This window comes from Nostoc spongiaeforme FACHB-130, from assembly GCF_014698475.1.
GTDB classification, from domain to species: domain Bacteria; phylum Cyanobacteriota; class Cyanobacteriia; order Cyanobacteriales; family Nostocaceae; genus Nostoc_B; species Nostoc_B spongiaeforme.
In genome coordinates this window covers 1-57,671 of sequence record NZ_JACJTB010000016.1, presented here as the reverse complement: position 1 = coordinate 57,671, position 57,671 = coordinate 1, and the positions used below count along the sequence as shown (strand labels likewise).

General features: G+C 40.7%; 53 protein-coding genes, 1 tRNA gene, 1 other RNA gene and 1 pseudogene (1 of these 56 running past the window's edge). 28 read left to right on the top strand and 28 right to left on the bottom strand.

Annotation, left to right across the window (positions count from 1 at the left end; translation table 11 throughout):
• Positions 1 to 366, bottom strand: the 5' portion of a protein-coding gene (locus H6G74_RS14175) for a TetR/AcrR family transcriptional regulator (protein ID WP_190968272.1). 264 nt of this gene lie to the left of the window's left edge; only the first 366 of its 630 coding nucleotides appear in the window; it begins with the start codon at positions 364 to 366; the stop codon falls past the left edge of the window.
• A 91-nt stretch (positions 367 to 457) separates the two neighbouring features.
• Here H6G74_RS14175 and H6G74_RS14170 point away from each other — a divergent pair, with 91 nt between their 5' ends.
• The 4 genes from H6G74_RS14170 (at position 458) to H6G74_RS14155 (ending at position 6,596) form a co-directional block, all read left to right on the top strand.
• Positions 458 to 1,885, top strand: a complete 1,428-nt coding sequence (locus tag H6G74_RS14170) for an HlyD family secretion protein (protein ID WP_190968271.1) — start codon at positions 458 to 460, stop codon at positions 1,883 to 1,885.
• 6 nt (positions 1,886 to 1,891) lie between these two features.
• Positions 1,892 to 3,943 (top strand): ATP-binding cassette domain-containing protein, encoded by a 2,052-nt coding sequence (locus tag H6G74_RS14165; RefSeq protein WP_190968270.1) that lies wholly within the window; start codon positions 1,892 to 1,894, stop codon positions 3,941 to 3,943.
• Positions 3,944 to 4,097: 154 nt separating this feature from the next.
• Positions 4,098 to 5,204 (top strand): ABC transporter permease, encoded by a 1,107-nt coding sequence (locus H6G74_RS14160; RefSeq protein WP_190968269.1) that lies wholly within the window; start codon positions 4,098 to 4,100, stop codon positions 5,202 to 5,204.
• A gap of 270 nt (positions 5,205 to 5,474) precedes the next feature.
• Positions 5,475 to 6,596: an ABC transporter permease gene (locus tag H6G74_RS14155; protein ID WP_190968268.1), complete on the top strand. Its 1,122-nt coding sequence runs from the start codon at positions 5,475 to 5,477 to the stop codon at positions 6,594 to 6,596.
• A gap of 52 nt (positions 6,597 to 6,648) precedes the next feature.
• Here the strand turns inward: H6G74_RS14155 and H6G74_RS14150 are convergent, their stop codons facing one another.
• Together H6G74_RS14150 and ssrS are read right to left on the bottom strand one after the other, a co-directional pair.
• A complete protein-coding gene (locus tag H6G74_RS14150) occupies positions 6,649 to 7,965 on the bottom strand; it encodes an ATP-binding protein (RefSeq protein ID WP_190968317.1) in 1,317 nt (438 codons plus the stop codon).
• A 428-nt stretch (positions 7,966 to 8,393) separates the two neighbouring features.
• Positions 8,394 to 8,577, bottom strand: a non-coding RNA gene (gene ssrS / locus H6G74_RS14145) — 6S RNA.
• 217 nt (positions 8,578 to 8,794) lie between these two features.
• Here ssrS and H6G74_RS14140 point away from each other — a divergent pair.
• Positions 8,795 to 9,250 (top strand): EVE domain-containing protein, encoded by a 456-nt coding sequence (locus tag H6G74_RS14140; protein ID WP_190968267.1) that lies wholly within the window; start codon positions 8,795 to 8,797, stop codon positions 9,248 to 9,250.
• A 120-nt stretch (positions 9,251 to 9,370) separates the two neighbouring features.
• Here H6G74_RS14140 and H6G74_RS14135 read toward each other — a convergent pair whose 3' ends face one another.
• Entirely contained in the window at positions 9,371 to 10,510 is a 1,140-nt protein-coding gene (locus tag H6G74_RS14135) for a 5-(carboxyamino)imidazole ribonucleotide synthase (protein WP_190968266.1), read from the bottom strand.
• Entirely contained in the window at positions 10,507 to 11,079 is a 573-nt protein-coding gene (locus tag H6G74_RS14130; RefSeq protein WP_190968265.1) for a pentapeptide repeat-containing protein, read from the bottom strand. The genes H6G74_RS14135 and H6G74_RS14130 overlap by 4 nt, the downstream gene beginning before the upstream one ends.
• Before the next feature lie 323 nt (positions 11,080 to 11,402).
• Between H6G74_RS14130 and H6G74_RS14125 the strand changes: the two genes are divergently transcribed.
• Together H6G74_RS14125 and H6G74_RS14120 are read left to right on the top strand one after the other, a co-directional pair.
• Positions 11,403 to 11,798, top strand: a complete 396-nt coding sequence (locus H6G74_RS14125; protein WP_242051223.1) for a hypothetical protein — start codon at positions 11,403 to 11,405, stop codon at positions 11,796 to 11,798.
• 776 nt (positions 11,799 to 12,574) lie between these two features.
• Positions 12,575 to 12,898: a slr1957 family protein gene (locus H6G74_RS14120; RefSeq protein WP_449289972.1), complete on the top strand. Its 324-nt coding sequence runs from the start codon at positions 12,575 to 12,577 to the stop codon at positions 12,896 to 12,898.
• A 177-nt stretch (positions 12,899 to 13,075) separates the two neighbouring features.
• On the opposite strand, the gene H6G74_RS14115 is transcribed toward H6G74_RS14120, so the two are convergent.
• Positions 13,076 to 14,311: a tetratricopeptide repeat protein gene (locus H6G74_RS14115; RefSeq protein ID WP_190968263.1), complete on the bottom strand. Its 1,236-nt coding sequence runs from the start codon at positions 14,309 to 14,311 to the stop codon at positions 13,076 to 13,078.
• Positions 14,312 to 14,731: 420 nt separating this feature from the next.
• On the opposite strand from H6G74_RS14115, the gene H6G74_RS14110 reads away from it, so the two are divergent.
• Positions 14,732 to 16,684, top strand: coding sequence for a PP2C family protein-serine/threonine phosphatase (locus H6G74_RS14110; protein WP_190968315.1), 1,953 nt, complete (start codon positions 14,732 to 14,734; stop codon positions 16,682 to 16,684).
• Positions 16,685 to 17,149: 465 nt separating this feature from the next.
• Positions 17,150 to 17,422 (top strand): ferredoxin-thioredoxin reductase variable chain, encoded by a 273-nt coding sequence (locus H6G74_RS14105; RefSeq protein ID WP_190968262.1) that lies wholly within the window; start codon positions 17,150 to 17,152, stop codon positions 17,420 to 17,422.
• A gap of 5 nt (positions 17,423 to 17,427) precedes the next feature.
• Here the strand turns inward: H6G74_RS14105 and H6G74_RS14100 are convergent, their stop codons facing one another.
• The 5 genes and pseudogenes from H6G74_RS14100 to H6G74_RS14080 all read right to left on the bottom strand — a co-directional run bounded on the left by H6G74_RS14100 (position 17,428) and on the right by H6G74_RS14080 (position 21,559).
• A complete protein-coding gene (locus H6G74_RS14100) occupies positions 17,428 to 17,652 on the bottom strand; it encodes a hypothetical protein (protein ID WP_190968261.1) in 225 nt (74 codons plus the stop codon).
• Positions 17,653 to 17,708: 56 nt separating this feature from the next.
• Positions 17,709 to 18,329, bottom strand: a pseudogene (locus H6G74_RS14095) (hypothetical protein).
• 402 nt (positions 18,330 to 18,731) lie between these two features.
• Positions 18,732 to 19,523: a YdcF family protein gene (locus H6G74_RS14090; RefSeq protein WP_190968260.1), complete on the bottom strand. Its 792-nt coding sequence runs from the start codon at positions 19,521 to 19,523 to the stop codon at positions 18,732 to 18,734.
• Between the two features lie 381 nt (positions 19,524 to 19,904).
• The gene (locus H6G74_RS14085) at positions 19,905 to 20,444 is read right to left on the bottom strand and encodes a DOMON-like domain-containing protein (RefSeq protein ID WP_190968259.1); all 540 of its coding nucleotides are present in this window, start codon (positions 20,442 to 20,444) and stop codon (positions 19,905 to 19,907) included.
• Positions 20,441 to 21,559: a phosphotransferase enzyme family protein gene (locus H6G74_RS14080; RefSeq protein WP_190968258.1), complete on the bottom strand. Its 1,119-nt coding sequence runs from the start codon at positions 21,557 to 21,559 to the stop codon at positions 20,441 to 20,443. The genes H6G74_RS14085 and H6G74_RS14080 overlap by 4 nt, the downstream gene beginning before the upstream one ends.
• A 395-nt stretch (positions 21,560 to 21,954) precedes the next feature.
• On the opposite strand from H6G74_RS14080, the gene H6G74_RS14075 reads away from it, so the two are divergent.
• The 7 genes from H6G74_RS14075 (at position 21,955) to H6G74_RS14045 (ending at position 31,620) form a co-directional block, all read left to right on the top strand.
• Positions 21,955 to 22,134: a hypothetical protein gene (locus H6G74_RS14075; RefSeq protein WP_190968257.1), complete on the top strand. Its 180-nt coding sequence runs from the start codon at positions 21,955 to 21,957 to the stop codon at positions 22,132 to 22,134.
• Positions 22,135 to 22,471: 337 nt separating this feature from the next.
• On the top strand, positions 22,472 to 23,860 hold the full coding sequence (locus H6G74_RS14070) for a carotenoid oxygenase family protein (protein WP_190968256.1): 1,389 nt from the start codon (positions 22,472 to 22,474) through the stop codon (positions 23,858 to 23,860).
• Positions 23,861 to 24,082: 222 nt separating this feature from the next.
• The gene (locus tag H6G74_RS14065) at positions 24,083 to 24,325 is read left to right on the top strand and encodes a DUF433 domain-containing protein (RefSeq protein ID WP_190968255.1); all 243 of its coding nucleotides are present in this window, start codon (positions 24,083 to 24,085) and stop codon (positions 24,323 to 24,325) included.
• The gene (locus tag H6G74_RS14060; RefSeq protein WP_190968254.1) at positions 24,309 to 24,683 is read left to right on the top strand and encodes a DUF5615 family PIN-like protein; all 375 of its coding nucleotides are present in this window, start codon (positions 24,309 to 24,311) and stop codon (positions 24,681 to 24,683) included. Before H6G74_RS14065 ends, H6G74_RS14060 begins: the two co-directional genes overlap by 17 nt.
• A 37-nt stretch (positions 24,684 to 24,720) precedes the next feature.
• Positions 24,721 to 25,830, top strand: a complete 1,110-nt coding sequence (locus H6G74_RS14055) for a precorrin-8X methylmutase (protein ID WP_190968253.1) — start codon at positions 24,721 to 24,723, stop codon at positions 25,828 to 25,830.
• Positions 25,831 to 26,334: 504 nt separating this feature from the next.
• Positions 26,335 to 29,652 (top strand): DUF4912 domain-containing protein, encoded by a 3,318-nt coding sequence (locus tag H6G74_RS14050; RefSeq protein ID WP_190968252.1) that lies wholly within the window; start codon positions 26,335 to 26,337, stop codon positions 29,650 to 29,652.
• 399 nt (positions 29,653 to 30,051) lie between these two features.
• Positions 30,052 to 31,620 carry a cation:proton antiporter gene (locus H6G74_RS14045; protein ID WP_190968251.1) on the top strand — a complete coding sequence of 523 codons (1,569 nt, stop codon included), beginning with the start codon at positions 30,052 to 30,054 and terminating at the stop codon, positions 31,618 to 31,620.
• Here the strand turns inward: H6G74_RS14045 and H6G74_RS14040 are convergent.
• Positions 31,611 to 32,510 (bottom strand): ABC transporter ATP-binding protein, encoded by a 900-nt coding sequence (locus H6G74_RS14040; protein WP_190968250.1) that lies wholly within the window; start codon positions 32,508 to 32,510, stop codon positions 31,611 to 31,613. The genes H6G74_RS14045 and H6G74_RS14040 overlap by 10 nt on opposite strands.
• A gap of 230 nt (positions 32,511 to 32,740) precedes the next feature.
• Here H6G74_RS14040 and H6G74_RS14035 point away from each other — a divergent pair, with 230 nt between their 5' ends.
• Positions 32,741 to 33,079 (top strand): carbon dioxide-concentrating mechanism protein CcmK, encoded by a 339-nt coding sequence (locus H6G74_RS14035; protein WP_190968249.1) that lies wholly within the window; start codon positions 32,741 to 32,743, stop codon positions 33,077 to 33,079.
• Positions 33,080 to 33,239: 160 nt separating this feature from the next.
• Positions 33,240 to 33,827 (top strand): cytochrome b, encoded by a 588-nt coding sequence (locus tag H6G74_RS14030; RefSeq protein ID WP_190968248.1) that lies wholly within the window; start codon positions 33,240 to 33,242, stop codon positions 33,825 to 33,827.
• 186 nt (positions 33,828 to 34,013) lie between these two features.
• On the opposite strand, the gene H6G74_RS14025 is transcribed toward H6G74_RS14030, so the two are convergent.
• From H6G74_RS14025 to H6G74_RS14010, 4 genes are all read right to left on the bottom strand, one after another.
• Positions 34,014 to 34,286: a type II toxin-antitoxin system RelE family toxin gene (locus H6G74_RS14025; protein WP_190968247.1), complete on the bottom strand. Its 273-nt coding sequence runs from the start codon at positions 34,284 to 34,286 to the stop codon at positions 34,014 to 34,016.
• The gene (locus tag H6G74_RS14020; RefSeq protein ID WP_190968246.1) at positions 34,273 to 34,485 is read right to left on the bottom strand and encodes a hypothetical protein; all 213 of its coding nucleotides are present in this window, start codon (positions 34,483 to 34,485) and stop codon (positions 34,273 to 34,275) included. The genes H6G74_RS14025 and H6G74_RS14020 overlap by 14 nt, the downstream gene beginning before the upstream one ends.
• A 187-nt stretch (positions 34,486 to 34,672) precedes the next feature.
• Positions 34,673 to 35,869: a DUF1624 domain-containing protein gene (locus H6G74_RS14015; protein WP_190968245.1), complete on the bottom strand. Its 1,197-nt coding sequence runs from the start codon at positions 35,867 to 35,869 to the stop codon at positions 34,673 to 34,675.
• A gap of 140 nt (positions 35,870 to 36,009) precedes the next feature.
• Positions 36,010 to 36,783, bottom strand: a complete 774-nt coding sequence (locus H6G74_RS14010) for an ABC transporter permease (protein WP_190968314.1) — start codon at positions 36,781 to 36,783, stop codon at positions 36,010 to 36,012.
• Positions 36,784 to 36,955: 172 nt separating this feature from the next.
• On the opposite strand from H6G74_RS14010, the gene H6G74_RS14005 reads away from it, so the two are divergent.
• From H6G74_RS14005 to H6G74_RS13995, 3 genes are all read left to right on the top strand, one after another.
• On the top strand, positions 36,956 to 38,896 hold the full coding sequence (locus H6G74_RS14005; RefSeq protein ID WP_190968244.1) for an FAD-dependent oxidoreductase: 1,941 nt from the start codon (positions 36,956 to 36,958) through the stop codon (positions 38,894 to 38,896).
• A gap of 98 nt (positions 38,897 to 38,994) precedes the next feature.
• A complete protein-coding gene (locus tag H6G74_RS14000; RefSeq protein WP_199340996.1) occupies positions 38,995 to 39,432 on the top strand; it encodes a hypothetical protein in 438 nt (145 codons plus the stop codon).
• Positions 39,433 to 39,714: 282 nt separating this feature from the next.
• Entirely contained in the window at positions 39,715 to 40,653 is a 939-nt protein-coding gene (locus H6G74_RS13995) for a glycosyltransferase family 2 protein (protein WP_190968243.1), read from the top strand.
• On the opposite strand, the gene H6G74_RS13990 is transcribed toward H6G74_RS13995, so the two are convergent.
• Positions 40,629 to 40,823, bottom strand: a complete 195-nt coding sequence (locus H6G74_RS13990) for a DUF4347 domain-containing protein (protein WP_190968242.1) — start codon at positions 40,821 to 40,823, stop codon at positions 40,629 to 40,631. The genes H6G74_RS13995 and H6G74_RS13990 overlap by 25 nt on opposite strands.
• A 188-nt stretch (positions 40,824 to 41,011) precedes the next feature.
• Here H6G74_RS13990 and H6G74_RS13985 point away from each other — a divergent pair, with 188 nt between their 5' ends.
• Entirely contained in the window at positions 41,012 to 41,689 is a 678-nt protein-coding gene (locus tag H6G74_RS13985) for a rhomboid family intramembrane serine protease (RefSeq protein ID WP_190968241.1), read from the top strand.
• Between the two features lie 487 nt (positions 41,690 to 42,176).
• Here H6G74_RS13985 and H6G74_RS13980 read toward each other — a convergent pair whose 3' ends face one another.
• The 3 genes from H6G74_RS13980 to H6G74_RS31530 all read right to left on the bottom strand — a co-directional run bounded on the left by H6G74_RS13980 (position 42,177) and on the right by H6G74_RS31530 (position 43,582).
• Positions 42,177 to 42,353 carry a hypothetical protein gene (locus H6G74_RS13980; protein WP_190968240.1) on the bottom strand — a complete coding sequence of 59 codons (177 nt, stop codon included), beginning with the start codon at positions 42,351 to 42,353 and terminating at the stop codon, positions 42,177 to 42,179.
• A 3-nt stretch (positions 42,354 to 42,356) separates the two neighbouring features.
• A complete protein-coding gene (locus H6G74_RS13975) occupies positions 42,357 to 43,298 on the bottom strand; it encodes an SPFH domain-containing protein (RefSeq protein WP_190968239.1) in 942 nt (313 codons plus the stop codon).
• Between the two features lie 149 nt (positions 43,299 to 43,447).
• Entirely contained in the window at positions 43,448 to 43,582 is a 135-nt protein-coding gene (locus H6G74_RS31530; protein ID WP_277927154.1) for a hypothetical protein, read from the bottom strand.
• 8 nt (positions 43,583 to 43,590) lie between these two features.
• On the opposite strand from H6G74_RS31530, the gene H6G74_RS13970 reads away from it, so the two are divergent.
• Positions 43,591 to 44,964: an S-layer homology domain-containing protein gene (locus H6G74_RS13970; RefSeq protein ID WP_190968238.1), complete on the top strand. Its 1,374-nt coding sequence runs from the start codon at positions 43,591 to 43,593 to the stop codon at positions 44,962 to 44,964.
• A gap of 191 nt (positions 44,965 to 45,155) precedes the next feature.
• Positions 45,156 to 46,208, top strand: coding sequence for an SGNH/GDSL hydrolase family protein (locus H6G74_RS13965; protein ID WP_190968237.1), 1,053 nt, complete (start codon positions 45,156 to 45,158; stop codon positions 46,206 to 46,208).
• Here H6G74_RS13965 and H6G74_RS13960 read toward each other — a convergent pair.
• Both H6G74_RS13960 and H6G74_RS13955 read right to left on the bottom strand, forming a co-directional pair.
• Positions 46,150 to 46,926: a class II aldolase/adducin family protein gene (locus tag H6G74_RS13960; protein ID WP_190968236.1), complete on the bottom strand. Its 777-nt coding sequence runs from the start codon at positions 46,924 to 46,926 to the stop codon at positions 46,150 to 46,152. The genes H6G74_RS13965 and H6G74_RS13960 overlap by 59 nt on opposite strands.
• A 182-nt stretch (positions 46,927 to 47,108) precedes the next feature.
• The gene (locus H6G74_RS13955; protein ID WP_190968235.1) at positions 47,109 to 47,687 is read right to left on the bottom strand and encodes a Uma2 family endonuclease; all 579 of its coding nucleotides are present in this window, start codon (positions 47,685 to 47,687) and stop codon (positions 47,109 to 47,111) included.
• Between the two features lie 53 nt (positions 47,688 to 47,740).
• On the opposite strand from H6G74_RS13955, the gene H6G74_RS13950 reads away from it, so the two are divergent.
• Positions 47,741 to 48,784, top strand: coding sequence for a M42 family metallopeptidase (locus H6G74_RS13950; RefSeq protein ID WP_190968234.1), 1,044 nt, complete (start codon positions 47,741 to 47,743; stop codon positions 48,782 to 48,784).
• 129 nt (positions 48,785 to 48,913) lie between these two features.
• On the opposite strand, the gene H6G74_RS13945 is transcribed toward H6G74_RS13950, so the two are convergent.
• A tRNA-Thr gene (locus tag H6G74_RS13945) sits at positions 48,914 to 48,985 on the bottom strand.
• A gap of 33 nt (positions 48,986 to 49,018) precedes the next feature.
• Between H6G74_RS13945 and H6G74_RS13940 the strand changes: the two genes are divergently transcribed.
• Positions 49,019 to 49,288, top strand: coding sequence for a DUF3493 domain-containing protein (locus tag H6G74_RS13940; RefSeq protein WP_190968233.1), 270 nt, complete (start codon positions 49,019 to 49,021; stop codon positions 49,286 to 49,288).
• A gap of 204 nt (positions 49,289 to 49,492) precedes the next feature.
• On the opposite strand, the gene H6G74_RS13935 is transcribed toward H6G74_RS13940, so the two are convergent.
• Complete coding sequence (locus tag H6G74_RS13935) at positions 49,493 to 49,813, bottom strand: hypothetical protein (RefSeq protein WP_199340994.1); 321 nt, start codon at positions 49,811 to 49,813, stop codon at positions 49,493 to 49,495.
• Between the two features lie 678 nt (positions 49,814 to 50,491).
• Here H6G74_RS13935 and H6G74_RS13930 point away from each other — a divergent pair.
• Both H6G74_RS13930 and H6G74_RS13925 read left to right on the top strand, forming a co-directional pair.
• Positions 50,492 to 51,298 carry an LmeA family phospholipid-binding protein gene (locus tag H6G74_RS13930; protein WP_190968232.1) on the top strand — a complete coding sequence of 269 codons (807 nt, stop codon included), beginning with the start codon at positions 50,492 to 50,494 and terminating at the stop codon, positions 51,296 to 51,298.
• 249 nt (positions 51,299 to 51,547) lie between these two features.
• Positions 51,548 to 52,201, top strand: a complete 654-nt coding sequence (locus H6G74_RS13925; RefSeq protein WP_190968231.1) for a tetratricopeptide repeat protein — start codon at positions 51,548 to 51,550, stop codon at positions 52,199 to 52,201.
• 59 nt (positions 52,202 to 52,260) lie between these two features.
• On the opposite strand, the gene H6G74_RS13920 is transcribed toward H6G74_RS13925, so the two are convergent.
• From H6G74_RS13920 to H6G74_RS13905, 4 genes are all read right to left on the bottom strand, one after another.
• Positions 52,261 to 53,829 carry a DHA2 family efflux MFS transporter permease subunit gene (locus tag H6G74_RS13920; RefSeq protein WP_190968230.1) on the bottom strand — a complete coding sequence of 523 codons (1,569 nt, stop codon included), beginning with the start codon at positions 53,827 to 53,829 and terminating at the stop codon, positions 52,261 to 52,263.
• A 152-nt stretch (positions 53,830 to 53,981) separates the two neighbouring features.
• Positions 53,982 to 55,244: an MFS transporter gene (locus tag H6G74_RS13915; protein WP_190968229.1), complete on the bottom strand. Its 1,263-nt coding sequence runs from the start codon at positions 55,242 to 55,244 to the stop codon at positions 53,982 to 53,984.
• Positions 55,245 to 55,309: 65 nt separating this feature from the next.
• Positions 55,310 to 56,776 (bottom strand): HlyD family secretion protein, encoded by a 1,467-nt coding sequence (locus H6G74_RS13910; RefSeq protein WP_190968228.1) that lies wholly within the window; start codon positions 56,774 to 56,776, stop codon positions 55,310 to 55,312.
• Between the two features lie 157 nt (positions 56,777 to 56,933).
• On the bottom strand, positions 56,934 to 57,401 hold the full coding sequence (locus H6G74_RS13905; protein WP_062297402.1) for a MarR family winged helix-turn-helix transcriptional regulator: 468 nt from the start codon (positions 57,399 to 57,401) through the stop codon (positions 56,934 to 56,936).
• Positions 57,402 to 57,671: the final 270 nt, after the last annotated feature.

Here is a 57,671-nt window from a genome sequence, read left to right as displayed (position 1 = left end):
TTCAGTAATCACTAGGCGCAACAGTGCCACATAATCAGGATTATCGGCAACTTTGGTTAAATAAGTTTCGCCAACTTGACGTAATAAACTGGCTGGCTCACCTTGTAATTCTGTGTTAGAAACAATACTTTGAAAACACCTGAGCGTTAACCTTTCCATTAACGCTGTAAACAGCCCTTCTTTATCTTGAAAGTGACTGTAAATTGTTTGTTTAGAAACTCTCGCTTCTGCACTCACCCTATCCATACTGGTTTTTGCGTAACCTTCGCGTAAAAATACTCGAATTGCACCTTGCAAAATTTGTTCTTGTTTTTGCGTAATTGCAGGTAACTCAATTTCCAGTGGGGATGTAGAGGTATGAGGCATGAAAAGTAAATTTTTTTGCTGATCTCTTGCTATATCATACTGGACAGTCTAGTATGATGACCAAAATATTTCGCCCATCCAGGATGCTACTATGACTCAGACTGCCCCAAATCCCCCGGAAAGTCTTACAAATGTCCCAGTATCCAAACCGCAGCATCGTAAAAAACCAATACCTTTAATCATTGGAGGTGTGGTGATAATTGCTGGTATTGGCTATGCAGTCTGGCACAGTCAACCCCAAGGTACAACAAATGTGCTGAAAGTTAGCGGTCGCATTGAGGGTTATGAAACCGAAATTGGGGTGAAGCGTTCCGGCAGAATTGAGTCAATTGCCATGCGAGAAGGTACGGCTGTCAAAAAGGGGCAAGAATTAATCACAATGGATGACAGCGATGACCAACTTTTACAAGACCAATTGCGTGGTGCAGAAGCGAGGATAGCATCGGCTGAATCGGATGAACAGCAAGCAATTTCTGATGTTGAACGAGTAGAAAGAGAAATTCAAGAAATTACCAGTCAAATTAACGAAGCCAAACTGAATTTACGCCAATCTCAAGGCGATACCCAAGGCAGAATTGAGCAAGCACAATCAAATGTCGCCGCCGCCAAAGCGATATTAGTCCAGGCAGAAGCCCAAGTTAAACAAGCAACAGCAGAAGTAAATTTAGCACGAGTCAACCGCGATCGCTATGCCAAATTAGTCAAAGAAGGGGCGATTAATCAACAACAATTCGACCAAGCCCAAACCACCCTAGACACAACCATCGCCACCTTAGAAGCACGAAAAGCAGCAGTTAACGCCGCAAATCAGCAGTTGAGTGCAGCCGAAGGGGCGCTAACCCAAGCCAAAACCACAGGCTTTAACCCCGATATTCGCAATGCCCAGTTAACAGCCTTAGTCCGCAAACAACAGCAAAGCACTGCCCAACTGAAATCTGCACAAGCTAAAGTTAAATCTGCACAGGCTAAAGTCAAAGATGCCCAAGCCGCCAAACAACAAATCCTCACCCAAATTGCCGACTCTAAAAAAGATTTAAACGTCCTCAGCCCCATAGATGGCGTAGTTACAGCCCGGAGTGCCGAACCAGGGGCAGTAGTGAACAGCCAAACAAAGATATTGACCATTGTTGACCCCAAAACATTGTATTTTCGCGGTTTTATTCCCGAAGGCGATATTGGCAAAGTGCGCTTAGGACAAACCACAAAAATTATCCTAGATTCTGCACCAGACAAACCCTTGCAAGGCAAAGTCATTGCCATCGATCCCCAAGCTTCCTTTACACCAGAAAATATTTACTTCCAAAAAGATAGAGTCAGACAAGTCGTCGGTATTCGCGTTGAAGTCACAAACCCCGATGGTTGCTTTAACCCCGAAAATCCCTACGCCCAATCAGATTTGCCCTGCGCCAAAATTGGGATGCCGGCTGATGGGGAGATTCAGTTGAAGGGAGTGGGGAGTAGGAAAGATACTTGTTTGCCAACTTTTGATAACTCTCTGCGCCTCCGCGTCTCTGCCTGAAAAATTATGACACAGCAACCCACCATCATACCACCATCATCCAGCCCCACCACAACCGCCATCAAAGTACAAGCATTACACAAACACTATGGCAACTTAGCAGCAGTTCGAGGCATTGATTTCAGCGTCCAAAAAGGCGAGATGTTTGGACTCATCGGCCCTGATGGGGCAGGGAAAACCACCACCTTTCACATTTTGGGCGGGGTGATGGAAGCAACCGCCGGGGAAGTGCAGATATTTGGACAGCCTGCGCGAGATGCACGGTTAATCACGGGTTATCTTACTCAACAGTTTTCGCTGTATTTAGACTTGAGTATTGATGAAAATCTGCTTTACGCGGCAGGTTTGCGGCAAGTAGGGGATGATTTGCTGCGGGAACGCCGCCAGAAATATTTAAAATTAATGAGTTTGGATAGGTTTGGCGATCGCTTGGCGGGACAATTGTCTGGAGGAATGAAACAAAAGCTGGCATTGTGTTGTGCTTTAGTTTCTCAACCAGAAGTTTTGTTATTAGATGAACCTACCACGGGCGTTGATCCTGTTTCCCGGCGAGAATTTTGGGATGTGTTAGCGGAACTTTCCGCCGAGGGGATGACAATTGTTGTGGCGACACCTTACCTCGACGAAGCCGAACGCTGTCACCGTGTGGCTTTGATGTACAGTGGGCAAATTCATGAAATTGGCACACCCGCAGATTTACGCGCTAACTTGGGCTTGCATCGCTTAGAAGTGCGAACCGGCAATTTAACAGCCACTGAAGAGATACTTTCTCAGACTGTACAAAACAATATTATAGATGTGCAGATTTTTGGCGATCGCTTGGATGTCCTCGTACCTGATTTAGATGCGGGAGAAACAGAAGTCCGCCAACTCTTACAACAACATAATTTACCCGCACCCAGCATCGAACGTGGCAAACCCACATTAGAAAACGTCTTCGTCACGCGCCTGCGTCAACAAGGTTCTGTACCGCAGTTTTTTCCCTTCCCGCGTTCGCGGAAAAGGGGAGTGGGGAGTTGGGAGTTGGGAGTTGGGAGACAAGGGGGACAAGAGGGAAGTATTGACTCAGCACTCAGCGAGAAGTTGCGTGCGGGGGTTCCCCCCGTTGAGCAAACTTCGGTGACTCAGCACTCAGCACTCGCCATATACGCCCACAAACTGAGTCGGGTTTTTGGTAAATTCCGCGCTGTCAAAGATGTGAATGTTGAGGTGCGCTACGGGGAAATATTTGGGTTATTAGGTGCTAACGGTGCGGGAAAAACCACCACAATCAAAATGTTGTGCGGACTGTTAGAAACCAGTGGTGGAGAAATTTCTCTGGGTGGTGAAACAGGAAATCTGCGGAGTGCAGACTTGCGGCGACGCATTGGGTACATGAGTCAAAAATTCACCCTCTATGATGATTTAACCATTTTGCAAAACCTCGAATTTTATAGCGGAGTTTACGGTGTACCGCGCAAACTACGGCGAGAAAAAATTGATTGGGTAATTGCTACCTGCGGCTTAGAAGGACAAGAAAATCTGGTTACTGGACAGTTACCAGGAGGTTGGAAACAGCGCGTAGCTTTTGGTGCTTCCGTGATGCACGAACCAGATATTTTATTTTTAGATGAACCGACATCGGGCGTAGATCCCTTGGCGCGTCGTCAGTTTTGGAAGTTAATTAATGATTTCGCCCGTAACGGTACAGCCATTTTAGTGACAACTCACTATTTAGAAGAAGCGGAACAGTGCAACCGGATGAGTTTTATGGTTGCAGGGGAAACCGTCGCTGAAGGTTCACCCAGTTCAATTAAAGCTTCCCAACCAGGCAAATTAATCGAAATTATTGTGAATCAAAATCAAACCGCTTCCCAGTTACTCAAACAACACTTCGACTCTTGGCGCATCTCGATTTTTGCTAATAGTTTACACGTTGTTTTAGATAATCCTGAACAAGAAATCAACAAAATAAATCAACTATTAAAAGCCAATCAAATTCAAATTCATTCTCTCCGCCCCGTACCCTTCTCTTTAGAAGATGCGTTTATTGGTATAGTAGAACGCTCTCAAACATAAATACTAAGGAAGTGGGGAGTATAGCAATCCTAAATCATTTGTGAGATTCTCTTTCTTTTCCTCTTTCTCTTTCTTTGTGTCCTTTGCGCCCTTTGCGGTTCGTTAAAAAGAATACTTTTTCACAACTCAGATAGGATTGCTATAGGAGAAATATATGAAAAAAATCATCGCTCAATGTATTAAAGAAATCACCCAATTTCGCCGCGATCGCCTCACTTTAGCCTTAGCCTTTATATTACCATTTATCACCCTGATTATTTTCGGCTTTGCTATCAGATTAGAAAGTAAAGATATCCCTTTAATAGTGCAGGATTTTAACCGGACAAACCTCAGCAGTAGCTACATAGAAAGATTATATGCCACCAATCAATTTATCCCCAAACAATGGACTGGTGGCAATCCCATACGTGATGCCATAGATAAAGGAATTGCCAAAGCGGCTGTAATTATTCCGCCTGATTTTAGTCGTGATATTCAAGCAGGTAAACACACAACAATACAAGTTTTAATTGATGCCACTGATGTGAACAATGCGCGGGTAATTAGAAATAGTATTCAAAGAGTCACAAACTTTTTTATGCAGCATCATGGATTATTACCAGCAAATAATAGTATTACAGCCAGAATGCGTTTGTGGTTTAACCCTGGCCGATTAGAATCACTGTATATTGTGCCGGGAGTCTATGGCGTTGTCTTGTGGATTTTTCCTTCATTGTTAGCTGCGATCGCAATGGTAAGAGAAAAAGAAAAAGGTACAATTATCCAAGTCTATGCGTCTAGTATTAGCGCCACCGAACTCTTACTTGGTAAAGGATTAGCCTACTTATTAATTGCTATCACAGAAACTTTAATTGTAATGATATTAGGCTCTATTATTTTTCAAGTTTGGCTTGTTAGCAACTCCATAACTTTAATAATTGGAACGCTACTATTTCTGATAGATAGTGTCTTCTTTGGCTTACTTATAGGAGTACGTAGCAGTAACCAAAATGCTGCCGTTCAAGGCGTTTCCCTCGTTGGATTTATCACATCATTATTATTATCAGGTTTTATTTATCCCCTCAATAACATTCCTTTCCCCTTATCATTAGCGCCTAACGTAGTTCCAGCACGTTACTACATAGATATTACCCGTGATGCTTTTGTACGTGGTACAGGCTTTGCCGGAGTTTGGTTTGATTTACTCATGCTAACAGTCTTGGGCTTATTCTTCTTTAACGTATCACGCCGCATTTTAAGCCGAATGCAATTACCGAATTAACTTCTATTTGTTGGGTCTTTGGATAAGACGAGTAAGAACACCCATATCACAACTAAATTTAAAACATAATTTTATCGGAAGTTATTAATCTTAAAAGACTATAGCATTCTTAAATAATTTGTGAAATTTCTATATCTCTTTCTTCTTTCTTACCTTTGCGCCCTTGGCGTTCTTGGCGGTTCGTTTCCTTAGCGATATTTTTCCCTACTCATTTAGGATTACTATTTTTTCTCTTTGTGTCCTTAGCGTACTTTGCGATTATTTAAAATCATGAAACTTATCCAAAGATTATTCAACAGCCCATTTTGGGCATTAGTCAAAAAAGAAATTAGTCAAATTTTACGCAACAAACAATTAATAGTTTTACTAATAGTCCCGCCCACAATTCAACTATTATTGTATGGATTTATCTTAAATCCTGATGTGCATAACTTACGCTTAGGTGTCATCGATTATGCCAACGTCAGCGCCAGCCGTGAGTTAGTTTCAGCTATGACATCTAATCGCATTTTTACCCTGGAATCTGTACCAAGCAGTGAAAAAGATTTGAGTCGCCAGGTAGAAGAAGGTAAATTAGATGTCGGAGTCATAATTCCCCCTGATTTTGCACGTCAACTCGCCCAAAAATCAGCAGAAATTCAAGTATTTATTGATGCCGTAAATGCTAATACCGCCGGAATTGCTGGTAATTATATGAATCAGATTATTCAGCAATATAATTGGCATTTAACTGAGGCGCGAGTCAGTCCCCCAATTTCACCGGAAGTTGTTTTTCTCTACAACCCTGGATTAACTAGTAGCTGGTTTTTTGTACCAGGAGTTATGGGTTTAGTTCTGACATTAATTGGTACATTAGTTTCTGCAATCACTGTTGTGCGAGAGAAAGATACGGGAACTTTAGAACAATTATTGATGACTCCGGCGGCGAACTGGCAAATTTTACTATCAAAAATTGTGCCTTTAGCTGTGTTATTACTCGGCGATGTTCTACTCGCTTTGACATTAGCCACAGTAGTATTCCATGTTCCATTTCGGGGAAATTTTCTCCTGTTTTTTGGCTTGTCGAGTATGTATGTGTTTGTCGGGATTAGTTTAGGGATTATGTTGGCGACTGTTTGTCGTTCGCAACAGCAAGTAGTCCTGACATCGTTCTTCATCAATTTACCAATGGTACAGACTTCTGGTGCGATCGCACCAATTGAAGCCATGCCACCTTTCTTTCAAATTGTGTCTTTACTCAATCCCCTACGCCATTACATCGCCATTGTCCGAGGAATTTTACTCAAAGGAGTCGGGTTAGATGTACTGTGGATGAATGTTTTAGCATTAATAGCCTTTGCAGTAGTTTTATTAACTATTAGTATTAACAAGTTTCGCAGCCAATTAAGCTAAATATAGCAATTCTAAATAATTTACAAATATCTCTCTCCCTTGTCTCCCTTGTTCACATATCCAACAAAACTCCTACATCTGCCGACACTGGTTGCACTGGCTGAATTTGCAGCGTTTTCTTGATAGTAAAAAAGAATGTACTACCTTGATCAACTGTTGATTCTACCCAAGTAACTCCTCCATACATTTCAACAATCTTTTTGACGATAGATAAGCCGATTCCTGTGCTTGTGGGGTCTTCAGTACTAGATAATTTTTGAAAAATCTGGAATATCTTCGTAAAATATTTCTCCTCAATCCCAATGCCATTATCTGTCACACTAATTTGCCAATACTCTGCTTTTTCCTGACAAGCAATAATAATCTTTCCTTGGGGTTTACCTAAAAACTTAATGGCATTACTTAATAAATTCTGAAAAACCTGCTCAATTTTAGTTTTTTCACAGTAAATAGTTGGTAAATTTTCACTGACTTCGATTTGAATATCCTTACTTGGTTCTAAAATTTCAATTACATCTGTAATTATGTTATGCAGATTAACTTCTCTTTTTTCTTCCCTAATCCGTCCAACTCTGGAATATTCTAAAATGCTATCAATCAAATTCTGTAACTTCTTCACTCTTTTGATAATTTTGTTGATTAAATCTTTGCCTTCCTCATCAAATTTATCGGCATAGTCATTGATTAACCATTCTGATAATAAACCAATGCCTCTTAATGGAGCTTTTAAGTCATGGGAAACTATATAAGCAAAATCATTCAATTCTTGATTGGTATTTTTCAATTCTTGCAATAATTCAGCCATTCTTCCTTGAGATTTCTGGCGTTGCATAATCTCCGCTTGCAGTTGCTTATTTGCTGTGGCTAGTTCAATAGTGCGTTGTTCTACAAGTTCTTCTAAGCGTTCTTTGTATTGGCGTAACTCATTTTCTACTAACTTACGTTCTGCAATTTCCACTTGCAAAGCCTGATTTGCTGCTTCAAGTTGTGCGGGACTTGGTAAAGTTAATGCTTGCGGCAATAAAGGTATTAAAGTCAATACAGTATAAAAAGAAATAATTGCTGTTAGTGCCTTGATTGTTCCTGATAACCAATAATAAGGATACCACAGGGTCAATATTTCCATTAAATGAGTTGTGCCACAAGAAATAATAAATGCACTGAATAAAACAAAAATATTTTTAAATGGTACATCTTCTCTTTTACGAATAAAATATACCAACATCAAGGGAATTGAATAATAAGAAAATGAAATTATACAATCTGACAAAATATGTAGCCATACTAATTCCGGCTGCCACAAATAACAATGCCCATGCGGAATGAAATTTTGTGATAGGAAAAAATCAAAAAAATGCTCCACTTGAATACTCCAGATTCTGAATTAACACATATTTATAGGCAAAATTCGCGCACCATAAAAATTATATTTCCATACGGTTCAGTTAATGTTTTAATCTTCTTTATGTGAATTTGATGAGTGCTTTTTGACCTCACCCCCAGCCCCTCTTCTACTCCTTCTTAAAAAATGGGGCTAATAACCCTCTTTTACCCTCTTTTTAAATTGGTTTGCTGTAGGCGTTAGGCTCTTAACTGAACTGTATTGAGTTATATTTATGCACTATTTTAATGTGGTCAGTCTACTAAAATTTAAGGTTTACTTTATAAATCGCCTTTTAAAGCTTACTATCATAATGAGACTAAAATGTTAGAGATAAATAATGATTTTTTATAATTTTTCTCATACCAATAACTAAAGCTCCCAAATTTTTATTAAATTTGGGAGCTAAAAATTTTAAGTTCACCGCAACGCCGTTTTACCTAAGTTTATGACCTGGTTAAACCAGGTGGGTACTGATGTTGCTCGTTTAAAGTTTCCGGGTACAAGCCCGGTCTACTGCCACGAGAACTATTTAGTTCCCTTTTCTTTAAAGACATAGATCAAAAAACTTGATGGCAGTCACCAACGTCGCAGTGCAACTAACTCATTATAGCCTTCTCATCCGGCTTGTGTGTTTAATATAAGGATTTTTTGACAAACAACTCCAGGACTTACGCACAAGGGTTGTCTGTAAAGCATGGGTGTAAGGGTTTTGAACACCTGCACCTTTGCTAAAATCTTGATTTTTCGTTTTCTTGCGTCAGTCTTAATAATATGAAATGGTAGATTAGAAAGTCTGTGTCTTCTTGTCTTGTCGATGAATTATTGGCTGATGAAATCGGAACCAGATGTTTATGGCATTGCTGACCTTCAAAAGCAGGGTGAAACAGTCTGGGATGGTGTGAGGAATTACCAAGCACGCAACTATATGCGTCAAATGCTGATTGGGGATTTAGTGTTTTTCTATCACTCTAATACTGCTTTTCCTGGTATTGCTGGGTTAATGCGTGTAGCCAAAACAGGTATTTCTGACCCGACGCAATTTGACTCAGATAGCAAATACTATGATCCGAAATCAACGCCTGAAGCACCACGCTGGCAAACAGTTGTGGTAGAGTTTGTAGAAGTGTTTGACCAACCTATTTTGCTATCAACTCTGAAAGAGAAATTTAGCCCAGATGAGTTAACAGTGGTGAAAACAGGTAATAGGTTATCAGTTATGCCTGTAAGTGAAAATGTCGCCCAGAAAATTCTGGCAATGAAAGCAGGTTAAGTCTTGGGTTTCAGTTAAATTACGCTTAGACCTTCTACTATCCAATTCCCCTTACGGGAACTATACCTTCCGCTTTCCACAGAATTTATCTCTCTTGTCTTCCACATCCCTAAGCGTAATTCATCCGGGATACCAAATAGATTCTAGGGTGTGGGCTAGATGATTTGCAGTTTCTGGGTTATATTCATCTAGCAAAACTGTAACATGCCCCAATTTCCGCCCAGGACGAGATGCGGTTTTGCCGTACCAGTGAACGCTGGCTTGGGGAATGGCGGCTAATTGTTGGCGCTGGCTTTGATATTCACTCTCGGAATTTTCATATCCCAGCAAGTTGACCATAATAGCCATTTGACAGTGTAAATCAGGATTGCCCAAAGGTAAACCACACACGGCTCTGAGGTGTTGTTCAAATTGGGAAGTTTCGCAAGCATCTATTGAGAAATGTCCTGAATTGTGGGTGCGGGGGGCTATTTCGTTGACTAAGACTTGGCCTTGTTTGGTGAGAAATAGTTCTATGCCAAAAACGCCGACTACTTCTAGGCTATTTAATAAGGTATGAGCGATCGCTTGACTTTGTTCGGCTTGATTAGGTGTAATATCCGCAGGTGCTATCACGCGCCGACAAACTTGTTGTTCTTGTTGAGTTTCTACCACTGGATAGATAACCACTTCACCATTTAAAGAACGGGCTGCAATTACCGCTAGTTCCCGTTCAAATGGCACAAATTCTTCAATTAAAAACTGTGATTGATTTGCTGCTTGAGCTAATTTTTCCTGTAAACTGGCTAAATCTGGGATAATAAATGTGCCTTGTCCGTCGTAACCGTGACGACGAGATTTTAAGACAACCGGAAAACTTAAATCTTCTAGCTTGGATGCTAAATTATCAACATCATCCACAGCAAAAAATTGCGGTACAGGTAAACCTAAATCTCGCAAATAACAACGCTGATGATATTTATCTAATAACGGTGATAAAGCTTGTAACCTGGGGCGGAAGCAAACACCTCGATTTGCTAATAAACCTAAAGCATCAAGGTCAACAAATTCATTTTCAAAGGTGATGATATCACTTTTTTCGGCTAATATTTCTGTGGCTTTGGCATCATCAATTGCCGCAAAAACTGCATCTTGGGCAACAGCTACAGCCGGGTCAAATTTACTAGGAGTCTGTACAATTAATTCTACTCCTAGTTTTTGCGCTGCATCTCCCATCATCCAGGCTAGTTGCCCACCACCAATTACACCAACACGCTTCATCGACATCCTAAAGATTCACGGGTATCTACGCCAGTCTTGGAATTTACACCACTGGCTTTACTGCACAGTTCTTTGATTTGCGCTCTATCCAAAACTGCATCGGTGAAGTCTGCACCTTGAATATTCACATCTGTAAACAGGGCGCGAAGTAACAATGCTTCTTTTAAAATGGCATCGCTTAAATCTGCCCCTGTTAAGTTTACCTGATCAACCATCGCATTAGTTAAATCGGCTTGATGAAGATTGGCTTTTGTCATCACTGAAGCACTTAAGACGGCTCCGCGCAAGTCAGCACCAGTAAAGTTAGCCATTTCCATATTCGCGTTAGAAAATTCCGCCGCTTGCAAAGTTTCTCCCGAAAAGTCTCTTCTCGCCAACTGTGCATTACTAAATGACAAGGGATGAGTCCAGTCTACTGCTAAGGCGGGAGCAGGTAGAAGGCAGAGAGTAAGAATACTCAATATCAAAGCCGGAATGGGATTTATTTCTCTGTGATGATTGATTTTTATGTAAATCAGGCAAAATAATAAAATTCCTAAAAGTAATGCTAATCCTGACTGGCACAACATAATTTGTTCTTCAGCTATAGTCGGTGACTTTAGCTTAACATTTTGTAATCTTAGGCGATCGCTAAAACATTGCCGTGAAAGTGAAACAGATAAGGGAGAGGGATGTTTGTCAAAAAGTTTAAGAGAGGGAATTTTCGATTTTCATATCTGGATTCAGCAACGCCAGAATTTCTATAGTGCATAAACAATTGCAGTCATACATATCTAGTTGATGTAGAGACAGTAAATTGGTGATGTCAATGAAAAACTTAACTTTAAACTCAAAGATAATTCTAGGAAGTTTTATCAGCCTCAGCTTCCTCTGCGTTAACCCTCAACCTTCAATGGCACAAATTAATTGTAACGTAGTGGAATCATTTGGTAATACTTACAATTCCCAGATTTTAAGAGCAGTAAATGACCGCCTAGCAGGAGAAGATATAAATGTCAGTCGCCGCAAAGATTTAGAAATCAATCGTGTAGAAAGCATTTCTTTTAATGGTTGTCGGATCACAGCTAAAGCCAATGTAACATTAGAAAGAAAAATCCGCCGAGATGCTCACGGGATTGTGACAGTAAGAGCAGATATCACCTCTTTTAGTTTACCGAATCGACAATTATGTTATGACAATGCAAAAGTAACTGATGTGAGTTTGAGTAGAACACTTAATATTGGGGAAGCAGTTTATAAATTAGTAGCAAATACAATATTCCCCAATCAAGAATGCTTAAGAGTCTAATGCTCAAATTCCCTCGCTAGAGGGAGCAAGTGATGAGTAATGAGTGATAAGTGATGAGTAAATACTCATCACTTATGGGAAATCAAATTATAGGACTCATATTTGATTTATGAAAAAAACCAGTACACCTAGGTCAGGCTTTTTTCCTACTCCCTACTCCCCATTCCCTACTCCCTGCCTACACAACTAGATTCGGAAATCAAATCGGATTCCTATAGATTAATATATATAACCAAAGGCTGATTTTTATCACTAAATATAAATTACTGCGAACGCTCACTTTAAACTTTACAATTCTTGATTTAAAAAATTGCATTTTGCGATATAAGTATTCTTATTAAAGAAATTTATAAGTTGTTAATCATGAGAACATCTCATCAATAAACATCAACAAGGAATATTCCCTACTCGCTGATAAATTAATTAGTTACATTTCTTTATGATTGATTTTCCAAGTAAAGTTTATTAACTTTTGCTGTTAACCTTAATTCTCCCCTGTTAGTCTTCTTATTAAGGTGAGTGAGTCAGCGTTGCTTGAGCATATTAATTATCTGTCTTGGATGCTTGACCAGCTACACCAGAGGAGAATTAACTTTAGTTTCATAAATAGTTGCTTGGCTATTACAAGAAGGCAGGAGGAAAGGAAAGTTCAAGAGGTTACAAAATAGGTTTTAACCTTTTTTAACGGTTGGTTTATTTCTGTTGCCACTTGTTAGCGAAAAACCCATCAGTTTATATTCAGCAACTACTCAAAATTCGCAAGCAGTATTAGACAAATGATGAAACATTATTCTCTGGAATGGATTGAAGCTTGGTGCCAAGAAAATGGCTGGACAGAGTTATTTGTAGAGCGACGCAACAATTATTGGGCGTTTCCTCCTGGTGGAGTTATGCCAGAACCAATTCCGTCTCATGTGTTGAGAGGAATTAAAGCGGAAAAAGGACTCACCGTTGAAGAAAGAATTTGGTCATTTTCGGCTGTAATGGGTACGGTTGTAGCTGTCGTTAGCACCTTTATACTCAGATGTCCTATGCCTTTGGTATTGGCCTTTGCCTTTAACGCTGTAACGGTTGCTCAATTTGAATTAGAGGATGTTTAACGGTTAAGGTGGTCATTTGTCCTCTCTTACAAAGTTCTGAGCGGAGGCTTCCTCCGCTCAGACTTTGCGCTTTGTTCTTAGTCATTGGCAAGGTTTCGAGATTTACGTTTTGTAACCTAATTTTTGTTGAATTACCAAATGACAAATGACGAATGACTATTGACAAATGACAAATGACTATTGCCCAGATTCTTTTGATACTTTTTCTATTTGTTGAGTAAAGTAAGATTCCTCGTGTTTGATTTGCTGTGCTAGTTGTAAGCCTTGTTGAAAGGCTGAGAGTGCTTGAGGATAATCTTTTTGTTGTAAATAAATTTGCCCAATTTGGTCGTAAGCTTGCATTAAACCGTAAGAGTTATATGCTTTGCCTTGGGTTGCGATGAGAATTTGACTGGTTTGTAATGCTGCGTCGATTTGTCCTTGGGAACGGTAAAGGACAATTAATTTTTGTAAAGCTTCCGCCGCTAAAACAAATTGTTGTGATTCCCAAGCGGTTGTATAAGCTTGTTGATAGTTGTTAAAAGCCTCTTGAATTAGGCTAGGATTTTCTTTGGCTAAAGATTCGTAATTACTAGCGATCGCTAATTTTAATTGTGGTAATTTGAGAATATTTTCCGGGTCAGTATACAGTAACGCTAATTTATTTAAGGTATCTATAGCCTGTTGTGGTTGTTTGCTTTGCTCGTAGACATAAGCTAACTGTTGTAGATATGTTACCTCGCTGGTGCGATCGCCACCAACAGTCGCTAGATTGAATAACTCTTGATAGGTGGCTGCGGCTTGGGGATAATCGAACCAAGCTAGGTTTAATTCGGCGATGGTTTGGAGTGTAGATAACTCTGCGGTTTGATCTTGTTGCTGGCGTACAGTCGTCAAAATTTGATTGTAAACTTCTAAAGCATTTTTGGGCGATCGCACATTTTGATAAGCTGCACCTAAAGCCTGCAATAATTCTAAATTTACGCCTTGTTGAGCAATGGTTTTGGGTGATAAAGCCTGTTTTTGAATTGCTTGTAACCTTTGAGTTACATAAAATATTTCTTGACGGTCATTTTGATTCCAAGCGATCGCACCTACTCTAGATAAAGCTTCAATTTCCGGTATCGTACCCAAATATCGCCGCAAGCGTATTTCCCGGTTCCAAATTTCAAACGCCGTGACTTTATCTCCCGCTTGTAACGTCGCTGCTGCTTGTTGATTTAATTCATCTAACGCAGTGGCTAAAGTTTGCTGTTCCTGTGCCGTTAACGGTTCTTTATCAACCGAAGGCCGCACTAAAGGATCAGGTGTGGTAACTTCTAAAGGACTAGGGGGAAATTTATCTGCTTGACTAGGATCTTTAGTTGCCGCCAGGGTGACAGAGTTATTTAATAAGATAGAAAAAATTGCGATCGCACATAAGCGCCTGAGCATAAATACTTTACCCGACTAAATAATTAAATGGTAACTATAGGAGTGACGCATAAAATTTGGCTAACGATCACCATCCAAGTATTTAAACCCGAATCTTTGTCACGATGGTTGATCTTAACATCTGATTCTTGAAAAAACCTGCTTTTGAAAGCCCTTGCAGCCTCAATGTGCTTTCTTAAATGTTGAATAGCTTATCAGGTAAGTAAGTCGATGCAATAAAACTAAACTATGTAAAAAAAAGTAAATAAAGCTCAAACGCTTTCTCCCCCTGCTCCCTGCCCCCTGCCTTATTCCAACAATAATTATTTACACCGACCTACTTAGGGTGGGCAATGTCATTAATTTGCTCGTATCCTAATTTTTACGTTGTGGCATTATCCAGCCTGCGGTTATTGAGAATGGTGCAAAATATCATATATGATAATCTCTACTCAACGAGTAATTTATTGTCTAAATCCAACATGCGATCGCCCAACTAACCCCCTGGAAGAACGCATTTGCAGTAATTGTCAAACTCCCTTAGTTCACCGTTATCTCTGGGCGACTGGTAATTTAGCCGCTAACATCTCCCCAGAAACGCAAGTTGCCCAACGATATGAGGTTATGCAACCGCAAATCTGGCTAGATACGCAACCAGGACTACCGCCAGAAACCTTACAAGATTTACCTCAAGTAATTATTCCTTATTTAAAACTGTATCAACAGCATTTACATCTGCCCCAAGTTTATGGGTTTGTTCCTGCTGGGGAAGATGCAGAAAATATTCTGTTGTTAGAAAATGCCCCCATAGATGCAACAGGTAACTTATACCCCAGCATCACCGATGGTTGGGAACAAGCCACAGCCGTGAGACAAGTTTATTGGCTATGGCAAATTCTTCAACTTTGGCAACCTTTAGCAGAACAAGGCGTTGAGCAAAGTTTACTCATTAGCGATAACTTGCGTTTTCAAGGCTGGTGTATACGCCTTGTAGAACTTTATCCGACGCAAATCGGCGAAAAACTCAGCTTACGTGATTTAGCTCAGTCTTGGCAACCCTGGATAGCATTAGCACAACCGCAAGTAGCTCAATTGTTACAGAATATAGTTGAGCAGATGTGCGATCGCGCCGTAAATTTAGAAAATATTACCACCCAACTGAATACGCTCTTACTTTCAGCCGCCGGAGAATTACCACTCAGCCTGCAAGTAGCCGGTACAACCGATATCGGCACAGAACTCACCCAAAACGAAGACACTTGCTACCCCAGCACCAATGAACCCTACGACCCCCTCATTCCACGCTTATCAATGGTTTGTGATGGTATTGGTGGCCATCAAGGTGGTGAAGTTGCCAGCCAAATGGCCGTACAATCTTTAAAATTGCAAATTCGTGCCTTATTAACAGAAGTCAGCGAACAAATTGAACCTGTAGCACCCAAATTATTGCAAGAACAGCTAGAAGCCAGCTTGCGCGTAGTAAATAATTTAATTTGTTCCCGCAACGATGAACAAAAACGCCAAGGTAGAGAACGCATGGCCACAACCTTGGTAATGGCACTGCAATTACCCCAACCAATAGTAACAATTTCAGGATGGCGATCAGATAATGCCCATGAACTTTATTTAGCCAACATTGGTGATAGCCGCGCTTACTGGATAACTCGTAATTACTGTCAGTTACTCACAGTCGATGATGATGTGGCTTGGCGAGAAGTCCGCTACGGGAGGAGTTTGTATCGACAAGCACTCCAGAGATTAGATGCAACGGCTTTGACTCAAGCATTAGGCACAAAAGATGCGGAATCTCTACGAGTAACAATTCAACGATTCATCATCGATGAAGAAGGTTTATTACTACTGTGTTCTGATGGTTTAAGTGACAACGATTGGGTGGAACATTCTTGGCAAGATTTTGCCATACCTGTGTTATCTGGTGAACTTTCCCTGACAGAAGCTGTGGAGAGTTTAATTCATCTTGCCAATCAAAAAAATGGTCATGATAATACATCAGTTGTTCTCACTCTTTGCCGACTTTCTAAAGAATACTTAGTACCAGTCACTTCTTCATCGCCACAAGTCGAAGTAGAGATTGTTGAAACAGAAATTCCCGAACTAGAAGAACCTGAACAAACTTTGACAGAAAGTTCCCAAGCCTTATTAGACTTAGACTTGACAGCAGAACCAATACCTGAACCAATTCCCACACCAGTCAAGAAGCCTCGTCGGCGGAAAAAGTCTGTTGCATCAAGGGGAAGATTATTCGCTTTGTTGGTAGTTGGCGGTACAACTCTGGGATTATTAGCTTGGTGGTTACTCAGTCCTCAGACATTCCAGCAAGCTTGTCAAAAATTACCCCAACCAATGCAGTCAATTTGCCCACAAAATAAATAAGTAGAGTTTGCTGAAAAAGTTTTTTGGTGGCTGTAGGGAACTCTCCGGCTACTTCGGCTGCGCTCAGTACAAGTTCGCTCAGTGTACAGCACTCAGTACTTTTACCTTCTGCCTTCTCCCTCCTGCCATAACTGCCAAACACAGCATATAGGAACGAAATAGCCATTTGATGTAGAATTGGAACTGTTGTTAAAGCACACAGAAAAGGTAAAACGGGTCTTTCTTAGCCTGTTAGCGGAAAAATCCTCAAAAAAGTGCTTCTGAGACACCCGCAAGCGTAGACAAGTGCAATGAGGAAAAAAGCAGTGACAAATGTTTCACTGGTTAACTATGAGCCAAGCCTGCATGGTCAGGCTTTGTTTGTATAAAAGTTGCAAACGCTGTATTTTATGTGTTTGTCTCGATTAGAGATGAAAAATAACTGTTTTAGACAGTTGATTTTTCACTCAGAAAGTTCGATGAGGAATGGCTGTGGAGATGCTTGTAGAACCGCAAAAGCTAGGTGTAAATGCTCTTATGAAAGTTGGCGATCGCGTCCGTGTTGTACAATCGGTGGTGGTTTACCATAATCCTGACCATCGCTCTCAAGCTTTTGACCTTCAAGGCTCAGAAGGCGAAGTTGTAGATATTGTGACTCAATGGCAAGGTAGACCAGTCAGTGCTAACTTGCCTGTATTAGTTCAGTTTAATAAAAAATTTAAAGCCCACTTGCGCGAAAAGGAGTTAGAAATCATCTAAATTACTCAAAAGCGGCGAAGGAACCACCGAAAAATGTTGAGTTCGCCGCGCATTTTTTTGAGTTCTTGACGGTGACTTTCTGCCGTAGCGTCATACCATTCACAATAACGCTGAAACTCTAAGCGTTGCTGAACTTCGTAATAAAATTCATGGGTGGTTTGGTAAGCACTAAAATTTTCCGTGACTCCAGGTTGAGGAGCAGGAATAATATGAGGTAATTCTTGAGGCATGGTTTGTATGATAAATTTAGAAGTCCTGAGATAATTAGGTGATATTTTGAGAAAAACTAATTTTCTTTGAACAGTGCAGCCAGCATAATTCTAATTATTACTTCTAACTCTTCAGTAACTCGGTAAAGATTGATTGCTTGTTCGATAATTTGTGGCTTTCGATATAGAAGGCCAAATTGCCAAATATTACCTGTTGTTACCGCTCCTAATATTTCTGTTTGATTGGAATCTAGCCATCGGTCAAGGGCAATCATTTCCGTGGCTAATTGGGTAAAGCCTTTATTTATATCTGCTTGTTTAGCTTCAATTACAATGACATTAGATTGGTTTCGTAGATAATAATCTAAGTTACCTTGCAGTTGATTATTAACTTTAATATTGTACTCAATTTTTAATTTAGCATGGGAATAGTGAATTAACTCAATTACAACTGGTGCAATCAGGATTTCTCGGCGTGTAGCTTCATTTTCTAAATCTATATATGGTAGAATTTCTTCAAGACGCTACTTTAGTTCTGCGACTCTATCTAATGTCCCAGAATACTGCGGTAAATTAAGAAATTTCCGCTCAAAAGTATAACCAAATTCTGTGACTAAATCATCAACTGCAAACCCTAATTCAAAATAATTGCTAAATGTATAAGAGCGATTTGGATCTAACAATGTTGGGTGACTCATACCAATTTTAGATTTTAGATTAAAAGCTTGATGAATCAGTAAGATTACTATTAACGACTTATTTACAGGATATTTCAAGTCAGAGTATTACATCATTTAAGCCGCAAATCTATTTTAGAGACTAAATTCTGACTTCTGTATTCTGCTATAGGACTCATATTTGATTTCTGAAAAAAATCAGTACACTCAGATCAGGCTTCTTTCCTACTCCCGACTTCCCATTCCCTACTTACACAAATAAATTCAGAAATCAAACCGGATTCCTATAGATGCTAACAGGACTTACGTAAGTGTCACAATTGGTGGTTGGTGCGTGACGCTACAAATCTGATGACTACGTTCAAATCTTCTCGTTGCGTCACACACCCTACAGAAAAAATATGCCAGTTGCGTAAGTCCTAGCTAAATCCAACCACGTAAGCGATAGATAAAACTACCAATATATTCTTTCAAAGCACTGGTAAATTGATGTAAGTTATCGGTGTCGGGTAGTAAATTTAGCAAGGCGGCTTTAGGTGTGTTAACCAGTTCTTGCAGTTCGCCTTGAGTTACCAGAAAGTCGGTTGGTGCGGGGATTGCATCAATACCTTGACGTTGGAAAATTTTAAGCGATCGCGGCATGTGCATAGCTGAAGTTACTAATAATATTTGTTTGATATTACGAGATTGCAAAATTTGTTTGACATTTACAGCATTTTGATAAGTGTTAAGAGAATTTGGTTCCTCAATAATTGCTTGTGCTGGGATGCCAATAGATGTCAAAATACTAGCCATATCTGTTGATTCTGGTTGACCGCTACCACGCCAATCAATACGACCACCACTGAGAATAATCAAAGGGGCTTTTTTTTGCCGATATAACTGTGCTGCATAAATTACCCGATCGCCTGATTCACTCAAATCAACTTCTGGCCTTGGGAAAGAAGCTGATTTAGTAGCACCACCCAAAACCACGATTGCTTCTGCATTTGGCATTTCCTGAGACGGTATATTTTGCCATTCTAGCGATCGCACCAGTGCCTTAGCCACCCAAGCATTACTACAAAATAGCAATAAAACTAACCCCAAGGCGATCGCACCTGTCGCTATACGCGGTTGTTTTCTGATTGTCATCAAAGCTACTACCAAACTTATACTCGCCAATCCCAAGGGATAAAAAAACAGTGGTAGCAACTTGGAAAGGTATAAAAACATATAGGTTTTAAAGGTTACAGATGATAGGTTACAGGTGACAGAAAATTTCTATTTTTCTTTTTATACCCCTAAATCCTTACGGGGAATTCAAAATTCAAAAGTAAGAGGATGTTGATTTTGACTTTAAACTTTTGACTTTTTACTTGATTTCACCCCTAAATCCATAAATAAAAAGCGATCGCAGTTCCGTGGTAGCGATCGCTTTAATATATAGCCTATAAAACCCTGAACAAAGTAATCGATTACTAAGATTGTATTTTTCCAGGCTGTATTATGTCTGCTGGGTTAACCCCCTGATGGGTTAGACCCCTCATCACGTTTTTATATTGGGAATTACTTTCCGTGTCTAGGTTCTGTCTATCCGTCTGTCGCAATTTTGATTCACAAGCGAATTAAAAAACTATCCCGCAAGTGAAAATCAGGTTCAGCACCTTTATGCGCTAACGCCCAATAAGACACTTGATCATTTTTTTGTTTAACCACAGTCGTGATTGCTACGTCAATGTCTTGGTTAGATGCCACAATCTTAACCAAGTCTAAATCTAAATTCAGGGTAAAAATCTCAGCTTGATGCTCAACATAGAATGGCAGAGTTGTCAAAGCCGTTTCCGCCTCCATTCCTTGACGATAACCTGTAAAACGATACACATTCCAGTGTTTAGCCGGAGAAAGGTTAAATTCCCAATAACATTCTGAGTCTTTGATTCCTACAAAAAACTCAAAACAGGTATCTTCCCAGAGTCCATCTTTACGGGTAGGCGTATCTGACGGTGGCGCAATAATGATATCTGTTAAATTACCGATTAGATTGTAGCTAATCATTAGTTGATAATCATTGCGGGCAATATTACCAATGATTTGGACATCTGGTAGCAAATTGTCAGATTCAAAAGGTTGCAAGCTGAATTTTTGCGCGTTCATTTCATATCCTGAATAATCTGGCGAATTTGGGTTTCTTGAGATTCAATACTTTCGGTTAGCTTAAACTGCACGATCGCCCTTGCTAAGTTATGTTCTGGATGCTTGACTTTAAAATAAACATTCCCGGCTAAGTAATCGGTAAAAAACCGCAATCCTAATTCAAAGGCAATCAAGCGAATGCCATCGTACATATAGGCGTAATCATTTTCTGTCAAAAAAGCCTTTGCTACCGCCAGATAACCTTGTAAAATTCCTGCACATAAATCTGTATCAAAATAAACACTATCCCAATCTTCAGCTTCTTCACCAGCCGGATTGCAGCCAGAGCGTAAACAGTCACCAATATCGTAATGTATGAGTCCTGGCTTGACGGTATCTAAGTCAATTACACTGACAGCTTTTTGAGTAAAAGTATCAAATAAGACGTTATTAATTTTAGGGTCGCCGTGCATCAAGCGTAATGGTAGTAGACCTTGAGCTTTAGCATTTTCTAGGATATTGGCAAAATTGGTGCGATCGCTCACAAACTGCAAGCAATAATTGACTTCTGGTGATGATTTTGGACTAGTTTTGGCTAAAACTTCTTGATAATGACCCAGGTATCGCGGTGTAATGTGGAAACCCGCAAGAGTATCGGCTAATTTTTCTGGTGGTAAATCACTAATCAAATTATGAAACATCCCCAAGGCATAGCCAATTTCCTGGGCATATTCGATATTGGGCATTGTATCAAAAGACTGTGAGTTTTGAATAAAGCTAATGGCTCGCCAAAAATCACCCCCAGCATCAATGCAATAATCTTGAGCATCCTGAGTTGACAACACCCGTGGTACTTCCCAGCGACGGTTGAGGGGTGTGCATTGCAAACGCTGATAAACATGATCGCTAAAAATCCGCATATTCTGCATAATCAGTTGCGGCTGGCGAAATACTTGAGTGTTGATGCGTTGTAAAACAAAATGCTGTGTGTTTCCAGCATCGAGAGTCACTAAAAAAGTGTCATTAATATTCCCACTGCCAAATGCTGTGACACTCTTAACCTTACCCTGAAGTACAAACTGCTCGGCAATGCCAACTAACTTCTCGACGCTTTGCTGACTGATAACTGTTGCCATATTGATTTTTGACTACTCCCCACGCAAATGCACAAAAGCAATAGCAGACATGGTAACTCAAGTGTTGGTTTCAGGATATATAAATGTGTCGGGATGATGCTAAGAAGTCAGAAAATTTCTAACAAACAGACACCTATCTCAGATGGGAACTCAGTACAGCCGCCAGTCACAGCAATCAGAACCACGTAGTATTCAGCGTTAGGAACTTTTAAAATCATCTTGAGTCTAACGAACTGGACAGAAAACTTTACGTAAAATTCCGCAATTGTCACCAGGACAATTGAAGACTTATCATGTCATCTTTAACTAGAAAATCAGTAAGTGGTAGTTTTTAGTAAAAATTTCCACTACTGCTATAAAGCGATCGCTTATATATATTTCCTTTGTTCCTCGTTATGGCAGAAAAACACACCAAGATTAAATTTCCTCTTTGGCAATATCTCAACCAACCCTTATTTAGCCGTGATCATCAACTAGAATTAAATCCCCAACGCTTTGCCCGTAGCTGGCGGGTTGATTTGCTCAAAAGATGCTGGCATAGAGAATGCGATGCTAAAGGGCCTCAACAATCATAAATTTAAATATTAAGTAAATATTTAGAGCCGAGATATTTACTACAATTATCAACGCTTGGCAAGTTATCAATATTACAGAAGTTTACATCTGTAGGTTTTATTTAGATATATCTACTTTTGTCAACAATCTATTAATTTTTGTAGGGTGCGTTAACACTGTTAGCGCACCCTATTCGCTGACTAGCCCCTTCGGGGAGTGTGGGGAAAGATTTCTTCACCATCCTCCCACCCCTCCCACACCCCTGTTGCCCGTCATCTGTTCCCTATTAGCATTGCTATATTGTCATCATTAAGATTAAGTACTATTGCAAATTCACAGAGTTTTGTAGACAACATCATGACCACAACAGCAGTGAATCCTTATCTTGATGGCAATTTTGCGCCAATTTCAGCAGAGACTACGGCGGAAAACCTGCAAGTAATTGGTGAACTACCACCAGAACTATCAGGGATGTTTGTACGGAATGGCCCTAACCCGCAATATTCACCTATTGGTCAGTATCACTGGTTTGATGGCGACGGGATGCTGCACGGTGTCAGAATTATTGGAGGTAAAGCTGTTTATTGCAACCGTTATGTACAGACGCAAAAATGGCAAACCGAACATGAAGCGGGTAAAGCAGTATTGACTGGGTTGCTAGAACCGCCACAGAAAGATGCACCGCCAATATCGAGAAATACCGCCAATACTGCCTTAGTTTGGCATGGTGGTCAGTTGTTAGCAGTTTGGGAAGCGGGTGCGCCTCATATAATTCAAGTCCCTGAGTTAAAGACAATTGGCGAACACACCTATAATGACAAACTTGTTTCTCCGTTTACGGCACACCCAAAGGTAGATCCAATTACGGGTGAAATGGTATTTTTTGGCTATTCATTTATGCCGCCATATTTACAATATGGCATAGTTTCCGCCGCCGGGGAGTTGTTATCCACTGTACCGATTGAAATTCCTGAACCTGTGATGATGCACGACTTTGCCATTACAGAAGACTATACAATTTTCATGGATTTACCCTTGACCTTCAATCCAGCAAGGATACAGCAGGGAAAACCAATGATCATGTTTGAGTGCGATCGCCCCAGCCGTTTTGGCATTCTCCCACGTCACGGTGATAACAGCAAGATTAAGTGGTTTGAAAGTCCTGCTTGCTACGTGTTTCATACCCTCAACGCCTATCAACAAGGTGATGAAGTTGTATTAATAGCCTGTCGGATGAGTTCTACTTCTGTGTTGGGTGTTAATGGCGTTGATGATCCTGATGCGAATATTCCCCGACTCCATCAATGGCGGTTTAACCTCAAGACTGGCGCTGTGTCTGAGTCCAGATTAGATGACATAGCTGGGGAATTTCCCCGCGTCAACGAAAACTTCTTAGGACGACAAACTCGCTATGGCTACGTGAATAAAAGCGCACCTACACCTGTGCCTTTATTCGACGGGGTAATTAAATATGATTTTGATAGGGGTACATCCCAAATTCATGAATTTGGGCAAGGGCGTTATGGTGGTGAGTCTGTGTTTGCACCCCGTCCTCACGCCACGGCTGAAGATGATGGCTGGTTAATGACTTTTGTCCACGATGAGACAACCAATACTTCAGAATTATTGGTGATGAATGCTCAAGATATTACTGGTGAACCTGTAGCACGAGTTTTAATTCCCCAACGTGTACCTTATGGGTTTCATGCTGCTTGGGTGACTGAAAAACAGTTGCAAGGGTTTTAGCGATAGGACTAACGTACAAAGATTTCCTGTGGAGATTGGGTGTAAGGGTATAGGAGTGTAGGGGTGTATTTATCTAAAACCCTTACACCCTCTCCTCAACCTTTGATTTTTCGTTTTTATGCGTAAGTCCTCAACTAATTAGGCGGGGCTACCCGTCCTGAATAATTTATAAAATTAAATTGTGTACTTCATCACTCAATCTTCAAAGCTAAGGTGAGTTTCATGAAATTAGATCGCATCACCAGTAATCCGAATCGAATGAATGGACAACCCTGTATTCGCAATCTTCGTCTGACTGTGCGTCGGGTAATTGAATTACTAGCTACCTATCCAGAACCAGCAGAACTACGTCAAGAGTTTCCAGAAATAGAAGATGAAGACATTCGACAAGCTTTAATTTTTGCATCTTCTTACTTGGATGATCGCATTATTGAGTTATCTAATAGCTATGAAACTGTTGCTTGATCAGGGATTACCACTCTCTGCGGCAACTTTGTTACGTAATGAGGGGATAGATACAATTCATGTTGGCGAGATTGGCCTATCCACCGCAGAAGACACCGAAATTATTCAAAAGGCAAGAGAAGAAAAACGCATTGTTGTGACACTGGATGCAGACTTTCATACATTGTTAGCCATAAATGAATTAGATGCGCCATCTGTGATTAGAATTCGGATTGAAAGACTACGCGCTCAAGCATTAAAAGATTTACTTTTCAGAATCCTTGATGAATGTGACGAAGAACTCAAACAGGGTGCAGCAATTACAGTTGAACCAAGCAGAATTCGGATTCGGAGATTGCCTTTATTACCTGATGTCTGATTTTATAATCCTTTATTTATAAACAGTCTCTCTTCCTATGAATAATTGTTCTTTAACAATCAAAGAACTAACAGAAGCGGTTGGTGGTGGCATTACGCCGCGTATGGTACGACATTACCATCAATTGGGTTTGTTGCCGCAACCAGTCAGGTCACCGAGTAACTATCGTCTTTACACAGAACAGGATGTTATCAGGCTGCAAAGAATTGTGGCGCTGAAGCAACAAGGTTTCCAACTCAACCACATCCGCCACATTTTAGAGATGGAACCAGAAACGGACACTTTGACAGCGCAATTACAAAAACAGTATCGGGCGATTATGCAGCAAATTGCCCAATTGCGACAAACCGCCTCAGCCTTAGAAGGATTATTAGGACGCGATCGCCATTGTCAAATTATGCAGGCGGAAGTCTTAGCCCAACTAAAATTGTTAGAAGTCGAAACCCAAATAGGATTAGGCGGCTTAGAACAACTTTGGAATGGTTTAGATGCCCAGGTACACACCCACTCAGAAGCATTTGCCGAATCCTTACAACATTTGTTACCTGATTTATCTGACCGTTCTGAAATTGAACAACACCTAATTTCGCAATTGGTTTTAGCCTGTGGTGATGTGAGTTTAGCATCTTTTGTGAGAGTCAGTGCTGGAGCGATCGCTGCTAGTCGTCACGCCTTATCAGCCAGTTGCGAGATTTTTGTGGATATTCCTACCGTTGCCGCCGCTTTAGATCAAACAAGATTAGCTCATTTAGGCTGTCGTGTCACAACTTTAATTAATAACCCCCACATCACCACCGCCACAGAAGCCGAACAGGAATTTTGGCAACATCAAGAATGGCAAGAAAAATTATTACAAGTCTCCCAAGGTAGCATTTTAGTCATTGGTTATGCACCCTCTGTATTGTTAGCCGCCTGCACCGCCATCAAAGAAGAAAAAATTCAACCCGCCCTGATCATCGGAATGCCCATCGGCTTTAGTCATGCACCCGCCGCTAAACGCCAAATTATCCAACAAGCAATTCCCGCAATTACCACAGAAGGCACTCTGGGCGGTGGTTTACTAGCAGCCACAGCCCTGAATGCCTTGGTTGAGTCACTGATTGAAAAGCCGAATTGTCATTGTTATTTATCAGGGAGTAGAGGCTAGGGATTAGTTATTAAGCTAATCGTCATTTAAGTTGCACCATGTTCATGGTAATAAAAGCTGCAAACCCTCTCCCCTGCTCCCTGCTCCCTGCCCCCCTGCGGCCTCAATGTGCAAATTAAATGCTTAACAGCTTATTCCCCTACACCCTTATACCTTATACCCCTGACAACCCTTACCCTCGATTTCCTACATCCATCCCTGGTGTGTATATTTTTATGACAAAAACCTGGGCTAATTAGTCATAAATATGTTAGGTACATCGACATCTATTGACCTGTCACCTATCATCTATCTGCTGCGGAATGGTTTAAAAAACCTAAACAACGCATGAAGAATGGTAAAAGTCAAGATAAAGTAAAACACAGTATAGATTCGGATACGTAAATCACACATTTTTCAAAGAAACTTGACACCAGATGTATAATTAGCGCGTCTCCTCTTGGATTAAAAAATTACATTGAGGACTGGCCGTTTGCTGTTTTCTGTACCTGGGATTAGGAGCTTATGGGGCAACAACAAAAACAAGATAGTGCGATCGTCAACCTGGTATTATCGTTAGCTTTAGCTACATCTCCGATGGCAGCAACTTGGCTTGTGTCGGCACCAGTGTTGGCACAATCTGCCACTGACACTCCCTCATTTTCGCTGCCAAAAACAGTGGAGAATGGATCTACGGTGCGTGTTGATGGCTCTAGTACTTTGGCGCTGGTGAATCAAAATATGAAGGCCAGTTTTGAGAAACAGTTTGCCGGTACAAGGGTAGAAGTTGCCAACAACGGTACAGAAGCAGCGATTAAAGCTGTATTGGAAGGACAATCTGATATTGCGGCCATTGGGCGTGGTTTAACTCCTGAAGAAAAAGCCCAAGGTTTAGAACAAGTGCGGTTACACCGCGAAAAAATTGCCATTATTGTCGGTGAAGAAAATCCCTTTAAAGGCAGTTTGACTGATAGACAATTTGCCAGAATTTTCCGTGGTAAAAGCATTACTGATTGGTCGCAGTTGGGCGGGCGAGCAGGGAAAATCAGAGTTATTGACCGTCCCGATAGTAGTGATACACGTCAAGCACTCAACAATTACCCAGTCTTTAAGGCAGCAAAATTCGCTACTGGTGAGACGGCGACTAAACTAACGGAAGATAACACCGCCGAAATTGTCAAACAACTGGGCAAAGATGGCATTAGTTATGCCAGAGTGAATCAAATCAGTCAGTTACCTGGGGTGCGGGTACTGTATTTACATCAAGCTTTACCTAATGATCCGAAATATCCTTTTTCTCAACCTTTAGTTTACGTTTATAAAAAGAATCCTAGCCCTGCTGTCGCAGGTTTTCTCGGCTTTGCTTTAGCAAAACCAGGAAAACAAGCAATAGAAACAGCGAGAATGGAAGAAGCAGAAGCGATCGCTAAAGGTGAATCTCCTACCTTGCTGTTGGCTGTTAATCCCCAATCTGCACCAGCCGCCACACCACAAGCTAGTACTGTGCCGTTTACCACGCCAGCCGCGATCGCCACTACAGACCCCACAGCAGCAGCCACAGAGGAACCGCAACCATTAGCTTCCACCGCCCCAGCCGTTATCGGTGAACAACCACCACAGTCTGCTACCGCCCCAGCCGCGACAGGTGAACAGCAAACTCCTGCACCCGCCGCAAATAATCCCATCAGCCAAGGACAAATACCACTGTGGTGGTTAGTCCTACCCATAGCGGTAATTGCAGGCTTGTTGTTGTGGATGATTAGAACCAGTCCATCAAGTCCCCCAGCAGCAGAAGACACACCACCCCCCACGCCTCAACCACCTGCACCAGATATTGCCGCAGCCACTGAACCAACAGCAATTAGCGAACCTCCAGAAGTTCCCTCCACTAATTGGGCTAACGGTAATGGGTATCACAATGGTGCGAAAGTCCTGGAAGGTACGATCGCAGCTTCCGCCACAGATGCGGCTTTAGCTGTTGGTACAGGGGCGGCACTCGGTTCTATTATTGTCGGCAAAGACTCCAACAATCATCACAGCTCAGACAATAATGATGATCTCAGCATCTCACCTTGGGATATGGAAGCACCAGCCGCAGTTGTGAATACTGCCTATCCGCCGATTTTAGATAGGTCAACCACAGTCAATTCTGAATCATCAACCATATCTGAATCTGATCAGCCAGAGGCCACAGTCGAAACGACTCCAGAACCATTAGAAGTCAGTCCGACAGAAACAGAGATCAATGCAACTATCGAGTTGCCAGAATTTTCTGACAACTCGACAGATGAAGATGATTGGGGTTTTGACCTCACAGAAAATCTGCCCACAACAGACTCACAACTAGACCCAGAAATCGAAAAATTGAATTTCGTAGCCGATGCAGCAGAACCTGAGCCAGAAGAAACAGAGGAGTTAATTGTGACTAATTCAGAAAGTTTACCAGGTGCAGGGATGGGAGATTGGTCGGGGATAAATCCACCAGCCGCAACCGAGCAAACATCAACTATTACCACCACGGAAATTTTAGCGATCGCTGATCCCTACAGTAGAGTGGTTCTCATCCCCAAAACCCATGATTTAGCAGAGGTGACTTGGGAAATTTCCCCCACCGCCCAACAAATGCTGCAAAATGCGGGACAATCCCAATTTGTTTTGCGGTTGTATGATGTCACCAATATTGATATGAGTTATCAGCAGCCCCACTTGGTGCAGCAATATGAATGTGATATCCACACCTCTGGCGGCTCGGTAGCAATTCCTGAAACTGAGCGTGATTATATAGCAGCCATTGGCTATGGCAATGTAGATGATCGCTGGGTAACACTGGCTCATTCTGATATTGCCCGGATTTTTGGCAGTCCCCATATAACTAATAAAGCCGCTAATGTGGTGTTAGTTGATGAAACCAGCAGCGTGACTCTCACACCGCGCACACACCAATTAGCTGATGTTTCTTGGCACATTTCCGACACTAGCAAACAAATGCTGCAAAATGGCGGCATTTTCCAATTAGCTGTGCGGCTGTATGATGTCACCAATATTGATATGAGCTATCAGCAGCCGCAATTAGTCCAGCAATCGGAATTTGACTTCGCCACATCCGATAGCTCTTTGGGAATACCCACACCCGATCATGATTACATTGCAGAAATTGGCTATTCTATTGTTGGCGATCGCTGGGTGAGTATCGCACGTTCTCCAATTGTGCGCGTCTTCGGGCCTCTTTATACCGAAGATGTACATCCCGCAATTAAAGAGCAGTCATCTCCCTCACCCATCGACAACAGTAGTATTAGCCTAACTCCACGCACTCCCAAGTGGGCTTATGCGGCTTGGGAACTGTCGGAAACCCGCAAACAAATGCTCCAAGATGCGGGCATTTTGCAATTAGCACTGCGGCTTTATGATGCGACTGATATTGATATGAGCTATCAGCCGCCGCAATTAATTCAGCAGTATGAATGCGAAGAAATCACCCATGACCGCTATGTGGCAATTCCCACCAGCGATCGCGATTATCTCATTGAACTTGGCTATTCTACAGAAACCGAAGGTTGGGTGACAATTGCTCGTTCCCAGGCAGTTCGCATCTTCAGCCGTCCCCAACGTGATTTCTGGTTTGTCGCCGATGCAGAGTTAATTATTCATGGTGCAACTGAACCCAATGCAACTGTGAATATTGCCGGGAATCCCATCGCCCTCAAACCCGATGGCACATTTCACCTGCGCGTTCCCTTCTCGGAGAACTTGATTGACTACATCATGACGGCGGTGGCTGCTGATGGCGAAAAATCCAAGACAATTCACAAAAAGTTTTCCCAAGAACTACCAGAAGCATAATTGTTGATTCTAGAAAGTAAGGAACAGACATAATTGGCTGTTCCTTATTCCGAGAAATCCACCCCAGAATAGGCAAGATTTACCATTCATGATTAATTAATTTTAATTTCGGAATTTTGAATTATTGAATACGTAATTTTCATCTAGAGATAGATACCTTGAACAAAACTATTGTTTAAAATTCCCTATTAGGAATTATTTGATTTTAGGAAATTGCTTTGATTAATCATCTTCATAACCGTTTTCGATATTGCCAGAAAAAACGAATTGAATCGGAACAACTACAATAGCTTATAGAAGAATTTTTTGCTGAATCTACTCCCAATACAACATATAGAACTCACATTTAAATTCTTACAGTTTAGTAATAAATATTTTTTCTGGAATTGGAATATCCTTATGACATTAGATTCTGCTACAGGTGAAGTTTTAATTGCAGAACAACTCAAGCAATTTCTTTTAGTACTTTCTGTCTCTTTGGGTGTAGCAACGCTACCACAAATTTTTAGTTGGTTACGCCGCATTCCTTATACACTGCTACTAGTTATCGTAGGATTGGGATTAGCATTCGTGAACGTGCGATTAGTCAATCTCTCTCCAACGTTAATTTTGGTAATTTTCTTGCCACCATTACTGTTTGAAGCTGCTTGGAATTTAAAATGGTCAGACTTAAAACGAGATTTATTACCCATTTGTTTATATGCAGTGATTGGGGTAATAATTTCGATTGCTGGAATCGCATTTGGTTTGAATCAATTTGCGGGAATTGAATTGAGTATTGCTCTGTTGGTGGGAGCTAGTCTATCAGCAACCGATCCAGTTTCAGTAACGGCTTTGTTTCGGGAACTGGGAGCAAGTAAACGCCTAACAACCTTGATGGAAGGGGAAAGTTTATTTAATGATGGTATGGCGGTTGTCGCTTTTGGTTTATTAGTGGCTCTGCCATTGGGTGATACTCAACTAGATTTACAATCGGCTGTATTAGAATTTTTTCAGGTTGTAGGTATTGGGATTGGCGTTGGCGGATTAACAGGATTTGGGATTTCTTACCTGACACAACGTTTTGATTTACCATTAGTAGAACAATCGCTCACTTTAGTTTCTGCTTACAGCACTTACTTAATTACAGAACATTTGGGTGGTTCTGGGGTAATTGGCGTAGTCACTACAGCTCTGATTTTAGGTAACTTTGGTTCGCGCATTGGGATGAACCCTCGTACGCGAATTATTGTCACAGAATTTTGGGAATTTTTGGCTTTTTTTGTGAATTCAATTGTGTTTTTGTTAATTGGTGATCAAGTTCACTTTTTAGTTTTAGGAGATAACCTCAAAACTATTGCAGTCACAATTGCTGCGATGACTTTAGCTAGGGCTATATCTATTTATGTTTTGAGTAGTATTAGCAATTGGGTAGCTAAATCAGAAATTCCTTTAGCGGAACAAACTGTGTTGACTTGGGGTGGACTTCGTGGTTCTGTTTCTATTGCCTTGGCTTTGAGTGTACCTGCAATACTACCGCAAAGAGAAGAAATTATTGCTACAGTATTTGGTGTAGTTTTATTTACTTTATTAGTACAGGGTTTAACTACCCAACCATTATTAGAAAAATTACAACTTTTAGGTTCGCAACCGTTACGCCAACAATATATGGAAGCAATTGCACGTCAAGTTGCCCTCCAGCGATCGCTAGAATATTTAGAGACAGCACAACAACGTCCTGGTATTAGCCTAGAGTTTTATCATTATCAAAAAACGCTACTTACAGGAGAGATTAATTTTTTACAAGAAAAAATTGATAAGTTGTTGGACGAATATCCAAATTTGCAAGAGTTTACCACTGAAGAACTGCGAGGGGAACTGTTAGCTGTGGAAGCAGAAACCTACGCTGAATTTGTGCGTGCAGGAAAGTTAAATAAAGAACTATCACCTTTTTTGCAAACAAATCATCATGGTGAGCATCAAGAATAGGGGTTTCGGGTAACTTCCAAATAAATATGTTCTAAACGTACAGGCTGACGAGCGATCGCCTCAATATTTATCCCCGCAAATCGGTCAATAATTTCTTTTAATTCCAGAGGTTCTGGTAGCCAAAAAGCTAACTCAGTGCCGTAATATTTATGTGTAAAATTATATTCCTCGGCGCGGGCGATCGCTTGTTCTTTTTCAGTAGTTTGTAAAACTAAAATTTCGGCGGCTGGAATTAATTTACGTAACTCGCTTAAACTGCCCTCAGCCAAAATTTGCCCATCTTTGAGAATGCCAATTTTATGACAAAGCCGTTCGGCTTCATCTAATAAATGCGTCGTCAATAAAATGGTAATACCCTGATTACTCAATTGCCGAATTAACTCCCAAATCTCGTACCTTGATTCAATATCTAACCCGGTAGTTGGCTCATCTAAAATTACAAACTTTGGTTGATGAACCAAAGCAACTGCAATATTCAACCGTCGCTGCATTCCACCACTGAGAGTTTCTACAGGACTTTTGGCTCTATCCAATAAATTTACCGCCGCCAGAGTCGTGTGTATTTGTTCCTGGCGAGTTCTTTTATCTAATCCATAAATATCAGCAAAAAATTTTAAATTTTCTTCGCAAGTCAGAGTTTTATAAAGTAAATTCTCTTGCGGTGCAATGCCAATGATTTTTTTTATCGCCTCTGAAACTGGCTGATGATTAATTGTAATATCACCACTATCAGCTTTCAGTAAATTACAAATAATATTAATTGTGGTTGTCTTACCAGCACCATTCGCACCGAGTAAGCCATAAATTTCTCCTGCTGCAATATGCAGGTTTAAATTTTGAATAACTTTTCTTTGAGAATAAGATTTATTCAGGTTTCTAATAGTTAGCATATTTTCAATTTTCCATTATGTAGTCAATCTAGTTAATGGTTAATATATTTGCTCAATGTCTCATAGCATCAAACATTACAGCATATTTCATCTGGATAAGGTAAATTTTTCTAGCCTCTAGCCTCTCTCCTCTTGAAAGGTGTACTGCACACAACTGAGAAACGCTATATGTTCTCATTGATTTACAATTTGGAACAACAGCAGAACAGATTTGGTTAGAGAAAATCAGTATGACACTTGCACTTGGGATGATTGAAGTTTATGGAGTTCCCGCCGCCGTAGAAGCGGCAGATGCTATGTGTAAAGCTGCCTGTATTACTTTTGTTGGTTACGAAAATACTGATTTGGGCAGAATAACCATACTGATTCGGGGAGAAGTTGGGGAAGTTAACGTTGCGGTTGTCTCAGGATTAGCAGCAATAGCACAAGTCAATGGTGGCGAGGTACTTTCTTTTCATATCATTCCCCGTCCTCACGACAATCTCGAATACGTTTTACCTATTCATCATTCAGCAAATATAGAAAATTTCAATGCAGATATTCGCTTTCCTCCACCCTTGTCAGCGTAAACGTGCTAATAATCACAACCAACTACTTTTCACATAACCGCCAAAAAAAATAAAATATATTAAGATTATTTAAGTAAGAGAACTACTTACTTAGCGACAGAACAAAAAACGTCCGATAGCACTGCGAATTAAAACCATAACAAAATTCAGATGTATTGATATGAATTTAACATCAGCAGTTAAGAAAGGTAGGATTAATTCTGCGTTTAAGCAACTCATGTCTGTACATTGGATCATGTCTGCCTGTTATTTAGTTTTATTTATAACTGGTTCAGGTATGGCGCGGTTATCCCGTGGAACTTTATTCAGATCAGAACTATATGATTTTCATAAATCAATCGGAGCCTTGGTAGTAGCTTTGCTAACTTGGCGGATTTTAGTGTTATTGCAGGTATGGTGGCGAAAATACACTAAAAATTTGCCAAGATTTACGCCTGAATGGACACGTAAATTTATACTCCATACCCTGCTTTATCTCTTGATGTTTGCAGTTCCAGTTAGTGGGTTCTTTTTTTCCAATTCTTATAAAAGTAATAATGTCAATTTTTTTTGGTTGACTCTACCCGATTTTTTCCCACAAAACTCTAGTTTAGTAGACTTAGGGAGAAGCGTTCATTTTTGGATAGCCTATACATTTTTAGCTTTGATTCTTCTGCATATCCTACAACAATGGAAAGTTGTCAAAGCCAACTGGCGGAGGTTTAAAAGCTTTTTAATGACGAAAAAACTGAATAAAATTGCTAATTAGGAATGAGCTAACAATGCTGGACTGAAGTAACTGGTAAAATAGCCGATGTGTCAGCAAAATTAAAACTTAGGAACCCAACATTATCAAGGTAGGCTTTGTTGGGTTCTACTTCGTTTCACCTAACTTAAATTTTCACTTAAAATTCAACACTTCTATGTGTGATATATAGTTTTCAAAAATATTTTCTTAAGGAAAAATCTTATAAATATCTTTACGATGTGTAACTCTTTGACAAATTAGTGTTTGTGTTTCTTTATCAACAGTAATACCTATCCTGTAATTGCCTACACGAATCTTATATTTATCTTCATATCCCTTCATTTTTTGGAGATAATCCAAATCAAAAGGATTTTCTGATTCTAACTCCTGAAAAACAATAGGTTCAATTCTGGCTTGAACATCTTCTGGTAAATCTGCCAGTTCCTTTAAAAACCTTTTAGTATATTCAACTTGCCACATTCTTTTGCTTTAAGCTTTGGTAATATTTCAATGCTTTCTCTTTAGTCAGTCGTTCATCATTTTCTGACTCTTCCATTAACTTTACCAAGCCGTAGTTTTCTAATATTTCTTCAATTTTTTCAAAGTCAGCAATAGAAATTTGTACAGCAATAGGCTGCTGATTTTCATCCATCACGTAATTTTTACTTATTTCTAGCATTGTTCTGACACTTGAATTAAGTTATTGACCAGCTTGAACTCAGCTTTCAGCTATATAAGATAATTCTATAGCAATTCTGTTTGATATATTAAAAATCGAGAGTCATAGTTAAGACCCTTCCTTAAAAAGCCTACGGTGTACACTGTAGCACCTTTTAGGAGAGGGATAGGTATGTCTCATATTACAGTTAGTTTGATGGTAACTTGCGAGAATGCTGGGTTTTGTAACTTCTAAACCAACTACAAAGAGGATAAAGCAGAATTATCATAATTATCCAAAAATTGTAGAGCATTGGTAAATCATATCCATAGTTGGTAGGCATTAGGGAAGAAACCATAAAAGGCATAATAATTGCCTTTAACCCATATTTAGGTAAAGCCAGCAAAATGGCTGCTAAATGAATCAGCCAGATGTGAACTATATAAAAGAATAAAGGAACCTGACCAAATAAAACTAGAGGTTGAAAAATCCTGAATCTGTACTTTTCAAATAGATAAAGCAAGAGCATTGCTATACCGAGTGTGATTAACAAATACAGTAATGAAGGTGGATATTTCTGACAGTTAATAAAAGATAATATGGTAAACGAAAAATTATTCTGTACAGTCCAAGGGTACGGGTCGCCATAGATATTTACAGCGCGGAGAACCACAAAGCCAGTAATTAAACCCAGTCCTAACCGCAAGAACAATCTCTGTCGCAAACTTTTTTCCTGCTTCATGAAAGTTCCAAAGGCATAACCTGTTGTCATTAACCCAATCCAAGGAATCAGAGGATAGCCAATAAATAAATTTTTATTAGCAAAAAGCATCAGCCTTTTAGGTTCATGAAGAATTGCCCATAACCAACCCCATCTTCCTAGTTGTTCAACATGAATCTGATCAAATAAATTGTGTCCACATATCAGCACAATTCCGAAAGAGGCTATGAGAGGAATTGGCATTCTAACTAATGCTGCTAACACAACCATTGACCACCCAATTGCCCAGAGTACCCCCGCCACCGAAAAAGAGTAGGTAGGTTCAAATGTCCAGCCAAAACGTACTACTGTTAACTCTAAAAACACTAACCATAGTCCCCGAATTAGTAGATAGCGTGATAATTCCTGCTTGGTTTGCAGTCGATTCTCAAAATAAAGATAAGCTGCTACTCCAGCCAAGAATATAAATGTGGGAGCGCATAAATGAGTTACCCAGCGTGTAAAAAATAAGGGTATATTTGTTTGTGTTAAGTCTGTGGGGCGGAAGCGAACATTAGTAAAAAAAACTCGCACATGGTCTAGTACCATTAACACCATTACTAAGCCGCGCAGCATATCTAGGGAGATGATTCGCTTAGTTCGTAATCGGTCAGAATTAGAATTTGTTGTAATTGAAGAATCCATAGTTTATGTAAGTCTATTAATAATCATCAAAATAAACCCGTCCTTACACCCCATCCAATCGAAAATTAATTGGTCTACAGTTAGTGGTGGATATTTTTATATCACTCATTAATTCTGAATTCTGAATTCTCAATTCTTTTTCATAATTTTCTTTCTACCAGTAACATACGGCGATAAGATAACCATCCACTAGTTATCATTACCAAAGTAAAAATTAATAAGAACCAAAAATGTGATGCAATCTCACTAATTTGCTTGTCATTTGTTGAAACTCCCACGAATGCTTCATTCATGTGATAAATCGGGTTGTATTGGGCGATATTGATTAAACTTTTCGGAAACAATGAACTTGGTAAAAAGGCTCCACCTAAAATTAATAAAGGTACACCAAAGGCAGCAACTAAAGAATTTACATCTTCAATTCGTCTAGCTAATTGTGTACCTAAAATAAAACCTAAGCCAACATAAGCAGCGATACTCATCAAAATAATGATTAATCCTAAAAAAATTGAACCTTTAAATGTCGCACCCCAAAACGCAGCAACAGTATACACGAGTAAAGCTTGTCCTAAGCCAATGCAACTATGAGCTAAAAAAATTCCGAGAAAGTAGGATATACCACTCAACGGCGAGAGAAACAAACGTTTGAGGGTTTGTTGTTCTCGTTCTGCAACGACAGTTGCAACTGTACCACCCAAACAACTGAAAAATAAAGCCGCACCCACTAATGTGGAAGGTGCAGTATATTCAAAAGCTGTGTTGATCGGTAATTTTGCTCTTTCTGCTAAAATAAATCCACCGAGAATTAAGACAGAAATTGGAAAAATACTCCAAAAAATGAGGCTGCGTCGCCGACGGAGTAATTCAATTAAGATGCGCTGGGTGACAGCGATAGTTTCGCACCAATATTTCATCTCATTTAATCTCCAGTATTGTTTACGCTTGACAATTTCTGCCATTCTGGCAAAATAATTCAGTTCGGGATTTAGCACGGTGATCACAGAAATATTCTTAACAATACAATCTGCGAACTCACAGTGATCATTTCACGACTTTGTTAGATGGGAAAAGTTAATTTTGTAACCAATGAGCCAAATACCTAATTTGCTGGAATCATCTACTATCTCCCGTCGTACACTGCTGAAGTTGTTCGGTGTCGGTACAGTTGCAGGAGTTACAGGATACTCGCGGTTTAGTAAGCCTAAACCAACGGTATTTCAAAAAGATACTCTAGATTTGCCACAAATATTAAATAAATCTAAAACTGTTGTTGTGATTGGGGGTGGTTTAGCAGGTTTAGCTTGTGCTTATGAATTAAGTCAGCGAGGATTTATTGTCACTTTGTTAGAAAAATCTCCACAATTAGGTGGCAAAATTGCTAGTTGGCAAATAGAGGCGGCTGGTGAAACCTTTATGATGGAACATGGGTTTCATGGCTTTTTTCCGCAGTACTATAACTTGAATAGTTTGGTAGCAGAATTGGGGATAAAGGATAATTTTCAATCGCTGAATTTTTATTCTGTGGTTTATCAAGATGCTAAATACAAACCAGAGGTATTTCGCCCCAGCCATTCGGCTTTTCCTTGGAATATTATAGATTTAGCGATCGCATCTCCAAATCGCTTCCGTTGGGGTATTAATTTAACGAAAATCAAACATTTGCAAGTCTTTCAAGCTATCACCGGCTTTCAAAGAGACAAAAATTATCAGCGATTTGATAATATATCTGTGGCTGATTGGGTAGAAACAGAATTTCCCCAAGGTTTATATGATTTATATTTTCTGCCTTTTGCCAAATCTAGCTTGAATGCACCAGATTTAATGAGTGTGGGAGAACTAATGCAGTTCTTTCATTTTTACTTTTTTGGCAACCCTGAAGGACTGGCTTTTAATGGCACAAAAGACGATATGGGGACAAGTTTAGTCCAACCGATCGCTCAAGCAATTGTGCAGCGTGGCGGTAAAATTATCAACGATGCAACTGTGACTGAAGTTGTAGCTGTTAACGGTAAGATTGATGGCGTGAAATATAGGACTGATGGTAATTATAATTCTGTGCCGTTGACGGTGGAAAAAAATACCGCGATCGCAGATAACAAGATAGAATATTTTGGCGCGGCTGATGAAGTGTTTGCATTACCATTAGGTTCTCAGCAAGCAATTTCTCTCACCTGCACTCATCAAGGTTGCACTGTCCAAAAAGCAGAGGATGGTAGTTTTCAATGTCCTTGTCATGGAGCAGCATTTGCGACTGATGGTAAAGTTATCAAAGGGCCTGCAAAACGAGATTTAGCTAAGTTTCAAGTAGTACAACGAGAAGGTGATGAATTGCAACTAATAGCAGTTAATCAAGATTTGCCATCACCAGAAAAAGTCCAAGCAGATTATTATGTTTTTGCTACCGATGTGCCGGGAGTGCAAACATTATTTCAGCGTATCAATGGTGATGTTGATGCTACAGTACAAAGCCAAGTAAAAAATTTGAGTATTGCTGATCCTTTTGCAGTATGTCGCTTTTGGTTTGACCGCGATTTTGACTGGCAACAAAGTAATTTTACTTCTTTGTCTGGCTACCAATTAACAGATAGCATCACTCTTTATCATCGCATTCAACAACAATTTATTGAGTGGTCACAAAGCACTGGTGGTAGTGTGGTTGAATTACACGCTTATTGTTATAAAGAAAAGCAATTTCCCACCCAAGCAGCTTTGCTAAAAACTTTTGAACAAGAACTGTATGCCATTGTGCCAGAGTTAAAACAAGCCAAAATTTTGCATCGAGAATTAGTTAACCAACATAACTTTTCAGGATATCCACCTCATAGTTATGCTGAACGTCCTGAAACTAGTACGAATATTCCCAACTTAATATTTGCTGGTGACTGGGTGAAAATGCCTTTTCCCTGCGGCTTAATGGAACGTGCTGTGAGTAGTGGTTTATTAGCTGCCAATGAGATTTTACACCGGGAAGGTTTACAGAGGCGATCGCTATTCTCTGTCAATCCTGAAGGACTATTGCAGATATAAGGATCTAACTAGATCCTTGATTTCTCAAAGGAATCGAGGATCTGGGGTTTTTTGAGTTATTATCGGTGACAGATAATATATAAATTAAGAGAATTTTGATGCAAGTGAATAAAATAGCCTTGGTAGTTGCAACAGTTCTTACTATGTCACCCTTGACTTTAGTAATGGCAAAAAATGTGCAAGCTGCTACTGTCGAAGAAAGAGTCAAATCAACACCCAGTAATCAACCAGAACAATCTGTACAAAAAACTTTTACAAATCTCATCAATGCCATTGAACAAAACAATTATACAAACTTTATCTCTCAGGGAAATCCAGCTTTTAAAGAAGGTCTAACCAAACAAATATTTACACATGTTAGTGAACAATTAGCGCCGCGCCTCAAGAAAGGTTATTCCTCTGTTTTCTTAACAAAATTAAACCAGCAAGGCTATCAAGTTTACTTATGGAAATTGTCATTTAAAGATGGCAGCGATGATATTGTAGCGAGACTTAGCCTGAAAGATGCAAAAGTAGCTGGATTTTGGTTGAATTAATACCAATAGAACTTATGCACCAAGATTATCTGTGAAGAATGGGTGTAAGGGTGAAAGGGTGTGGGGTGTAAGGGTTTTAGATACATACACACCAAAGGGGAATTCAAAAGTCAAAGAATTTTTAACTTTTGACTTTTGACTTTTGACTTGATTTTGCCCTTCCACCCTCACACCCGTAAACCCAGCCTCCTCATTCTCCCCACTCCTTGACCAATCAGGAACCGTGTCTAGTACAGTATTGTCATAAGCTGGAGATGGGTAATTTCTGTTGTGGGTGAGAATGTGTTTTTCAGTGTTGTGATACCAACTTATAATCGTCTGCCGATTTTAGAAAAGTGCCTCCGAGCCTTGGAAAAGCAGGAATTGAGTGCGTCAACTATCGTGAGTGATTACGAAGTTGTGTTAGTCGATGATGGTTCTACAGATGGAACCTTAGAATGGTTGGCAGCACACAAGCAAGAGTTTCCCCATATCCGATGCTTTCAGCAAGACCATGCTGGCCCGGCGGCGGCGCGGAATTTGGGGGTAGAGCAAGCACTTGGTGATACGATTATATTTATCGATAGCGATTTAGTAGTGCTGAAAAACTTTCTGCAAGCTCACGCTGACGCATTATTGCAGGGAAAAGAGAAATTAGGAAGCGATCGCTTTTTTACTTATGGTGCAGTAATTAATACTTGTAATTTCGAGAATCCAACTGCGGAACCTTATAAAATTACCGATTTCTCTGCGGCTTTCTTCGCTACAGGTAACGTCGCCATTCCTAAACATTGGTTAACTAAAGCCGGATTATTCGATACTGGTTTTCAACTGTATGGATGGGAAGATTTAGAATTAGGTGTCCGACTAAAAAATTTAGGACTGCAACTAATTAAATGTCCCGCAGCCGTGGGATATCATTGGCATCCACCATTTAATTTAGAACAAATTCCTAACTTGATTGAAAAAGAAATTCAACGCGGCCGTATGGGAGTTTTGTTTTATCAAAAGCATCCCACTTGGGAAGTGCGAATGATGATTCAAATGACATGGCTGCACCGTTTACTGTGGGGCATTCTCTCACTTAATGGCCTGCTGAATGAACGCACAATGGCTCCCTTTTTACGCTGGCTGATTAAATTAGGTAAACCCCAATTGGCATTGGAAGTAGCTCGGATTTTTCTCAATTGGTACAACGTCAAAGGCGTATATGAAGCTTATGCACAGTCAACTGAGAAGTAAAAGTTAAGAATTTCTGCGGCTTGCCATTGTTGTAGTTTTTGACAATAACTGTTGAGGTTATCTAAATTGAGTCGGCTATTACCTAGTTGCAAACAACCTGGGCTACCGTGAGCAATTATTTGGATACTGGCTACTGGGTAATTTATACACAGGGCGCTGATTTGAGCCACACCCTGACATTCTTCGCCGCGTCTGCCTTAGTTATTTTTGCGGACTGGCTTCGGTTGTATATTTTACTGGCTATATTGCCCCTTTCTTAAATCTGTAGCCTTGAAAGCTACTCGTTACTCTCTACTTTCTCACAACTGCCAGCTACACAAGCTATATTGCAGTTAATTGATAATTAGGAAAAACACCTGTGTTTCCACTCTATGACGAAAATCCCACGCGAATCACACCGTATTTCACTTACGGTTTGATTGGCATGAACGTTTTAGTTTTTCTTCATGAAGTGAGTTTGTCTAATGCCCAGTTGAATCTTTTTTTCCGCGAGTATGCTGTAGTACCCCAAGAATTAACCTATAACTTTTCTGGTGAATGGATAACTTTGATTACATCACAGTTTCTCCACGGTGGTTGGTGGCACTTGATATCTAATATGGTGTTCTTGTGGGTTTTTGGCAATAACATCGAAGACCGTTTGGGTCATTTCAAATATCTGGTTTTTTATTTGGCCTGTGGTGCTTTAGCCGCTTTGTGCCAGTGGGCAATAGGAATTAATTCTCCTATTCCTTCTTTGGGGGCTAGTGGTGCAATTTCTGGAGTTTTAGGTGCATATTTAATTCGTTTCCCTCATGCCAGAATTACAACCTTAGTATTTTTAGGTTTTTTTGTCACTACAATTAGTGTTCCAGCACTAGTAGTCATTGGCATTTTCTTTATACAGAATGTCATCTCTGGTCTCGCCAGCCTGCAAGCTGCTGCTAATATGAGTGTCCAAACTGGAGGCGTTGCTTATTGGGCGCATATTGGTGGCTTTGTTTTTGGAATTATACTTGCGCCCTTGTTTGGTTTATTTAAACGTGACTATGAATAGACTATAAAGAGTGCTGATGAGTGCTGGTATATTCACATCTTGCCCTAAGCAACTGAAGTCGTGGCTAAACAGACAAAACCCTTGATTTTACCCTAGTCCGCATATACGGACTACCCTGCGGGAAGCCCTCCGGGTTCAGCAGTCGCTTATGGGGGAAGCCCCCAAGACCGCGCTGCTTCACCGCTTGCACGTCTACATTTTTATAGCCGAGCCAGTGCGTTGGGCGGGTTTCACGACTCCCTCACTGGCGTGCGAATTCTATCAGACTGTTGGCGAATTGATAGGCAGTCTTACCCCTTAACCTCAATCCCTCTTAATTTATTGAATTTCATTGCGTTTCAACGCACTTGAGCTATTAGCCCACAATTTATTGCTGGGCGGGAAAGCAACGCTAAACCAAAGTTTTAGAGGTAAGGTGTCTAACCCATCGTTAATTGACCAACAGTCTCATTTCATTCATTGGGGCTAGGTGGAAAATATGTGTATATTAATCTTGCTCTGATTGACTCTTGTCTTGTTTCCAGCGTCCGGCCTTCTTCACAGCTTCGGTTAATAAATACTCGATTTGTGCATTTACACTTCTGAGTTCATCTGCTGACCATTTCTCCACTGTCTCGTAAAGTTTTTCATCCAGACGTAACAAAAATCGTTTTTTTTGTCCCATTTTTTAGTTATAAAGCGTTCCAGCATTGATAACGGGTTGGGCAGTTTGCTCAGAGGTGAGAACAACCAACAGGTTATTAATCATAGAAGCTTTGCGCTCATCATCCAAATTAACCATTTGTTCAGTAGCCAGACGATTCAAAGCTTCATTCACCATCCCTACTGCACCTTCGACAATCTGCCGTCGTGCATCAATTAAAGCTTTTGCTTGCTGTCGTCGCAGCATGACTTGAGCGATTTCTGGTGCATAGGCAAGATGCGACAGCCGTGCTTCAATTACTTCTACACCCGTTACTTCTAAACGCGCTTGGAGTTCTTTTTGCAGGGCGTGAGCGATTTCATCAGGAATTCCCCGCAGCGAAGGAGTATTTGTTTCATCTGAACTATCGTAGGGATATCGAATGGCTAAAGACCGAATAGCAGTTTCACTTTGAATGGCGACAAATTCAGAGTAATCATCGACGGCAAACTTTGACTTGGCGGAATCAAAAACTTGCCAGACTACAACCGCTGCAATTTCAATTGGGCTACCTTCTGCATCATTAACTTTAATGATTTTACTGTTAAAGTTGCGAACCCGTAACGAAATCTTTTGCTTGCTGACAAAGGGATTTGTCCACCAGAAGCCAGAAGAGCGAATGCTGCCGACGTATTTTCCAAACAGCACCAACACCACCGCTTGATTAGGCTCAACACTAAAGAAACCCGACAGCGACGGGACAATAACAACTAACAGCGTAGCAGTCAACCAAGCAATAAGCTCTGCAACGCTATCTTCACCACCGATAAAATCAGTAACCTTCAAGCCTCTTGCTAGTAAAGCTTCTAGCCCTTGCACCCTAGACACTAGATACCACCCGCCAATCAGTATGAGCGCAACTACTACAGCCAACATGATGAAGCCGTTGACCTTAAACGCAGGAAATTCCTTGATGTTTTGTTCCATAGGTTTTATTAGCCCAATTTTATATCATTATGATATCATAATAGTATCAAAATTCGGGCTATTTAAATCATCAAAGGGAATTGGCAGGGGTGCCTTGGGGGAGATGAAGATACGCTCTCGAATGGCACTAAGAAAACGTGATGTTTTGCTTACGTTCTTGGTAGAGTAAGTAAATCTAGGGGATCGCACAGAGCGATCGCTATTTCTAAAAAATCCTGATTCCAATCGATCGTGAACTTTTGCCAGTCTGCGCTAGGGTAGAAAAGGACACGTAATTTATCCATTATTGCTTGTGCTTCTTCGCAAACATCCAGCCGCCCTATTAAGTTTGGCTGTTTTACTTACTTCCCTAACAGCTTGTAGCAACACTCCAGCCGCTAAAAACCTGGAAAATTCTTTGGCGGCTGATCCCCGACTGCAAAACAACCCAGTTGTTTTGGGAGAAACTAATACAAATGAAGCACCAGCACAAAACGCCACAACAGTCCAGCTTCCTGCGGATTTTCCTAAAGAGATTCCGTTATATACAAATGCCACACTTCAAGAAGTTACACCTGCGAGTAGTTCAAACAATCAAGTATCGACTCGCTGGTTGAGTTCTGACCCCAGCAATTTTATTACTAGCTTTTATCGTAGCCAGTTGCAAGATAATAACTGGCAAATTCTACAACAGCCAACTGATGATGTGGGTACTTTTGAAGCACGACGCAATGATTTGTTAGTCAAGGTATCTATTCAACCCCAATCAGTGACAAATCCTGCACCTAATCAACCACAAACAGCTACCAGCATAGTGATTGATTATGCGCCAAATAGTACCAATACTGCACAATCTCCGTCCACAACTAACAATACTCCCCAACCTGGTGAACCGCAGTTTATTGGGCCAGTAGCACCTAACACTGCAACCTCCCAACCCACCACTACACCAAATAACTCAACCACCACTGCAACTACAGCAACATCTCAAGAATTTTCTGACCTCAACAAAGTACCGCAAGAATTACGTCAACATATCCAAGACTTAGCTGCATTGGGTGTGTTATCGGTGGAATCTCCAGCCACTAAGGCGAATACAAATAACACGAATTTATTTGAACCTGGGAAAATTATCACCCGCCGAATGTATGCACGGTGGTTGGTTGCGGCTAATAATGCGATGTATCCAAACAATTCCACCAAGCAGATACGTTTGGCTAGTGAAAGTACGCAACCTGCTTTTAGTGATGTAGCAAAAACAGACCCAGATTTTGCCGCAATTCAGGGACTAGCTGAAGCTGGTTTAATTCCTAGTACTTTATCGGGAGACACAACCGTAGTTTTGTTTCGTCCTGATGCACCTTTAACTAGAGAACAGATGATTTTGTGGAAAGTACCTTTGGATACTCGCCAAGCTTTACCGACTGCCAATTTAGATGCTGTTAAACAAACGTGGGGTTTTCAAGATGCTGGAAAAATCGACCCGAAGGCCTTAAGGGCAATTTTGGCAGATTTCCAAAGTGCAGAACAATCAAATATTCGGCGAGTATTTGGTTATACAACGCTATTCCAACCGAAAAAACCTGTGACTCGTGCTGAGGCGGCGACGGCTTTATGGTATTTTGGCACACTAGGCGATGGTGTATCGGCTGCTGATGCTTTGAAGGTGAAGCGATCGCCCACCTGATTCTTCTTTATACAATATTCGTAAATCGTGAAAATTCAGTAAATATATTTTGCTGTGTCTTTATCTGCTGAGAGTTTTTCAGTAAAATTGCAGAAATTTGGAACTGTAACTACAAATTTTAACCATCATTTAAATATACAGTCGGTACATTTACCTTTTTTTCAAATATCTCTTTACTGGATACGCAGCAGATGAAAAAACAATTGTTGGCGGCTGGCTTTGTCGTTGTATCTTTGGTGTTGCCGCAGAAAGCTTTGGCTGCGAATTTTAGCCAGCTTTATGTATTTGGTGATAGCTTATCTGATACAGGTAATGTTTTCAATGAAACAGGTGGTACCTTTCCCCCAACTAACAGTTACTTTAATGGACGTTTATCTAATGGCCCTTTGTGGGTGGAATATTTTGGCAATCAATTAGGACTACAGCCAACTTTAGTTACTAATTTAAATAGTACTATTCCCACTCAAGGTATTAACTTTGCCTTTGGTGGTTCTGCTTCTGGTTTGGGTAATGCAGTTGTCCCGACAGCACAAGCACCAGGAGTTTTAGGACAAGTCTTTTTATTTGCCCAATCTTTGTTGGCTAATAACCAAACAGCTGATCCAAATGCACTATATGTTGTGTGGGGTGGTGCTAATGACTTTCTCTTCCTAAATCCCCAAGATTCATCAACACCAGTCAATAACATTAATCTGGCATTAAATACCCTGGTGAGTGTGGGTGTGAGAAATCTTTTAGTATTCAACTTGCCCGATTTAGGCAAGCTTCCAGGCGCTACTGTCGATAATCGAAATCCGACTAGTCTGACGCAATCAACCAATAATTTTAATTTTGGCTTGCAAGCAGTTGTCACTGCTTTAAGTCAAAATCCCAATCTGAATATTATTCCTGTGGATGTCAATTCTCTATTTAATCGCGCGATCGCATCTCCGGCGACATTCGGTTTAAATAATGTCACACAAGCTTGTCTATCTCGGTTGGATATCTGTCAAAACAACCAAAATCAGTTTTTATTTTGGGACAATTTTCATCCAACTACCAGGGCGCATCAATTCATCGCAGATACCGCACTGGCCGCCATCCAAGCACAGGAAGTTCCTGAATCTTCTACCACTTTAGGATTATTGGCGCTTGGTGTTGTGGGTGGTGTCGGACTACGCAAGCGCCAACCAAAAAAGCTGGCTGTCACTCCAGTAAATCAGGTTCTTGGCGCACAATCATCTCGTATAAAGGTTGAAAGCTGAACCAACCTAAATTATGCGAACCAACTTGAGTATGTGCTATCTCTGCATACTCATGTTTAATGGGGCTAGGTTTACCCGCAGCCTCAGCCAATAATTGTGCTTGACAAGAACGCTCCATTGTGATGAACCACCAAGCAGCTTCATCGACTGAGTGACCAACAGTAAGTAAGCCGTGGTTTTTCAGAATAATGGCTTTGTTTGTACCAAGAGTTTGGGCAATACGCTGGCCTTCCTGCGGGTCAAGCACTACCCCTGTATAGTCATCAAATAAGCTGTGGTCTTGGTAAAAAGCACAGGCATCTTGAGTCAGGGGGTCAAGCAAGCGACCAAGGCTTGACCAACTTTTACCATAGATAGAATGAGCATGGGCGGCGGCGACGACATCCGGTCTAGCTGCGTGAATTTGAGAATGAATGGCAAACGCAGCCCGATTCACTGGGCGATCGCCTAAAATTACCTCACCTTCTTGATTGACTAAAATCAAATCACTAACACGAATTAAACCAAAGTGCATTCCAAAAGGATTCACCCAAAAGTGTTCCGGCGTTTCTGGGTCGCGTGCTGTGATGTGACCTGCAATTCCCTCATCAAAACCATAGCGGGAAAATAACCGCAAAGCGGCGGCTAATCTTTGTTTCCGGTGTAGGCGTTCTTCGTTAATGGAGGTAAAGGTTGGCGGTTGGGGTGCGTTTGGTTTTTGTACAGATATTGTTTGCATATTATTTTTAATGGTGTGGTGCGGTTGTAAAAATCAAAAGATTAACTAACAAAAATTTTAAGCCTCACGCAAAGACGCAAAAAGTTGAGTAAGGATAATCTGAATATGTATAAAAAACTCTTTCTCCCCCTGCACACTGTACCGTTGCGGTCTTTATGATAAGTCTTTTAGCGCACACGATATTATACCTGTCCAGCCGTTAATATTTGGGCTGCGGTTAAATCTAGCAGAGGAAAAGTTATTGATTGAATAATGTCACTTCCTTGAAAGTCAGATTCTTCATACAGTCCATCTACCAAAATCAGGAGAGTAATACGAGCTTTGTCAGGATCAACAATCCAGTATTCCGGTATACCTCGTGCTGCATATTCAGAACGTTTATAGCGGTAATCTCTATCTTCATTGACTTTGCCGGGAGAGACAACTTCAACTACCATTGCAGGAGAAGGCATATCAGGAGTAATTGTAGCTCTTCCAAAAGCGATCGCTTCTACTAACTCTTGTGTCAAAATCATTAAGTCTGGTAGTCGCACACGGGTTCTATTACCTATGACCACAAGTTCTGTATCTTTATGGCGGATGAGTTGAATTGGCACAAACCGGAGAAACTGCGATAGTAGATAAAGAGAAATCAAGTTATTTCTATCGCTTTCTGGAGGCATTTCTACCAACTCTCCATCCACAAGTTCATATTGAGTATCTGTGCCATCATCATAAGCAAGATACTCTTCTAAGGTGAGTTTCCTGACTGTTGTGGTCATAAACTCTTTTCCTGACAATCACTTTAAATTCATATCTTACCAATTTTTATTGAATGTGGGATTACGAGCAGTTATTTAAGATTATTGAACAATTGGTTATGCACCATTCACCTAGCGGTGCAGAGGGTGAGATTAACCAATTTTTACTCCAGCAATTTGCCGCCCTGGGAATAGAAGTGTGGAGCGATCGCGCCGACAATATTATTGCTAAAATTCCAGGGAAAGACTCTAGTAGAGCGATCGCCATTACCGCCCATAAAGATGAAATTGGCGCAATAGTCAAAACAGTTGGCGAAGCAGGTAAAGTAGAAGTCCGCAAGCTTGGCGGTGCTTTTCCTTGGGTTTATGGCGAAGGCGTAGTTGATTTATTAGGAGACAATGAAACTATCTCCGGTATTCTCAGCTTTGGTTCTCGCCATGTCTCTCACGAATCTCCACAAAAAGTCCAACAAGAAGATACACCTGTAAAATGGGAAAATGCCTGGATTGAAACCAAGCGCACCACCGCCCAACTAGAAGCCGCAGGTATTCGCCCAGGAACCAGAATGGTTGTCGGCAAACATCGCAAACATCCCATTCGTTTAAACAATCACATCGCCAGCTACACCTTAGATAATAAAGCTTCCGTGGCGATTTTGTTAGGTTTAGCGCAAACCCTGAAGCAACCAGCCTGTGATGTGTATTTAGTCGCCTCAGCCAAAGAAGAAGTCGGCGCAATTGGGGCGTTGTTTTTTACCCAAAATCAGCAATTAGATGCTTTGATTGCTTTAGAAATTTGTCCATTATCTGAGGAATACCCCATACAAGATAATGAAAGTCCGGTATTGCTGTCTCAAGATGCCTATGGCATATATGACGAAAACTTGAATCTGCAATTGTGCCGTGCTGCCAAGCAACTAGATATATCTGTACAATTAACCATTCTCAGTGGTTTTGGTAGTGATGCTTCCATTGCTATGAAATTTGGACATGTTGGTCGTGCAGCTTGTTTGGCATTTCCCACACAAAACACCCACGGTTACGAAATTGCTCATTTAGGTGCGATCGCTAACTGTATTAATCTATTAAAAGGCTTTTGCGAAACATTCACCGAATAATGGGATGAAATACGCCGATTTCGAGGCATGGTGCAGCAGCATTCTGAAAAACTTAGGCTTAACGTGAGTGATTTTAAGCGTAAATAGTCAAAATATGGTCAAGTGAAATACTGTTTATTGTAGAATCAAAGCCGATGACGGGATTTGAACCCGTGGCCTGCTGATTACGAATCAGCTGCTCTACCACTGAGCCACATCGGCATACACGATTAGAAATTATAGCATTATTTACCAATGGTAGACCTAAATCCCAAAACACGCCTAAATCCAGAACAATATGCCCGTCTCAAAGCAGAAATTGCCGCACCTTATCGCGGCTTACGGCAATTTATCTATATTGGTGTGGGTGCTTCTAGTTTTATTGGCGCATTTGTCTTCTTTTTTCGCGTACTTGCTGGCAAAGAACTTGATACTGCTTTACCGAATTTAGCATTGCAAGTCGGAATTGTTGCCCTGATGGTCTTTTTGTGGCGCTGGGAAAAACGGCGGCAACTACCTAAATAGTGGCATAGCCCAAATATTCAGTTCACATGATACGCCGTGATCACTATTTTCCTGTCTGAACTATACACAGACTCGACTCTTGGATATTCGCTATGAATCCACCATATTTTGATTCTATTGGACTGTGCAGGTGCGCTACCTGAGATACAATACCCTGCCTGAGTCATTAAAGTTTCAAAAGTATTTGAGTCGAGAACTGTACAATTAAAAGCTGTTAGCCCCTGTATCTGATGTTTGTTTAGGGTCATAGCTACCCTGATAAGTCGTAAAAATTCTATATCCTGGTAATACTAAAGCAATTCCAGTGTGGCTATGAATTTCGCCAGGATATTTATAAGGACTATCATCTGGTAAACTTCCACCAATGCGAAAACTAAAACCCAATACCCATACATAGAAACCAGGTAGTAGTAAATCCATGCTATATGCAATAGCTCTCATCGCTTCATTTTCCTTACCAGAAGCAGATTTTCTGCCTATAGCAATTGTTTTGGAGATATTTTTTGGGTTTTTGGTTTCTAACATAGATATTTCAATCACTAATAGTGATCAAGTGGGTGTCAAGCGTTTCACTTGCCATTATGTATTAAGTGTTTTGCAACGCTGTCAACAGATCAGCAAAGATTGAGACTAATTTGTTTTAATCCCTCATATCTAGTATTAGTATATCTCAAAGATAGATGGGATAAGAGTTTCGCATTATGGAAGGCGGTTGGACAGGAATATCTGTCATCTTTTTACATAGCTTAATAATTTTATCTTTCCTTAAATTTTCGACATAATCAGCAATAGAAAGAGAAGAAATATAAAAAAAGTATTAGGAAATTAGGAAAAATCAAAATCTCTGCAAAAATGATAATTGTTCAAACGGGGTCAGCCAATATAAAGACCCTGAAGATAAACACATTGTTTTTAGATAGGGTCAAGTACAATATAAAGACCCTGGATTTAGGAAAAAACTAAAAAATTACCAGCGTCATAACTAGCAGTTTGTTAGCTTGACGCTTTTAACGTTTTTAGGACTTAAGAACACGAAAAATTTACTCCTCGAACTTACATAAGCCGTGTAACATATAACACATTATGTAGAGAAACATTAGCGATTCCAAGTCAGGTTATCAGTACAATCAATCTCTAGAGGGTTGCTGTATCCTTCACATTTTGTTACAAAAGTACAAAGAACTTCTAGAGACGCACTAACTAATGTTCGGCGGACTAACTGGTTTACAAGATCCTAAAGGCACTGACTGGGGTGAGCGAATGCTCAACACAGTGGCCAGCCAAACGATTCGCCATCTATTTACCCAAAGCGAGTCAGTAGAAGTCTTGGTACGCTGCTATCCCTCCAGTAAGTTGTTGCAAGGTAGCATTGATAGTTTCAAAATGAACGGACGTGGCTTAGTGATCCGCAGAGATTTTGCGGTGGAGGAAATGTCCTTTGAAACGGATGCAGTGGCGATAGATTTTGGCGCAGTATTAAGTGGCAAATTAAGCCTGAAGCAACCCACGCAAGCGATCGCCCAAGTAGTATTATCTGAAGCAGGCATTAACCAGGCTTTCAAGGCAGAACTCGTGAAAAAGCGCCTAGTTAACCTTGATGTACCTGCCTTAACAGAATTATCTGGTGGTCAGCCAGTTTCCTTTCCCGAAGTTCAGGTACAACTCTTACCAGAAAATCGCCTGCGAATTGCCGCAAAAGCCGATTTAAATAATGGCGAACTCGTCCCCATAAATATGACAGTTTCTATTGCTGTGGAAAGGCGGCGACGCATTTCTTTTAAAGACCCACAAATTGACCTTGAACAAGTCCCAGAAACGCAACGAGCAACTTCTCAAACCCTGAGTGTGGCACTGGCGGAAATTTTAGATAATATGGTTGACTTAGATCGCTTTGACTTAGATGGAGTCAAAATGCGACTCAATCGTTTAGAAACTGAAGGGCAAAAATTAATTTTCAGTGGATATGCGGAGATTGAACGTATTCCTCGTAGCGGGGGAAGTACAACTTAAGATGTCACACGATTTTGGATTTTGCAGTGCGATCGCCAAATTTTGGAAGTAATCTTCGATTTAAGGGGCTTGCAAAAAATAAAATATCCAATTTTCGAGAGAGGGTATTTTTCTTTTTCCCCCTGCTCTCCGCTCCCCGCCCCCTGCGGTCTCAATGTGCTTTTTCAGATGCTTAACAGCTTGGGGAACGTTAGGTAACGCACTTCCATCTATGATAAAGATTAAGACATTATTGAGGAGTGGAAGGTAATGAAGATTCTACCCATTAGTAGCATCATGCTAAGTCTCATAGCTGCAATTGGTGAATCGCCATTAGTGTTAGCAGTTCCTACACAAGTTGCATTACAAGAAAATGCACAAATTACTCAAAAACAACCACAAAAACTAGCACAATTTCAGGATGATGGAAATTCTGAGCGATCGCAACTAGTACAACAAGCAAACAATTTATTAAATAGTGGTGATTTAACAGGGGCTGAAAAAGTCTTACGTACATTAATTAAAAAGTATCCCGACGATGCTTTTGGACATTTTCAACTCGGTAATGTACTGCGCCGACAAAAGCAACCCGAAGCAGCGATTACGTCTTATCAAGAAGCCCTTCGTCTCAAGCCCAAATATGCTTTAGCTTACAATGCGATCGGTGTTGTGTATGCAACTCAAGACCGTTGGGATGATGCTATTAGTCAATATCGCAAAGCTTTAGAAATAAACCCCAGTTATGGGGAAGCCATGACTAATTTAGGACAAGCACTATGGCAAGTTAATAAAAAAGATGAAGCTGTTGCTTCTTTAGAAAAAGCTTTAAATATTTTTAAAACCCAAAGTCGCAATGATAGAGTTTACCAAATTGAACAAATGCTAAAACAAATCCGGGCCGCTGATAATCCTGGCGTATCTTGAAAAAGAATTCAGTATTAAAAGGTAACAGGGAAATTTCCATAAATCAATTTAACTAAAAGTTAATGGGCAACTGCACCACCAGTTGCTTTTACTTTTTTAATGAATAAAATCGCAATCCCACTGAGTAATAATGCTAGACCAATAAAGTAAAAACAATCATTAAAAGCCATGACAAATGCTTCGCGACGGACGACATTAGAAATAGATGCGATCGCCTGATTTTGTGCCGTACTCAAATCTGCGCCACGGCTAACAAAATATTGTGTCATTTGGTCAATTCTCTGTTGTGTTTCTGGGTTATATAAAGATACAGCATCTCCTAATCTGTTTGAATGAAATTGCTCTCTACTGGTTAATAAAGTTGCTAATACAGCAATTCCGAGAGAACCACCCATATTCCGCATCATATTAAATAAACCACTGGCTGAACCTGCATCTTTAGGATTTAACCCAGCAGTTGCAATAGAGGTTAGCGGAACCATAATTAATGGTTGTCCCATCGCCCGTACCAGTTGCGACCACCGCAATTGATCTAACCCGGTTTGATTAGTCAATCCCGCATTCATAAATGCACTAATAGCAAACAAAGTTACTCCTAACGCCACCATAAACCGCACATCAATGCGTTGCATAACTTTTGGAATAAAAGGAATAATAAATAACTGTGGAATCCCCGCCCAAATTAACACCTCACCAATTTGTAGTGCATTATATTTTTGAATTTGAGCCAGATACAAAGGCAAAATATAAATCGAACCATATAAACCTATCCCTAGGGAAACATTCACAACACTGGCTAACCCAAAGTTGCGATAACGTAATAAACGTAAATTAATAAATGGTTGCTTACGAGTTAATTCAATAAAGAAAAATAAAGTCAGAAAAATTGCGGCAATAATACTTAAACGTACAATCAATGGTGAACCAAACCAATCTTTGCGGCTACCTTCTTCTAGCACAACTTGTAAGGAACCTAAGCCAATAGCCATTGAAAAAATTCCCCACCAGTCACCTTGTTTTAATAACTGAATTTGGGGTGGGACTTGCTTAATTCCATACCACACACCAGCCAGCATTAATGCACCAGGAAACACATTGATATAAAAACTGTATTCCCAACTATAATTTTCTGTTAACCAACCACCTAAAGTCGGCCCAATTGATGGTGCAAAAACTGCTGTAATGGCAAATGCAGCTAGACCTATTGATTGTTTGGCTGGTGGTAAAGTTGTTAAAACTACTGTCAAAGATGAGGGAATTAAAACGCCCCCTGTAAAGCCTTGCAAAGCACGGAAAACAATCATAGAATTTAAATCCCATGCCCAAGCACAGCAAATAGAAAATAATATAAATAATCCAGTATTAACTAATAAATAAAGTCTCAGCGAAAAAACTCGTGATAGCCATCCAGTTAAGGGAATGACGACAATTTCGGCTACAAGATAAGCGGTGGAAATCCAAGAACCTTCTTCTAAAGTTGCGCCTAGAGATGCTTGAATTTCTTGTAATGAAGCGTTAGTTATTTGGATATCTAAAACTGCCATAAAGGCACCAAGCATACTGGCTAATACACCAATCCATGTTCTTAGAGGTATAGGTTCTGGTGCTACAGCCGAAACATTAGCCATAGTAATGCTCCATTTTGAGGGGCGAAGATGGGGAGAATATTAAAAATGTACCATTGATAGGAGTTTAGAGGTGACAGAGTTTTTATCTATCGATACTTTCTTAAATCCCTCTGCGTCTGGGCGTGAAATAAATCACCAAATTCAACACCAATTTACTTCCTATATAAAATACCTTTCTGTTCATAAATCGGTATTACCATTTGCTGTAAAGCGGGAAGTTGTCTACTAAAAAATATTGAACCAATAATACAAGCTATACCATCAATAATTAATGTATTAGGAGCGCCAATTATATCTGCAATTCCACCTCCGATTAAATTACCGATAGGTATCATGCCTAAAAATGACATTGTATATAGACTCATCAATCTGCCGCGTTTATCTTCTTCAACAATAGTTTGCAAAAATGTATTGCTTGCAGCAATCTGTAAAATTGTTCCTAAACCGACAAAAAGCATTGTGAATAAAGACAGTGGTAAAAATCGAGAAACAGCAAAGGCTATAAGACCACATCCTAAGATTGCTGGTGCGATCGCAATTAATTTCCCAATGCCTAAAATAGTTTGACGGGTAGCAAGATATATTCCCCCTGATAATGCTCCCACGCCGGATGCTGCCATTAAAAAGCCTAAAGTTTCGGCACCACCTTTTAAGATTGTTTCGGCAAAAACTGGCACAAGAATTGTATTCTGTAACCCCATTAAACTAACTAAAGCCGATAGTAATAAAATTGCCCGAATCGGAGGAAAGCTGAAGGCATAAATAAATCCTTCTTTTACTCTTTGTATAGGATTACCTTGAATAACCGGAATTTTCCACGGTTTCACGGTCATTGCCAACAAGCCTGCAATTACCGCAATGTAACTCAAACCATCGATTAAAAAACAGTAAGCAACACCAACTCTGGCAATTAACAATCCTCCCACGGCGGGGCCAATGAGTCGCGCCCCATTAATCATAGTTGAATTGATGGCGATCGCATTGGCTAAATCTTCTCTGCGTTCAACGAGTTCCGGGACAAATGCTTGTCTGGCTGGTGCATCTAAAGCGTTAATAAATCCTTGTAATAAACTCAAAGCAATGATATGCCAAATTTGAATCATGCCTGTTAGTGTTAGTACAGCTAACGCTAAAGACTGGATCATCGCCATAATTTGCGTACCAATTAAAGTACGATACCGCGAAAAGCGATCTACAAACACGCCACCAAAGGGAGCTAAAAAAAAGCTGGGAATTTGACTAGCAAATCCAACCACCCCTAACATTAATGGTGAGTTGGTTAAGTCATACACTAGCCAAACGGTAGCCAGTTGAGTCATCCATGTTCCAATGAGGGAAATTCCTTGTCCCGCAAAAAACAAACGATAGTTTTTTGACCTGAAGGCAGGTAGTTGCAACTGTTTAAATTTGGTCATTTGTTATTGGTCATTTGTCATTTGTCAGGAATTGATGCTCATTTAACTCAAGTTCACTACAAACTTCATTTAACTTCAACACTAACTTCCGCAGACATCCCTGGTGTAATCCGTGAGTCGTAACCTTGGATACTCTTTTGGTCTAAAACTATCTTCACAGGAATGCGCTGCACTACTTTGGTAAAGTTACCTGTCGCGTTGTCTGGTGGTAATAAAGCAAATTGAGCGCCGGAAGCAGGGGAAATGCTGTCAACTTTGCCGCTAAAGGTGTGGTGAGGAAACGCATCGAGTTTGACTTCTACTGGTTGTCCTGGGCGCATTCTTTCTAATTGGGTTTCTTTAAAGTTGGCTACTACCCAGTTTTCGTTATCGACAATTGCCATTAATGATGATCCGGCTTGGATTCTATTGCCAACTTCCACTGTTTTTTTACCAACTCGTCCGGCACTAGGGGCAGTAATGTTGGTGTAGGATAACTGCAATTGGGCATCTTTTAATGATGCTTCAGCCTGGGCGATCGCAGCTTTGGCAGCTTCGTACTGGCTACGTTTGACGCTAGTATCTTGAGTTCCAGCTGTCGCTTGTTGCAATCCGCCTCTCGATGCTGCGAGTTTTGCTTGGGCGCTGGTGACACCTTCTTGGGCTTGGGCGAGTCGAGATTGGGCTTGAGCTACCCCAACTTTGGCGGAGGCTAATCTGGCTTGGGCTTGTTCAACTCCTTGGACGGCGGCATTTTTCTGCGCTAAGGCCACATCATAGGCGGCTTTGGCTGCATCCAACTGTTGACGAGCGATCGCACCTTCTTTATATAAGCTGTTGTAACGGTTGTAATCTGTTTCCGCTTTTTGCAAGTTGGCATTGGCTTGGGCTACCTGAGCCTGGGCGGCGGGAATCCCGGCTTGGGCTAATTCCACATCGGCTTGGGCGGCGGGAATCCCGGCTTGGGCTTCTTTTACTGCTGCTTGGGCGGTGGAAATGGCAGATAAAGCACCACTCACATCACCTTGGGCTTGAGTTGTCTTGGCATTGGTGGTTTCCGCAGTTAAGGCAATATTGGCGGCGGCGGCTTCGGCTTGACTACGGGCGTTGGCTAAGGCGGCGGCGGCTTGCTGCACTTTACTTTCATAGTCACGGGGGTCAAGTTTCACTAGTAACTGTCCCGGTTGCACTTCTTGGTTATCGTTGACTAAAACTTGAGCAACGGTTCCGGGAATTTTGCTACTAACTTGGTGAACATGTCCGCTAACAGTCGCGTTGTCTGTTTCTTCGTGAGAGGAAGCGTACTGCCAATAGTTATAACCAAATGTACCTGCGGCGATCGCACCTACACCCAACCCCGCCAAAATTAAAGGCAATCGCTTTTTACTACGGGGTTTTTCTTTTTTCTCTGCCTCTGGCTGTGGGTGGACATCAGTTTCCGGTGCTTCTGGTGTGGCGATCGCTGCATCTAAAGTCTCGGTATCAGTAATTATTTCTGTTTCATCAACAGATGTTTTCTCTTTGTTGCGTCCGTTTAAAGTGGTTGCGGTCATAGTTCTTCTCTTCCTTGCTGAATATGTTGATAGTCTTTTATTTAGAATGCGTACTATTTAGTTACAACTAGCTTTTATTCTTTTATTTAGGATGCTAAATATTCTGTCAAATAAATTTATACATTGCCTCACCCGAATGGGCGATTGTCATCCAGCCTTAAGATAGGTTAGCAATTGCTTTATTTAGCAGTTGAGAAAAGAATTCGCGGTCATCTGGGGAAATACCACGCATAGCTTCTTCACGTAGTTCTGCGGCTAATGGTGGTAAAACTTGTTCTAGTTCCTTACCTGCATCCGTCAACCAGATACGCCAAATCCGACGATCATGTACATCTCGTTCTCGACGGACTAAGCCCCGTTCTTCCATCCGGTCTAGTACGCCTGTTAAAGTCCCACCCACCTGTTGCAACTTCTCACCAATACTGGATGTGGGTAAACCATCTTCTTGCCACAAACAACACAACACCAACCAATGAAATGGTGTCAGCCCAAAAGGTTCTAGTTTGTCAGTAAACTTGCGGGTCAGCAGTTGTGAAAGTAGTTTGATTCGATAACCCAAATTGTAAGGGGCTAAAACTTGCTGCCAAGACTCACAAGTAGTAGAGTTATTAGATTGAGCAACCATTATATAAAATACTTCGTATACGTAATATTCAGCATAACCAGAATAACTCATTTTGGCAAGCGGGTGATAGATTTAGCAAGAAATTGGCACAAGAGATGCGATCGCATACACCATCAAAAGCCACATAACAATTAGCCCCCTCCTCGCCTGCGGGGAGGCAGGGTGGTTTCATACAAAGAAAGAAAAAACTTTGTGCAGTTGGTTAGAGAGGGCACGTTGTGCTTGAGGAATAGTTCGGAAACCAAGTTGGCGAGCGATCGTAATGAAAAA

Bases quoted from the DNA above. Each gene is read 5' to 3' on its own strand.
- H6G74_RS14000 (WP_199340996.1), top strand. From the start codon at position 38,995: ATGCAAGTGAATAAAATAGCCTTGGTAGTTGCAACAGTTCTTACTATG.
- H6G74_RS13950 (WP_190968234.1), top strand. From the start codon at position 47,741: ATGTGGGATTACGAGCAGTTATTTAAGATTATTGAACAATTGGTTATG.
- H6G74_RS14060 (WP_190968254.1), top strand. From the start codon at position 24,309: ATGAAACTGTTGCTTGATCAGGGATTACCACTCTCTGCGGCAACTTTG.
- H6G74_RS13935 (WP_199340994.1), bottom strand. From the start codon at position 49,813: ATGTTAGAAACCAAAAACCCAAAAAATATCTCCAAAACAATTGCTATA.
- H6G74_RS14065 (WP_190968255.1), top strand. From the start codon at position 24,083: ATGAAATTAGATCGCATCACCAGTAATCCGAATCGAATGAATGGACAA.
- H6G74_RS14045 (WP_190968251.1), top strand. From the start codon at position 30,052: ATGACATTAGATTCTGCTACAGGTGAAGTTTTAATTGCAGAACAACTC.
- H6G74_RS13940 (WP_190968233.1), top strand. From the start codon at position 49,019: ATGGTAGACCTAAATCCCAAAACACGCCTAAATCCAGAACAATATGCC.
- H6G74_RS13915 (WP_190968229.1), bottom strand. From the start codon at position 55,244: ATGACCAAATTTAAACAGTTGCAACTACCTGCCTTCAGGTCAAAAAAC.
- H6G74_RS14130 (WP_190968265.1), bottom strand. From the start codon at position 11,079: ATGTTGTGCCAGTCAGGATTAGCATTACTTTTAGGAATTTTATTATTT.
- H6G74_RS14040 (WP_190968250.1), bottom strand. From the start codon at position 32,510: ATGCTAACTATTAGAAACCTGAATAAATCTTATTCTCAAAGAAAAGTT.
- H6G74_RS14020 (WP_190968246.1), bottom strand. From the start codon at position 34,485: ATGCTAGAAATAAGTAAAAATTACGTGATGGATGAAAATCAGCAGCCT.
- H6G74_RS14165 (WP_190968270.1), top strand. From the start codon at position 1,892: ATGACACAGCAACCCACCATCATACCACCATCATCCAGCCCCACCACA.
- H6G74_RS14170 (WP_190968271.1), top strand. From the start codon at position 458: ATGACTCAGACTGCCCCAAATCCCCCGGAAAGTCTTACAAATGTCCCA.
- H6G74_RS14030 (WP_190968248.1), top strand. From the start codon at position 33,240: ATGAATTTAACATCAGCAGTTAAGAAAGGTAGGATTAATTCTGCGTTT.
- H6G74_RS14125 (WP_242051223.1), top strand. From the start codon at position 11,403: ATGGCACAAATTAATTGTAACGTAGTGGAATCATTTGGTAATACTTAC.
- H6G74_RS13930 (WP_190968232.1), top strand. From the start codon at position 50,492: ATGTTCGGCGGACTAACTGGTTTACAAGATCCTAAAGGCACTGACTGG.
- H6G74_RS14135 (WP_190968266.1), bottom strand. From the start codon at position 10,510: ATGAAGCGTGTTGGTGTAATTGGTGGTGGGCAACTAGCCTGGATGATG.
- H6G74_RS13905 (WP_062297402.1), bottom strand. From the start codon at position 57,401: ATGGTTGCTCAATCTAATAACTCTACTACTTGTGAGTCTTGGCAGCAA.
- H6G74_RS14105 (WP_190968262.1), top strand. From the start codon at position 17,150: ATGGCTGTGGAGATGCTTGTAGAACCGCAAAAGCTAGGTGTAAATGCT.
- H6G74_RS13925 (WP_190968231.1), top strand. From the start codon at position 51,548: ATGAAGATTCTACCCATTAGTAGCATCATGCTAAGTCTCATAGCTGCA.
- H6G74_RS13955 (WP_190968235.1), bottom strand. From the start codon at position 47,687: ATGACCACAACAGTCAGGAAACTCACCTTAGAAGAGTATCTTGCTTAT.
- H6G74_RS14140 (WP_190968267.1), top strand. From the start codon at position 8,795: ATGAATTATTGGCTGATGAAATCGGAACCAGATGTTTATGGCATTGCT.
- H6G74_RS14075 (WP_190968257.1), top strand. From the start codon at position 21,955: ATGGCAGAAAAACACACCAAGATTAAATTTCCTCTTTGGCAATATCTC.
- H6G74_RS14155 (WP_190968268.1), top strand. From the start codon at position 5,475: ATGAAACTTATCCAAAGATTATTCAACAGCCCATTTTGGGCATTAGTC.
- H6G74_RS31530 (WP_277927154.1), bottom strand. From the start codon at position 43,582: ATGGATAAATTACGTGTCCTTTTCTACCCTAGCGCAGACTGGCAAAAG.
- H6G74_RS13920 (WP_190968230.1), bottom strand. From the start codon at position 53,829: ATGGCTAATGTTTCGGCTGTAGCACCAGAACCTATACCTCTAAGAACA.
- H6G74_RS13965 (WP_190968237.1), top strand. From the start codon at position 45,156: ATGAAAAAACAATTGTTGGCGGCTGGCTTTGTCGTTGTATCTTTGGTG.
- H6G74_RS14025 (WP_190968247.1), bottom strand. From the start codon at position 34,286: ATGTGGCAAGTTGAATATACTAAAAGGTTTTTAAAGGAACTGGCAGAT.
- H6G74_RS14015 (WP_190968245.1), bottom strand. From the start codon at position 35,869: ATGGATTCTTCAATTACAACAAATTCTAATTCTGACCGATTACGAACT.
- H6G74_RS14080 (WP_190968258.1), bottom strand. From the start codon at position 21,559: ATGGCAACAGTTATCAGTCAGCAAAGCGTCGAGAAGTTAGTTGGCATT.
- H6G74_RS14050 (WP_190968252.1), top strand. From the start codon at position 26,335: ATGGGGCAACAACAAAAACAAGATAGTGCGATCGTCAACCTGGTATTA.
- H6G74_RS14090 (WP_190968260.1), bottom strand. From the start codon at position 19,523: ATGTTTTTATACCTTTCCAAGTTGCTACCACTGTTTTTTTATCCCTTG.
- H6G74_RS14070 (WP_190968256.1), top strand. From the start codon at position 22,472: ATGACCACAACAGCAGTGAATCCTTATCTTGATGGCAATTTTGCGCCA.
- H6G74_RS14085 (WP_190968259.1), bottom strand. From the start codon at position 20,444: ATGAACGCGCAAAAATTCAGCTTGCAACCTTTTGAATCTGACAATTTG.
- H6G74_RS14100 (WP_190968261.1), bottom strand. From the start codon at position 17,652: ATGCCTCAAGAATTACCTCATATTATTCCTGCTCCTCAACCTGGAGTC.
- H6G74_RS13975 (WP_190968239.1), bottom strand. From the start codon at position 43,298: ATGGAACAAAACATCAAGGAATTTCCTGCGTTTAAGGTCAACGGCTTC.
- H6G74_RS14160 (WP_190968269.1), top strand. From the start codon at position 4,098: ATGAAAAAAATCATCGCTCAATGTATTAAAGAAATCACCCAATTTCGC.
- H6G74_RS14115 (WP_190968263.1), bottom strand. From the start codon at position 14,311: ATGCTCAGGCGCTTATGTGCGATCGCAATTTTTTCTATCTTATTAAAT.
- H6G74_RS13980 (WP_190968240.1), bottom strand. From the start codon at position 42,353: ATGGGACAAAAAAAACGATTTTTGTTACGTCTGGATGAAAAACTTTAC.
- H6G74_RS14005 (WP_190968244.1), top strand. From the start codon at position 36,956: ATGAGCCAAATACCTAATTTGCTGGAATCATCTACTATCTCCCGTCGT.
- H6G74_RS14035 (WP_190968249.1), top strand. From the start codon at position 32,741: ATGACACTTGCACTTGGGATGATTGAAGTTTATGGAGTTCCCGCCGCC.
- H6G74_RS13960 (WP_190968236.1), bottom strand. From the start codon at position 46,926: ATGCAAACAATATCTGTACAAAAACCAAACGCACCCCAACCGCCAACC.
- H6G74_RS14120 (WP_449289972.1), top strand. From the start codon at position 12,575: ATGATGAAACATTATTCTCTGGAATGGATTGAAGCTTGGTGCCAAGAA.
- H6G74_RS14010 (WP_190968314.1), bottom strand. From the start codon at position 36,783: ATGAAATATTGGTGCGAAACTATCGCTGTCACCCAGCGCATCTTAATT.
- H6G74_RS14055 (WP_190968253.1), top strand. From the start codon at position 24,721: ATGAATAATTGTTCTTTAACAATCAAAGAACTAACAGAAGCGGTTGGT.
- H6G74_RS13910 (WP_190968228.1), bottom strand. From the start codon at position 56,776: ATGACCGCAACCACTTTAAACGGACGCAACAAAGAGAAAACATCTGTT.